The following is a 57,494-nucleotide window of genomic DNA, read 5'->3' as shown; positions in this document are numbered from 1 at the left end:
GACACCAACAAGACCGGCGAAGAGGTTCCGGAATACCGTATCAGCTTCAAGCTGCATGAGAACGGCATCACCCGCGATCTCGTCATGGACTATGGCGACTTCTCGATGACCGGCAAGCTGGTCAACCTGTCGCTGTTCGACCAGACAAAACCTTGTCCCGCCAAATAGTGCCCGTTTGCCACGGCACGGCGTGGTCGTAACGAACGACTTGAACGTGCCGCAATCGTCTCCCAACCTGCTTCCCAGCGTCCAGGCGCGAGGGGGATCAGCTTGAGCAGGATCGATACGTTCGTCGCGCCGCGGCCCAACCCGGCACTGATCAGGGCCATGACATCCGTCAACCGGATCGTCATGCTGCGCGGCATTCCCGGGTTTCGGGATCTGTTGCCGTTCAATCGCCTGGCCGGTCTGCGCGGCGTCTCAAATGTCCGCCATATCGACTTTCCCGACGCCGATCTTGAGCGGCTGAAGGCCAGTTGCGGGGCAGGGAAGGCGACCTTCATCACGCCCAATCATCCCGAGTTCTTCACCGACTGGATGATCGACAAGGAAATCGTGTCGCAGGTCAGCCCGCTCACGGCCTCATGGGCGACCAATGGTGTCGTCAACGGCCTTGGCCGGCTGATGCAGAAGTTCTGGCTTGCCAACAATCTGATCGCCCAGATACCCGGCAACAGCGGGGCAGCGAAGGAACACTCGATCGCCTGGGCCCTGAAAGGCCATGGCGTGCTGCTGCATCCCGAAGGCGGCGTCGGCTGGCATGCCAATGTCGTTGCGCCTTTGCTGCCGGGTGCCGTCGAGATGGGACTGGAAGCCCTCAAACGCGGTCGGGCCACGGATCCCAATTTCAAGGTCTGGATCGCGCCCGTCGTCTGGAAGCTTGCCTTCACCGGCAACGTCGAAGCGGCACTGGCGAGGGAATGCGCCTATGTCGAGAAAAACCTCAAAATAGAACGCCAGGCGACCGACACGCTGCCGCAGCGCATTCACCATGTCTATTCGACACTGCTGGCCCGCGATGAAGCTGCCAGCGGCATGCCGTTCGACCAAAGCGCTTCCTATGCCCAGCGTCAGAGGGTTTTGGTCACCGAGCTCAGCCGCCAGCTCGGCAAAAGCATCTCAGCCGACATTGATGTCGCCGACATCACCGAGCTTCTGCGGCGGGCGCGTCGCTGGCAGCGCGAAAACACTGGCGATGCCGAACGGCAAAGGCAGGTCCGCGCGCTCGTCGATAGGGTTCAGAGGCTGCAACGCGTCGGACCCTGGGCCTGCGCCAATCCGCGCATTAGCCAGGAGGAGATCGCCGAACATCTGAAGCGGATCCGCAACGACTATTGTCGGGGCGGGCTGCGCGACACGATGAACCGGTTCGTTCCGCAGCCGGCCGGGCCGCGTTGCGCCCACATCCGGGTGCCGGAGGCACTGGGCTTGCATGAGCATACGGGCTCGATCGACGATGCGGTTGCCGATCTGCACCGTCGCATGCAGGATACAGTCACCAACATCGTCGCCGAGCTTGCAGTCAATGGCGGCTTCATTTTCTATCCGAATCCATTCTATCGTCACTGACATCAGCCGGGCCATGTGGCCGACTGTCGTGACGGATGGAAGGCAGACAGCAAGCTTTATGGCAGCCTATGTCGACGCAGCGATCTGGAACTGGGCCGGCCATCGCTGGTGCCATCTGTTGGCCGACGACACCGACGAGTTGCATCGCTTTGCCGCGCATCTTGGCGTCAAGCGCTCATCCTACCAGGGGCCGCCCAAGACATCGGCGCCGCATTATGACATAACCGGCTTCGAGCGTGACCGTGCGGTGCGGCTCGGCGCCATCGAATGCAGCCGCGAGGAGATCGTCGCGGTCTTCCGGCGGGTGCGGGTGCCGAACGGCAAGATAAAGCGCTGACGGCAGCGCGCGGATCGTCGCACGCTGCACACAGGTCCCGCGGCACTTGCGTTTATCGCGCATCCCCTCTATATGCGCGCTCATTCCACACACGGACTTTGGTGTCTGCCCGGGAGAAATCCGGCTGAAACCTCCGGTGGCGTTCGAGGACAAAGTCCAAAAATGCCTGTGTCCGTGGAGGCTAACCGGAAAGGAACTTTGAATGGCACTGCCTGATTTCAGCATGCGCCAGCTTTTGGAAGCTGGCATTCACTTCGGCCACCAGACCCATCGCTGGAACCCGAAAATGGCGCCCTACATCTATGGCGCCCGCAACAACATCCACATCATCGACCTCTCGCAGACGGTGCCTTTGCTGCACCAGGCGCTGAAGCAGGTTTCCGACACTGTCGCCAAGGGCGGCCGCGTGCTGTTCGTCGGCACCAAGCGCCAGGCGTCCGACATCGTCGCCGATGCGGCACAGCGTTCGGCCCAGTACTATGTCAACTCGCGTTGGCTCGGTGGCATGCTGACCAACTGGAAGACGATCTCGAATTCGATCCAGCGCCTGCGCAAGCTCGACGAGATGCTGGCCGGCGAGGCGCAAGGGTTGACCAAGAAGGAACGCCTGAACCTCGACCGCGAGCGCGAGAAGCTCGACAAGGCGCTGGGCGGCATCAAGGACATGGGCTCGACGCCCGACCTGATGTTCGTGATCGACACCAACAAGGAAGCGATCGCCATCCTCGAGGCCAAGCGCCTCGGCATTCCGGTCGTCGCCATCATCGATTCGAACTGCGATCCGGACAAGATCGACTTCCCGATCCCCGGCAATGACGACGCGGCCCGCGCCATCCAGCTCTATTGCGATCTGATCGCCAAGGCTGCGATCGACGGCATTGCCCGTCAGCAGGGCGCGCTCGGCGTCGACATCGGCGCTTCGATCGAAGCTCCCGTCGAACCGGCGCTCGACCCGGCTCCGGCCCCGGCTGCAGACGCTCCGGAAGCTTGATAATCGAAGGCCGGTTGCGGCCTTCATCTTTCTCATATTCTGGCACGCTAAACAGACGCACCATCGAATACCGATGGTGCGTCGGTGCATTTAAAACAAAGAGGCGACAATGAGCATTTCGGCTGCACAGGTCAAAGAACTCCGCGACTTGACCGGCGCGGGCATGATGGATTGCAAGGCGGCGTTGACCGAGACCAACGGCAACATGGAAGAGGCCGTCGACTGGCTGCGCAAGAAGGGTATCTCCAAGGCTGACAAGAAGGCTGGCCGCACCGCGGCTGAGGGCCTGATCGGCGTCGACAACGGCGTGCGCGAGGCTGCCGTCGTCGAGGTCAATTCCGAGACCGACTTCGTTGCCCGCAACGCCGCGTTTCAGGAAATCGTCGCCAATGTTGCCAAGGTTGCGCTGGCCTACGGCACGACGGAAGCTGTGGCCGCCGCAAAGTATCCAGGTTCCGACAAGTCGGTTGCCGACACCATCAAGGACGCTGTCGGCACCATCGGCGAAAACATGGGCTTCCGCCGCTCGGCCAAGCTCACCGTCCCGCACGGTGCTGTCGCCACCTACGTCCACAACGCAGTTGCCGATGGTCTTGGCAAGCTCGGCGTTCTGGTCGCGATCGAGACCACGGGCAATGAGCATGCCGCCAATGCCTTTGGCCGCCAGGTTGCCATGCATGTCGCCGCCACCAACCCGCTGGCGCTGACGGCCGAGCAGATCGATCCGGCTGCGGTCGAGCGCGAGAAGGCGATCTTCGCCGATCAGGCGCGCCAGTCCGGCAAGCCGGAAGCGATCATCGAAAAGATGGTCGAAGGCCGCCTACGCAAGTTCTATGAGGAAGTCGTGCTCCTGAAGCAGGCCTTCGTGCTCAATCCCGACATCACTGTCGAGCAGGCACTGAAGGATGCCGAGAAGGAAATCGGCGCTCCGGCCAAGATTTCCGCCTATCTGCGCTTTGCGCTCGGCGAAGGCATTGAAAAGGAAGAGACCGATTTCGCGGCGGAAGTCGCGGCTGCGGTGAAGAAATAATCCTTACAAATAGCCCCTGAAGGGGCTTCTCAGCTCAGGCAACTCGGCCGGGTGTCCGCAAGGATGCCCGGCCGATTTCTTGTGCGGTGTCGATAAAGGCCCTGAGCTTCGGCGCCATTGACGCCCGGCGCGGGAAATAGAGGAATAGCCCCGGTTCCTCGATCGCCGTCTGCGGCAGCACCTGGACCAGGCGGCCCGCGGCAAGATCGGCGCGCGCCAGCGGCTCGAAGACATAGGCAAGCCCGACGCCTGCAAGCGCAAGATCGATTGCTGCGAGCGAATCCGTCACGACAACGCTGCCCCGCGTCTCCATGGCGATGTCCTTGCCATCCTCGATCAGATCCCAGCGATAGAGCGCACCGGAGCGGACGAGCCGGTAGCCAATACAATTGTGGTTCGCCAAATCGGCAACGCTGCTGGGACGGCCGTGCCGTCCGACATAAGCGGGCGAGGCCACGATGACGACGGAGAACGGCGGCGTCAGCCGGACCGCGACCATGTCCTGGGCGATCATCTCGCCAAGCCGGATGCCGGCATCGAAGCCTTCGCCGACGATATCAACCAGACCCTGGTCAGCGAAGACCTCGACGGTAACCTCCGGATAGCGCTCGGCCATCGCGGCGACCACCGGCGTCACCGCCAATGGTATGGCGATGTTGGAGGCGTTGATCCTGAGCAGGCCAGACGGCCTGCCTTTGACGCTGCGGATACGGTCCATCCGCTCGGCAATATCCTGGAGGGCCGGAGCCGCCGTTTCCACCAGCGCCTTGCCGGCCTCGGTGAGCGAAACGCTGCGCGTCGTCCGTGCGAACAAAGGCTGGCCGATCCGCTCTTCGACAATGCGCACCGCATGGCTGACTGCCGAAGGGCTCATGCCGAGTTCGGCGGCGGCAAGCGCAAAGCCGCCGCGTCGGGCCACGGCGACGATCACAGGCAAGTGGGTGAGCAGGTCCCGGTCCATTCATGCATGATATCGCATGGTCCATGCGAACAATGCAATCTTATCGATGTCGGCCGAGCGGTCCACATTGCCGGCCGCACGTCGGCGATGGGCTGATGGCATCGAGGAGAAAGAACATGAATGCGTTGAAGCGCGTAACTTTCGCGGCAGGCATGGCGTTGGCGCCGATGGACGCCGGCGGGGCGGAGCCATCAGACTGGCGGGCGCTCGCAGACGAACGCGCGGTCATTCGCATTGCCGATGCAATCGACCGGGCCGTCGACGCCCAGGACTGGAAGCTTGCACGCAGCTATTTCGCGGATCGGGCCACTGCCGATTTCAGCAGCCTTTCCGGACAGCCGGCGGCCAACATCGCTTCCGACGACCTGATTGGCGCCTGGGCGGCCAACCTCAAGGGCAGCAAGACAAGCCTGCATCTGCGCACCAATCACCAGGTCGTTCTCGAAGGGGACACGGCGACTGTCCTGTCGAACGGCTATGCCTGGAACCGGATGGAAGGCAATGGCGACCCGCTTTGGGAGGTCTGGGGCACCTATGAGCATCACCTGACGCGTTATGCGGATGGCTGGAAGGTCGATGGCTTTGCGTTCCGCATGACACACGAGCGCGGCAATCCCTGGGTCAAGACCACTCCGGGCCAGTGACGCTCGGGCATCTATCACCAAGCATTGGAAGACGATTATGACCATGACCTACTACACTCTTGGCAACAGCGGCCTCAGGGTCAGCGGCTGGCGCTGGGCACGATGACTTTCGGCACGGAATGGGGCTGGGGAGCCGACAGGGAAACGGCGCGGGCGATGTTCGACGCCTATGTCGAGGCGGGCGGCAATTTCTTCGACACGGCGGATCTCTACACAGACGGCACGGCCGAAGCCTGGCTTGGCGAATTCATCGCCGAGCGCGGCTTGCGCGACATGGCGGTGATCGCCAGCAAGTTCACCATGAACATGCAGCCCGGCAATCCGAATGCCGGCGGCAATGGCCGCAAGAACATCATGCGGGCCGTCGATGCTTCGCTGAAACGGTTGGGGACCGACTATATCGATCTCTATCTCATGCATGTCTGGGACAGGCTGACCCCGGCCGAGGAGGTCATGCGCACGCTGGACGACCTGGTTCGGATGGGCAAGGTGCGCCATGTCGGTCTTTCGGATGTGCCCGCCTGGTATGCGGGCCGCGCACAGGCGATCGCCGAATTGCGCGGATATGAGCCGGTTTCGGCGCTACAGCTCGAATATTCATTGGCCGAACGCGCGATCGAGAATGAGTTCGTGCCATTCGGCACGCGCCATGGCGCCGGCATCATGGTGTGGAGCCCGCTGGCCAGCGGACTGCTGAGCGGTAAGTATCGGCCGGCTCAGGCCGGAACCGCGGGCCGGCTCGACGGATTTCGCAACTCGACGCATCCGGGGTTCCAAAAGTTCACGCAACGCAACTGGGCTATCGTGGCCGAACTCGAGAAGGTCGCATCCGAGATCGGCCGCAGCATGCCTCAGGTCGCGCTCAACTGGGTAGCGACGCAGCCGGGGATCGCGACCGTCATTCTCGGTGCGACGACGCTCAGCCAAATGCAGGACAATCTTGGCGCGCTGGATTTCGAGATTCCGAAAGCGCATCGCGACCGGCTGGAGAGGGTCAGCAGAACTCCAGCGCCGTTTCCCTATTCCTATTTCGGCGCGCAGATACAGGCGCGCGTCACCGGCGGCGCGACAACCGGCGACAAGCCCTCCAACTACGTGTCACCGGTGCTTATCGAAGGAGAGTCGGCCAGCGTGTCCACCAATTGATTGATGGGACAGGAAACCGGCGAATTTGCCGTTTGGGCGCCGCGTGACATCGCGGCGCCCTTCGTGTATCGGAACGCCATTGTTTCGAGGCGGCGCCTGCGCGAGGGTAGCCACCGGAGCGCGCCACATGCAAATGAAGAGGCCCAGATGACGGTGAAGCCCCTCTACCGACGTGTCTTGTTGAAAGCGTCGGGCGAAGCATTGATGGGCGAGCAGCATTTCGGCATCGACGTTTCAGTGGTGGATCGCATCGCCGGCGACATCGCCGAGGCGCGTGCATTGGGCATCGAGGTCGGCGTCGTCATCGGCGGCGGCAACATCTTTCGCGGCGTGGCGGTTGCCTCCAAGGGCGGCGACCGTGTCACCGGCGACCACATGGGCATGCTTGCCACGGTGATCAACTCGCTGGCGCTGCGCACGTCGTTGAACAAGATCGGCGTCGACGCCGTGGTGCTTTCGGCGATCGCCATGCCCGAACTTTGCGAGAGCTTTTCGCAGCGCCAGGCGACTGCCTACATGAACCAGGGCAAGGTGGTGATCTTCGCCGGCGGCACCGGCAATCCGTTCTTCACCACTGATTCGGCCGCCGCCCTCCGCGCGGCTGAAATTGGCGCCGACGCACTGTTCAAGGGTACTCAGGTCGACGGCGTCTACTCGGCGGACCCGAAGAAGGACCCGAATGCGACGCGTTTCGAGCGCATCAGCCATGGCGAAGTCATAAATCGCGGCCTTTCCATCATGGATACTGCAGCGATTGCACTTGCGCGCGAAAACAACATTCCGATAATCGTCTATTCGATCCACGAAAAAGGTGGTTTCGGCGATATTCTGAGGGGCGGCGGCCGCTGCACGGTCGTCGCGGACGATTGATCGGCGGCCTGGCCCGAAGGGAAACCGGTTTTCGAAGGTCCGATTCGAAGACGGCCCCGAAGCAGTGAGCCCGCATTAGACGGGTCGAGGAGATAAAGATGAGTGGTGAGTACGACGATCTCAAGCGGCGCATGGATGGGGCCATCGCCGCGTTCAAGCATGATCTGGCTTCGCTGCGGACCGGTCGCGCCTCCAGCAATCTGCTCGATGCGATCCAGGTGCAGGCCTATGGCACCACCATGCCGATCAACCAGGTCGCCAACGTCTCGGTGCCGGAGCCGCGCATGATCTCGGTATCGGTATGGGACAAGTCGATGGTCGGCGCGGTCGACCGCGCGATCCGCGAATCCAATCTGGGTTTCAACCCGATCGTGGACGGCACCAACCTCAGGATTCCGCTTCCCGAACTCAACGAACAGCGACGCAAGGAACTGGTCAAGATCTCGCACACCTACGCCGAGAACGCCCGGGTCGCCGCGCGCCATGTGCGCCGCGACGGCATGGACTTCCTGAAGAAGGCGGAGAAGGACGGCGACATCAGCGAGGACGATCAGCGCAAGCGCTCGGACCAGGTTCAGAAACTTACCGACGAGACGATCAGCACCATCGACCACCTGCTTTCCGATAAGGAAGCTGAAATCATGCAGGTTTAGGGTCTTGGCCTCCGGCTGACCCGAAAGCGAGAACATGGCAACGCCCGCGCATGTCGCGATCATCATGGACGGAAACGGACGCTGGGCCAAGGCGCGCGGCTTGCCTCGTCTTGCGGGCCATCGTGCCGGCGTCGAGGCGCTGCGCAAGACGGTGCGCGCAGCACCCGGGCTCGGCATCTCCTACCTGACCGTCTACGCTTTCTCGTCGGAGAACTGGTCGCGGCCGAAATCCGAGGTCAGCGACCTGATGGGCCTTCTGAAAATGTTCATCCGCCGTGACCTTGCCGAACTGCACCAGAGCGGTGTGCGGGTTAGAATCATCGGCGACCGGGCAGGGCTGCAGCCCGATATCAGGGGACTGCTCGACGAGGCCGAAACGCTGACGGCCGCAAACGAATCGCTGACGCTGGTGATCGCCTTCAACTATGGCGGACGCGACGAGATCGTTCGCACGGCGCAAAAGCTCGCTTTGGCCGTGGCGCGTGGCGAACTCGACGCCGAGGCGATATCTGCCGAAAGCTTTGCCGTTGCGCTTGATACGCAAGGCATTCCCGACCCGGAACTGGTCATTCGCACCAGCGGCGAGCTTCGGCTGTCGAATTTCCTCCTGTGGCAGGCCGCCTATAGCGAGCTCGTCTTCCTGCCTTGCTACTGGCCCGACTTCAGCCGCGAGCACCTTGCCGAGGCCTTGCGTGAGTTTGCTGGCCGCGAACGCCGTTTCGGCGGACTTGGAGGCCAGGACGTCGCTTCGCGACCGGCCGCGGGATGAGCAATCTCCAGCTGCGTGTCGTTTCGGCGATCGTGCTCGCCATCATCACTCTCGGTTTGACCTGGATCGGCGGTCTGCCGTTCCGGCTGCTGTGCGCCGTGATATCGGCGGCGATCTTCTATGAATGGACCCGCATGTCGCGCCCGACCGGGGTCACGGGCCTGGGCTTCCTGCCGGAAGCATTGCTGGTCGTCTTCGTTGGCGCCTTGATCGGCGGCCTGGCCGCCTCCTGGCTGCTACCGCTTGTGGCGGCCATTGTTGCCGCAACGGCGATAGCCGCCTCGCTTCGCAAGACCGGACAATGGGATGCGAGCGGCCTCGCCTATGCCGCGGTTTCAGGCCTGTCGCTCGCCTTGCTGCGCGATGGCGATCGTTCGGGCCTCATTGCCATCCTGTTCCTGTTTGCGGTCGTCTGGGCCACCGATATCCTTGCCTATTTCGTTGGCCGTGCCGTTGGGGGGCCGAAACTGGCGCCCTCTATCTCGCCCGGCAAGACGCGCAGCGGCGCGCTCGGCGGTGCGCTCGGCGGCGTCGTCGCCGGGCTGGTCCTCGCCGTAGCTGCCGGTGTCGGCAATCTGGCATTGCTCGGCCTGGTGGCGCTCGTGCTGTCGATTGTCTCGCAGGCAGGCGACCTGTTTGAATCCTGGGTCAAGCGCCGCCATGGCCGCAAGGACTCAGGCGCGCTCATCCCGGGCCATGGCGGCGTCATGGATCGTGTCGATGGGCTTGTCGCAGCCGCATTCGCCCTATACGTCATCGGCTGGATTTCGGCGAACGCCGATCATCCGGCGCAGGGTCTGTTTCCCGTTTGAGTGGTGTCATTTCAGGTCCTTTGCGCGATGCGCCTTGGATTCGCCCGGATTGGTGTCACAGTCACGGCGCAGTCTGCGCCGTGGAAGAATTTGAGGGTTTGTCTTGAACGAGATTCTTCACGCGCTTTTCAGCACACAAGGCTTTGTCCTCGGCACGCTGGTGCCATTCCTCTTCGTGCTGACCGTGGTCGTGTTCGTCCACGAAATGGGCCATTACCTTGTCGGGCGCTGGTGCGGCATCGGCGTCAGGGCCTTCTCGATCGGCTTCGGCCCGGAACTCTTCGGCTTCAACGACAGCCACGGCACGCGCTGGAAACTGTGTGCGATACCGCTTGGCGGCTATGTCAAATTCGTCGGCGACATGAACGCCACATCGAGCCAGCCGACGTCGGAAGAAATTGAAACGCTGACCGCGGAAGAGCGCAAGGTCGCCTTCCACACGCAGCCGATCTGGAAGCGCGCGGCAACGGTGGTGGCCGGACCGCTGTTCAATTTCCTGCTGACGATCGTTGTCTTTTCCGTGCTGTTCACCGCCTATGGCCGCTATGTCGCCGAGCCCATGGTGGCCGAGGTGACCGCCGACAGCCCGGCGGCGAAGGCCGGCATCCTTCCCGGCGACCGATTCGTCAGCGTCGACGGCAACAAGGTCGAAACCTTTGGCGACGTCCAACGCCTGGTCTCGGGCCGTGCGGACGACGCAATCACTTTCGTCATGCTGCGCGACGGCCGGGAGGTCACTGTGACCGCGGCACCGCGGCTGATGGAACAGGAAGACGCGCTCGGCAACAAGGTCAAGGTCGCTGTAATCGGTGTCGTCAACAACAAGGAACTCGGCCAGCCACGGCTCATCACCTACACGCCTGTTGGAGCTGTCGCGGCAGCGGTCGAGGAAACCGGTCACGTCATCCAGCGCACCGGCCAGTTCCTGCAGCGCTTTGTTGTCGGGCGCGAAGACAAATGTCAGCTGGGCGGTCCGGTGAAGATCGCCGACATGGCGGGCAGGGCTGCGAAACTGGGATTCGAATGGCTCGTGCAGCTGGTTGCACTGCTATCCGTTGGCATCGGAATTCTGAACCTTTTGCCGATTCCCCCCCTCGACGGCGGTCACCTCTTGTTCTACGGGGTGGAGGCTGTCATTCGCCGTCCGGTGTCGGAACGGATGATGGAAATGGCCTATCGGGCCGGGTTGCTTCTGGTGCTGTGCTTCATGGGGTTCGTTTTTTGGAACGATCTGTTTGGGTGCTGAAATCATGAAGAAATTTGGCTTCTGCATGGACGATGTTGAGACGCCGTTTACCATGCAAGGGGATATGAGTGACGCGAAAGCCACGCCGCAGGGTTAAGTAAATACAAATTAACCAGAAGCCTTGCGTGTAGGGAAAATCCGGTTAATACGGTAGGGGAAATTACCGCACGTCCGGTTTTCTCGCCGTGGGGACTACGAGAAAAGGTTATTAAGCCCGATGAAGGCAGCATCCAAGTTTCTAAGCGCCGCGTCCGCGGTGACCCTGTCCGCGGCCATGGTCGTGCCAGGCGCGCTCGCAGTGCAGTTCGTTGCCACATCGGCGGCTGAAGCCGCTGTCGTCAGCAGAGTCGAAGTAAGCGGCAACCAGCGTATCGACGCTGAGACCATCCGTAATTACATCACCATCAAGCCGGGCAAGGCTTTCTCCAGTTCCGATATCGACGGTGCGGTCAAGGCACTGTTTGGCACCGGGCTGTTTTCGGATGTGCAGATCAACCAGGTCGGCTCGACGCTGGTTGTCAAGGTTGCCGAGTACCAGGTTGTCAACCAGGTGCTGTTCCAGAACAACAAGAAGCTCAAGGACAATGCGCTCGCGGCGGCGGTGCAGCTGAAGCCGCGCGGAACGTTCTCGCAGGCGACGCTCGATGCCGACGTGGAATCGGTCAAGGCTGCCTACAAGCGCATTGGTCGCGACGACGTGACCGTGACCACGCAGGTCATGCAGCTTGGCGACAATCGCGTGAATGTGGTCTTCAACATTGCCGAAGGCGATCGCACGCAGATCGCGGCGATCAATTTCGTCGGCAACAGCGCCTATTCCAGCCGCCGCCTGTCGGATATCATCAACACCAAGCGTTCGTCCTGGGTTTCCTTCATCCTGCGCGACGACGTCTACGACGACGACAAGCTGCGCGCGGACCAGGAGCTGCTGCGCCGCTTCTACTACAATCACGGCTATGCCGATTTCCAGGTCGTGTCCGCTGTCGGTGAGCTCGACAGCGCGACGAACAAGTACACGGTCACCATCACCGTCCAGGAAGGCGACCGCTACACGTTCGGCGATGTCAGCGTCGAGAGCACGATCCCGGAAGTCGACGGCAAGTCGCTGGAATCGGTGATCGAGACCCATAAGGGTGACGTCTACAACGCCAAGAACGTCGAGGATTCCATCATCGCGCTGACCGAGAAGGTGGCCGGTTCCGGCTATGCCTTCGCGCAGGTCACGCCGCGCGGCGACCGCAATTTCGAGAACCACACCATTTCGGTGGTCTATACGATCGACCAGGGCACCAAGGCCTATATCGAGCGCATCGAGATCCGCGGCAACGATCGCACGCGTGACTATGTCATTCGCCGTGAGTTCGACGTCAGCGAAGGCGACGCCTTCAACCAGGTGCTCATCCAGCGCGCGAAAAAGCGCCTGGAAAACCTGAATTATTTTGAGAAAGTCGACATCTCGACCGTGCCGGGCTCTCAGCCCGACCAGGTCGTTCTGGTGGTCGATGTGGTCGAGAAATCGACCGGTGAGTTCTCGGTGGGCGCTGGTTATTCGACCGGTGGCGACACGGCCGGTCCGTCGGTCGAAGGCTCGGTGACCGAGCGCAACTTCCTCGGCCGCGGTCAGTTCATCAAGCTGTCTGCGGGCGGCGGCAAGAATTCACGCGACTACAGCCTGTCCTTCACCGAGCCTTATTTCCTCGGACGGCGCATCGCCGCCGGTTTCGACATCTTCAAGTCGACGCGGGAATACAACAACAACTATGACAGCGATACCACGGGCGCGACGATCCGTTTCGGCCTGCCGATCACCGACAGCATCTCGACCCAGTTGGCGTACAACATCTCGCAGGAAAAATATAAAGTTGACGACGGCTGCAATCCCACCGATTCAGATCCCAGCGGAACCTGCGATATCTCAACCGCAATCCTTGATGGCATCGAACAAAGCCCCTGGATCAAATCGTCGGTCAGCCTGGGACTGGTCTATAATACCATCGATGACATGAAGAACCCGCACGAGGGCATCTACGCCACCACGACGGTAGAGGTCGCGGGCCTCGGTGGTGATGCCAAGTTCGTGAAGGTCACGGGGCGCGGCAGCGTCTATCAGACGTTGTCCGAGTCGCTTGATCTTGTCGGCCTTGTTTCGGGCGGCGCCGGTCATGTCGAGGGTTATGGCAGTGACGGCCTGCGTATCTTCGATCAGTTCCAGAGCACGGACCGCATGATCCGTGGTTTCGCCTATGGCGGTATCGGGCCTGTGGATCCTCTCACGGGTGACCATCTCGGCGGCACGACCTACTTCAATGCCTCTGCTGAAGCCCAGTTCCCGCTGCCAGTCGTTCCGGAAAGCTTCGGCCTTCGCGGTGCTGTGTTTGCTGACGCGGCGACTCTCTATGGCAGCAAGGTTACGAGCGTTGCTCAAGAGTCAACGGACATGCAGCTGCGTGCCTCTGTCGGCGTTGGTCTGATGTGGGCGTCGCCGTTCGGTCCGATCCGTATCGACTATGCGATCCCGGTCAAGAAGGAAGCGCGCGACGACGTGCAGGAATTCAACTTCGGCATATCGACCCGCTTCTGATCGGCGGCCAACGATGCTCCCGGGTCTTCAGGGTCCGGGAGAAATGTTCCGACCTAGCTGGATATAGCTTCTGGAATGACCGATCCGGTGTTCTTCGCGCCATCACGCCGGTATACGGCGGGCGAAGTCGCGAATCTGACCGGCTCGGTGCTTGTCGATTCCGGCCACTCCAATATTTCGATCGAAGCACTCGCGCCGGCCAGCGAGGGCGGCGAGAATGCGCTCGTCTTTGTCGACGGCAAGCGTAATTCCGCGCTGATGCCGTCGCTGCGGGCTGCCGCGGTCCTGTGCCCGGCGGAATTTGCCGGCAAGGCGCCGGCAAGCGTTGCCGTTCTCATTCATCCGCGCCCGCAACAGGCCTTTGCGCTGATCGGGCGTCTGCTGTTTCCGAGGGCGGCGACACCAGGGCCGATGACCAGTGAAACCGGCGTCTCGCCGCACGCTCATGTCGATGCGACCGCGCATGTCGAAGCCGGTGCCGTCATCGAGGCCGGCGCGGTTATCGGGCCAGGCGCTTCGATCGGCAGCGGTACTGTCATCGCCCCAAATGCGGTCATCGGACAATCCTGCCAGATCGGCCGCGACGGCTATGTCGGTCCGGGCGCCAGCATCCAGTATGCCTTGATCGGCAATCGCGTCATCATTCATGGCGGCGCCAGGATAGGCCAGGATGGTTTTGGCTTCGTCGGCGGGGCCAAGGGTCCCGAACGCGTGCCGCAGATCGGCCGTGTCGTTATCCAGGACGACGTCGAGATCGGCTCCAACACCACCGTCGATCGCGGCGCCATGTCCGATACGATCATCGGCCAAGGCACCAAGATCGACAATCTCGTGCAGATCGCCCATAACGTCCGCATCGGCCGCAATTGCATAATAGCCGGGCTTTCGGGTATTTCGGGTTCTGTGGTCGTGGGTGACAATGTCACCATGGGCGGCGGCGTGGGGCTTGCGGATCACCTGACCATAGGGACAGGGGCCAAGCTTGCCGCCAGAAGTGGATTTATGAGCAATGTCCCTGCAGGCGAGATCTGGGGCGGCTATCCGGCACAGCCGATGGCGGAAGCCATGCGGGAGATAGCCATGCTGCGCAAGCTCGCCAGGACCCGCAAACAGGGCGAGGGAGGCAATGGCTGACATGATCGCGTCGACGACGCTGGAGGCGGTCGACATCATGGGGCTGATGAAGCTCCTGCCGCACCGCTATCCGTTCCTGATGATCGATCGTATCGTCGACATCGATGGCGACGAATCCGCTGTTGGCATCAAGAACGTGACCATAAACGAGCCGCATTTTCAGGGCCATTTCCCTGAGCAGCCGGTCATGCCGGGTGTGCTCATCGTCGAGGCGATGGCGCAGACGGCCGGCGCCATCTGTATCCGCAGCCTGGGTACCGAAAAGCCGTCGCTGGTCTATTTCCTGACCATCGACAACGCCAAATTCCGCAAACCGGTGGTTCCCGGCGACCAGTTGAAGATCTATGTCAAGAAAATCAAGAAACGCGGCAACCTGCTCAAATTCGCTTGTGAAGCCATGGTCGACGGCGCCAAGGCGGCCGAGGCCGAGATTTCAGCCATGATGGTCACCAGCGACTGACGATCGAGTGCTTATGAAAATCAAGACATCCATCCATGCTTCCTCCATTGTCGAGGAAGGCGCCAAAATCGGCCTAGGTGTGCGCATCGGGCCTTTCTGCCATGTCGGCGCCGATGTGGTGATCGGCGACGACGTCGAACTGGTCAGTCATGTCTCGGTGATGGGCGCGACGTCGATCGGCGCCTCGACCAAGGTCTACCCGATGGCGACATTGGGCGCACCGCCGCAGAACACCAAGCACAAGGGCGGTCGCACCACCTTGGTCATCGGCAGGAACTGCACGATCCGCGAAGGCGTGACCATGCATCTCGGCACCGATTCCAGCCGCGGCGAGACGACGGTCGGCGACAACGGCAATTTCCTTGCCTACGCCCATATCGCCCATGATTGCGTCGTCGGCAACAATGCGACGTTCGCCAATGGCGCAACGCTGGGCGGCCACTGCGAGGTCGGCAACAATGTCTATATCGGCGGACTGACCGCAGTGCATCAGTTTGTCCGCATCGGCGACAACGCCTTTCTCGGCGGCTGCTCCGCGATCGTCGGCGATATCATCCCCTTTGCCATAGCGGTCGGCAACCGCGCCAGCCTACGCGGCCTCAACATCATCGGCCTCAAGCGCTCCGGCCTGCCAAGGTCCGAAATCCTTGTGCTGCGCAAGGCTTACAGGATGATCTTCGATCGTTCCCGCACCGTTGGCGAGAACATCGAGTTCGCCAAGGCGGAGTTCGCGTCGTCGCCGACCGCCATGAAGATCATCGATTTCATCACCAGTCGCGGCAAGCGGCACTATGCTGTGCCGTCGCTCAAGGGCGGCGATGGCGACGATGTCGATGACGAAGACTGAGACAGCGGCAGCGCGTCTTGATCTTCCGCCGGGCTCCAGGGTCGGCATCATTGCCGGCGGCGGCAGTCTGCCGGTCGAAGTCGCGGCCGGTTCGGCTGAACAAGGCTATCCGCCCTTCGTCATCCTGATGGAAGGCGAGGTCGACCGCATCGCGGAGCTCTCCCGATACGATCATGAAAGCCTCGCTCTGGAAGGTATAGGCTCGCTGGTCCCATTGCTACGGCGGCACCGGATCACCCATCTGGTGCTTGCAGGCGAGATCAAGCGCCGACCGCGATTGCTTGCGCTGCGCCCCAGTCTCAGCCTGCTCGCGGTAATTCCGCTGGTCGTCATGGCGCTCGCGCGTGGCGACGATGGCCTGCTGAAGGTCTTGGCGAGGGGCCTCGAAGCTCGTGGAATAAAAGTTGTCGGCGCCCATGAAGTCGTGCCGAGCCTTGTCGCCGCCGAAGGCGTCCTGACCAACGCCGCGCCACAAAAGTCGGACTGGCGTGACATCGAGGCAGGCCTTGCCGCGGCAAAAGCCATCGGGGCGCTGGACATCGGCCAGGCCGCGATCGCCATCGGTGGCCGGACCATTGCGCTGGAAGGCATCGAAGGAACAGCCGGACTGCTTGAGCGGGCAAAGCTCTTACGCGGCCACGGCCGTATTGCGGGCAAGACTCGCGGCGTCCTGGTCAAGTGCGCCAAGCCTGGTCAGGAACTGCGAGCGGATCTTCCGTCCATCGGCCTGCAGACGGTCGAAGCAGCGCATGCAGCCGAGCTTGCCGGGATTGCCGTCGAGGCGGGACGTTCGCTGGTTCTCGAAGGTCCTGAAACCATCGCGCGCGCCAACGCACTCGGCCTGTTCGTCATTGGCCTGCCTGCCACGACGGAGCGGCACAATGGCTGACAGGGCATTGAAGATCGCGATTGTTGCCGGCGAGGAGTCCGGCGACCTGCTTGGCGCCGATATAGTGCGCTCGCTCAGGCAGGCTGCGGGACGCGAGGTGCAACTCGTCGGCCTCGGAGGCCGTCATCTGCAGACGCTGGGACTGGTCTCGCCATTCGATGCCGGCGAGATCGCCCTTATGGGATTCAGTGCCGTCCTGCGCGACTTGCCGCGCCTGATGCGGCGGATCAGCCAACTGGCCAAGACCGTTGCCGACGAAAAGCCGGATTGCCTCGTCACCATTGACAGTCCGGACTTTTCGTTGCGCGTCGCCAAAAAGGTGCGTGCGGCCAACCCGTCGATACCGATCATCCACTATGTCTGCCCGAGCGTGTGGGCGTGGCGGCCGGGCAGGGCAGTGGCGATGAAGCCCTATGTCGACCACATCCTCTGCATCCTGCCTTTCGAGGTCAAGGAGCTCGAGCGGCTCGGCGGGCCACCGGGCACCTATGTCGGGCATCGCCTGACCCACGATGCGGGCTTGCTCGCTGCAGCCAAGGCGCAGGAGCTGCCGCGCGACCTTTCTCCTGATCGGGTCAAAACCCTGCTCGTCCTGCCCGGTTCGCGGCGTAGCGAGGTACGGCGGCTGCTCGACCCGTTCGGCGAGACGGTGTCGATCCTGCGCGCGCGCGGCCACCGCTTGCGGCTGCTGCTGCCGACCGTCCCGCATGTCGCCGACCTCGTCAAATCTTCCGTCAACCGCTGGGATGAAAAGCCTGAGATCATCGTCGATCCCCAGCGCAAATGGCAGGCTTTCGGCAGGGCCGATGCGGCGCTGATCGCGTCCGGGACGGTATCGCTGGAACTGGCGCTGGCCGGCGTGCCGATGATTTCCTGCTACAGGCTCGACCCGGTCGCGCGCATCTTGGCGCCGTACCTCGTTTCCGTCTGGTCGGCGCTGCTGCCCAATCTGATATCGGATCGAGCGCTTATTCCCGAATTCTACGACGGCTATATCAAGCCGAACAACCTTGCCCGGCAATTGGAAGCACTGTTCGCCGACAGCGGCATGCGTGCCTGGCAGAAGGATGGATTTGCAGAGATCAGGCGGCGCATGGCTACCGGTAGACCGTCCGGCGAGATCGCCGCGCAGGTGGTGATGCGGTACGTCAAGAGAGTGAGTAGTCAGTAGTCAGTAGAAATGGTCGACTTCACTACTCACTACTCACTACTCACTACTCACTATTTCCTAATTCACCGCTTGGCGATCGGCACGTAATCCCGCTCCGGTGCACCGGTATAGAGCTGGCGCGGGCGGCCGATCTTCTGGCGCGGATCCTCGATCATCTCTTTCCACTGGGCGATCCAGCCGACGGTGCGAGCGACCGCGAACAGCACGGTGAACATGGTGGTGGGGAAGCCCAGCGCCTTCAGCGTGATGCCGGAATAGAAGTCGACATTCGGGTAGAGCTTCTTCTCGATGAAATAGGAATCGGTCAGCGCGATCTTTTCCAGCTCCATGGCGATGTCGAGCAGCGGATCGTCCTTGATGCCGAGCTCGCCCAGAACCTCATGTGCCGTCTTCTGCATGATCTTGGCGCGCGGATCGTAGTTCTTGTAGACGCGGTGGCCGAAGCCCATCAAGCGGAACGGGTCGTCCTTGTCCTTGGCGCGGGCGATGAATTCGGGGATGTGATCGACATGGCCGATCTCGCCAAGCATGTTGAGCGCCGCTTCATTGGCGCCGCCATGCGCGGGTCCCCACAGGCAGGCTATGCCGGCGGCGATGCACGCAAACGGGTTGGCGCCCGACGAGCCGGCGAGGCGAACGGTCGAGGTCGAGGCATTTTGCTCGTGGTCGGCGTGCAGGATGAAGATGCGTTCCATGGCGCGCGCCAGCACCGGATTGATCTTGTATTCCTCGCAAGGCACGGCAAAGCACATATGCAGGAAGTTGGCGGCAAAGTTCAGCTCGTTCTTCGGGTAAATGAAGGGCTGGCCGATGTGGTATTTGTAGGCCATCGCCGCGATCGTCGGCATCTTGGCGATCAGCCGCATGGAGGCAACCATGCGCTGGTAGGGGTCGGAAATGTCGGTGGAGTCGTGATAGAAGGCCGACAGCGCGCCGACCACGCCGCACATCACCGCCATCGGATGCGCGTCGCGGCGGAAGCCGGTGAAAAAGCGCGACATCTGCTCATGCACCATGGTGTGGCGCGTCACGCGGTAATCGAAATCGTCCTTCTGCGCCTTGGTCGGCAATTCACCGTAGAGCAGGAGATAGCAGACCTCGAGGAAGTCGCCATGTTCGGCCAACTGGTCGATCGGATAGCCGCGGTGCAACAGGATGCCGGCGTCGCCGTCGATGAAGGTGATTTCGGACTCGCAGCTTGCCGTCGAGGTGAAGCCGGGATCGTAGGTGAAAGCGCCGGTGGTTGAGTAGAGCGAGGCGATGTCGATCACATCAGGCCCGACCGAACCGCTTCGCACCTTGAATTCATGGGTCTTGCCGGCGAATTCAAGCGTTGCGGTGGCCTCTTGGGTCTTGCCCAAATCCAGTTTTTTCGCAGCTTCGGTCATTGCAAACTCCTTCTTGTTTCCTCATGCCGGCAAAGGCAAATTTCGCAGAGCGACACGTCGAAAATCACCGCAATGCGCGTATTCGCCACCGCATTTCAGGAGGTGCGTGCCAGATTGGGCCAAGGCCTAATGTTGCACTGCGAAACCCGCCTTTCAATGCCAATCTTCTTGGGCCAGTTTGCTCCTAATCGATTTGATCTGAGATGCGCGCCAGGCTTTCCTCGCGGCCGAGCACGGCGAGCACATCGAACACGCCCGGCGAGGTGCTTTTGCCGGTCAAAGCGGCGCGCAAAGGCTGGGCCACTGCGCCGAGCTTGTGGCTGCCGGCCGCCGCCACCTCGCGGATCGCCGCCTCCGCCGAGGCGGCTGTCCAGTCATCCGCAAGCCCGTTCAAAGCTTCGTGAGCACTGCGCAGGATCTTGCGGGCGTCATCGGTGAGCAGAAGGGCCGCCTTGTCGTCGATCGGCAGCGGTCGGGTGGCAAACAGGAAAGCCGCGCCGTCGACGAGCTCCACCAGCGTCTTGGCGCGCTCCTTCAGGCCCGGAAGCGCTGCCAGCAACTGCGCCTTGGTGCTGTCGTTCAGGCGTGCGGCGATCGCCGGGCCACCTTCGAGGTAGGGCAGGGTGGCGATGAAGATGTCGAACAGTTCGGCATCGCTCATGCGGCGCATATGCGCGCCGTTGATTGCCTCCAGCTTGGCGAAGTCGAAGCGCGCCGCGCCCTTGTTGACATCGCCTATGTCGAACCAGGAGATCATGTCCTTGATCGACATGATCTCGTCGTCGCCATGGCTCCAGCCGAGACGCGCCAGGTAGTTGAGCAGCGCCTCCGGCAGGTAGCCCATGGCGCGATAGGCCTCGACGCCAAGCGCGCCGTGCCGCTTCGATAGCTTGGCGCCATCGGCGCCGTGGATCAGCGGGATATGCGACATGGACGGCACGTCCCAGCCCATGGCGTTGTAGATGACGGTCTGGCGGGCGGCATTGGTCAGATGATCATCGCCGCGAATGATGTGGGTGACGGCCATGTCATGATCGTCGACGACGACGGCATGCATGTAAGTGGGATTGCCGTCGGAACGCAGGATGATGAAGTCATCGAGATCCTTGTTGGGAAAGCGCACGTCGCCCTGGACCCGGTCATGGACGACGGTCTCGCCTTCGGTCGGCGCCTTGATGCGGATGGCGCCCTTGGCGCCTGCGGGTGCCTCTGAGGGGTCGCGGTCGCGCCAGCGGCCATCGTAGCGGGGTGGCAGCCCCTTGGCTCTGGCGGCCTCGCGCATGGCCTCCAGTTCGGCTGGCGTGGCGTAGCAATAATAGGCCTTGCCCATGCGCACGAGCTCCTCGGCCACCTCGCGGTGGCGGGGCGCACGCTCGAACTGCGACACCGGCTCGCCGTCCCAGCTCAGGCCAAGCCAGGAAAGCCCGTCGAGGATGGCAGCCGTCGCGGCTTCATTGGAGCGTTCGCGATCGGTGTCCTCGATGCGCAGCAGCATCGTGCCGCCGGTATGCTTTGCATACAGCCAGTTGAACAGCGCCGTGCGCGCGCCGCCTATGTGCAAATAGCCGGTGGGCGAGGGGGCAAAACGGGTGACGACCTTGTCGGACATGGAACTCTCGGAAACCATCTGAAGCGGGGTGCGGTCGCGCGGACTTTCGCGCTTTGCGCGTTCATGTAGCATAGGGTGTCGAGGGCGCAAGGGGCAGACCCGATGGCTGGACGAGGCTGGGGCTCGGATCAGGGCGAGGACGCTGCCATTGGCGTCAGCGAACGGTCCCTGTTTGCGCCTCTGCCAGCCTCATTGCCGCCGCCGTCGCCCCTCGTGCCGGATTCCGGCAAGCTGCCCTTGCAAACGGGTATCGCCGCCTCTGTTCCTGTTGCCGGAACCGGCAGGATCGTGCGCGTGCGCCGGCAGATCGGCCTGATATCACTGCCACGCCTGCGCCACAGCGTGAACATGGCGGCGAGCCTGGAACTCGACCGGGGCGTGGCCTTCCTGCTGGTACCGGTCTGCCTTGCGATCGGAGCGATCGGCTATTTTTCGCTGACGGCTGAACCCGACTTTGCGAGACCTGTCGCGGTTGTCATCCTGACGGGGATCTGTGCGCTGGTCTCGCGCTCATGGCCAAAGACCCATCTGTGTTTCATGGCGGCACTTTTGTGCGCCCTAGGGCTGCTTGCTGCCAAGGTCGAGACGTGGCGTGCGGGCACACAAATGTTGGGCTCGGAAATCTCGACGCAGGTGACCGGCCGCGTCGTCTCGCTCGACCGTATGGAAACTGGCCGTATCCGGCTGACCATCGACGTAACATCGACCGCAAGACCGAAACTGCGCTATGCGCCGGAACGGGTACGGCTTTCGGCACGCAAGATCCCGGCTGACGTGACCGCAGGCTCTCTCATCACTGGATATGCCAAGCTTTTGCCGCCGACCGGGCCGGTGCGACCGGACAGCTATGATTTCTCCTTCGACAGCTATTTTGCCGGCATTGGCGGCAGCGGGTTCTTTCTCGGCAATCCCAAGCTTGTCGTCAGCGATGATGGCGACATGCCGCTGTCGGCCCGAATTTCCTCCAGCGTGGAAAATGCCCGTGAAGGCATCGCCGACCATATCAGGGCGAGCGTCGGCGGCGCCGAAGGCGAGATCGCCGCGGCGCTGATCGTCGGCGTGCGCGCCGGCATTCCCGACGACATCAATGAGGCGATGCGACGTACCGGCATCTACCACATCATCTCCATTTCGGGACTGCATATGGCTCTGGTCGCCGGCACCATCATGGGGTTGCTGCGCGGCGCCTTCGCCTTGTTTCCCGATTTTTCCGCGCGTCGCCCGGTCAAGAAGTATGCCGCTGCCGCCGCACTGTTCTCGATCGCAGCCTACCTCGTCATCTCAGGTATCGTCGTCGCCGCCGAACGCAGCTTCATCATGCTGGCAGTGATGCTGATTGCAGTTCTGTTCGATCGAGCAGCACTCACCATGCGCAATCTGGCGATCTCGGCGATCGCCGTCATCGTGGTGTCGCCGCATGAGGTGGTCGGCCCGAGTTTTCAGATGTCGTTCGCCGCGACCGCGGCTCTGGTCGGCGCCTATGCCGGCTGGGCGGATCACCGCGCGGGAAAAGCAAGAACGCCGCCGCCGAAGCGATCCTTGCCCGGGTTCCTGACACGAAAATTCCTGCTGGCGGCAATCGGTCTGGCCATGACCTCGATCATCGCCGGCAGCGCCACGACGCTGTTTGCCATCTGGCATTTTCAGCGTGTGTCGCCGCTCAGCCTGTTCGCCAATCTCGCGGTTATGCCGATCGTCACCGTCGTCATGTTCCTGGCCGTCGCCAGCGCGCTGCTGATGCCTTTCGGATTGGATTGGCCAGCTCTCTACCTGATGGGCAAGGGCCTGACGATGATGATCGCCATATCAGGCTGGATCTCCGAGCGTTCGCCTGTCGATGGGGTCGGGCTGATTTCGCAGCAGTCGGTCCTGCTGGTGGCCATTGCCCTGGTCATCGCGACGATGGCGACGACATGGCTGCGGCTCGCGGCTCTGCCATTCGCGTTGGCAGGCTTGCTGACCGTCTCGGATACGCGCACGCCCGATGTGCTGATCTCGGAAGACGCCCGGCTGGTGGCGTTGCCGATCGGTGGCGGTGAGCTTGCCGTTAGCCGGCAACGGCCGAACGGATTCACCGTCGACAACTGGAAACGCGCGCTGACATCGGAAACCATTGTCGTTCCGGAAGTGTTCGACAACAGCGATGGGCAATTCGACGTCGCGGATGCCGTTGAGCTACCGCCGGGATCGCCGTTCTATTGCTCCTCAGGCGTTTGCGTGGCCAGGCACATGTCCGGTGCGATCATTGCCTATGTCGAGGACCGCAAGGACACCTGGAAAGCCTGCGGCTTCGCCGAGCTGATCGTCGTCAACGACGCCACCGCCTATGACGCCTGTCATAACCCGCTGGTTCTCGTCATCACCAAGCGGCAACTGGCTCGCAAAGGCAGTGCCGCGGTCTTCTTCGATCGCCAATCGGCGACCACGCCGGCGACGATCAGCTTCGCGGTGGACAGCCCATATCGGCCCTGGCACACGCAACGCAAATACTCTCGCGAGGCGAGGGGGCTGGCACCCTTCAAGAAACCCGAGAAGCCAGTGGTCAACCCACAGCCGTCTCAGTAGCGACGGATCAGGCCGACGAGCTTGCCTTGCACCTTGACCCTATCGGGCCCGAAAATCCGTGTCTCGTAGGCTGGATTGGCGGCTTCGAGGGCAATCGAGGCGCCCTTGCGGCGGAACCGCTTCAGCGTCGCTTCCTCTTCATCGACCAGCGCCACGATGATCTCGCCGGGGCTGGCCGTGTCGGCGTTGCGGATGATGACGGTGTCGCCGTCGAAGATGCCGGCCTCGATCATCGAATCGCCCTTGACCTCCAGCGCATAGTGCGCGCCGCCCATGATCATGTCCGGCGGCACCGAAATCGAATGCGTCTGATGTTGGATGGCATCGATCGGCACGCCGGCGGCGATGCGACCCATGACCGGGATCGAAACGGCAGAGACCGCATCGTCGTCATTGCCGGGCGAAGGCATCCGCGAAGGCGCCGGCTTGATCTGCCGGCCAAGAGCACCACCCTGACCAAGACTGCCCTGGATGACGCTTGGCGAAAACTTCTTTGCCGCATTGAGGCCTGGCGCGATGGAGTCCGGCAGCCGCAGCACTTCCAGCGCGCGGGCCCGATTGGGCAGCCGGCGGATAAAGCCGCGCTCCTCAAGGGCCGTGATCAGCCGATGAATCCCGGATTTGGAGGCAAGGTCGAGCGCCTCCTTCATCTCGTCGAAGGATGGCGGAATGCCGCTCTCCTTCAGGCGTTCGTGGATGAACATCAGCAGTTCATGTTGCTTGCGTGTCAGCATGGCGGCCCCCAGGTTCCCTGAAACCAGAATCGAAAAACAAACCCAGAACAAACACTATCTGTTCCAGTTGTGTTCTGCAACCGTTTAAAGTTTAATGAATTTGTTAAGGCTACTGAAATTATTTGGCGCTTGCCAGCGGGTTACGATCGACGGGCGCCACCTTCGGCAATGCGCCTGCTCACATTGAAATTGTTATGGTTAATGACCTGTGGCTTATCCCCTACCAAAGCTTGGCATTATCTGTCGATCGACCTCGACAAGGGGCGATTGCAACCTTCGGGACGTTCGTTGGCCGTGAACGAAACGGAGCCAAAACGCCAACGTCAGTTGGGCATTTTGGCTGGAAATTCAGCTCTCCGTTATTTGCCAGGCAGTGAGGGCAGCGACGGCGGATCGCCGGGATCGGTGCGTCAGGTAACGGCTTCCTTGACGGCGAAACGCTGGTCCTTCCATGCACCCGTGCGCAGAATGTCTTCCAGAACCTCAACCGCCAGCCACACATCCTTGTAGCTGACATAGAGCGGCGTGAAGCCGAAACGGATGGTCGACGGTGCGCGGAAGTCACCGATCACCCCGCGCTCGATCAGCGCCCGCATGATTTGATAGCCATGGTCGTGAAGGAACGACACCTGGCTGCCGCGCCTGGTCGCGTCGCGGGTAGTCTCCAGCGCGAGACCGTAGGCGCCGCACTTGGCTTCGACGAGCTGGATGAACAGTTCTGTCTGCGCGACGCTCTTCTTTCGCAATGCCGCCATGTCGACGTCGCTCCAGATGGCAAGCGCGCCTTTGAGCGCCCGCATCGACAGGACCGGTTGCGTACCGCACAGAAAACGGCGGATGCCGGTGCCGGCAACATAACCCCGTTCGAAGGCAAAGGGCCGCGCATGGCCCCACCAGCCGCTGAGCGGCTGGCTGATATCGCCGTGGTGGCGCTGTGCGGCATAGATGAAGGCCGGCGCGCCCGGACCGCCGTTGAGGTACTTGTACGTGCAGCCGACAGCGAAATCGGCATTTGCCTGATCGAGCTCGACGGGCAGGGCGCCGGCGGTGTGGCAGAGATCCCAGACGATCAGCGCTCCGGCCGCATGAGCCCTGCGCGTCAGCGCCGTCATGTCGCGCAGTTCACCCGATTTGTAATTGACGTGGTTGACCAGCACCACCGCGACGTTTTCGTCGATCAGCTCTTCGATGGTCGGCGCGTCGACGCCCGCGAGGCGCAGCAGGACGCCATCCCGGGTCGAGGCCACGCCTTCGGCGATGTACAGGTCGGTGGGAAAACTGTCACCTTCGGCGACGATGGCTGACCGGCCGGGCCGCATCTCCATCGCTGCGTGCAGCACCTTGTAGATGTTGGTCGATGTCGTGTCGCAGACAACGGTCTGGCCGGCCGCGGCTCCTATCAGGCGTCCGAGTTGGTCGCCGAGTTCGATCGGCATCTCGAACCATCCGGCCGTGTTCCAGGCTCGGATAAGATCTCGGGCCCATTCCTGCGTCGCCGCCTGCTGCAGCTCGCCGAAAACGGCATGAGATGCTGCCCCCAGTGAATTGCCGTCGAGATAGATCACCCCCTCCGGCAGAATGAAACGGTCGCGCATGGCCCGCAGCGGATCCGTGGCATCCATCGCTTCGACTGCGGCGAGATCAGGAATTCCACTCATGGTCAGTCCCCGGTTGTTCGCGAAGGGTTTCCGCCACAGAGCGTCCCTTCGGTGAGCCTGTTCTCATTTCGATGATGTCAGAGCCGAGTGCGGACCGTCCACAGCTCCGGAAACAGCACGACCTCGAGCATTTTCTTCAGATACGAAGCACCCGACGTGCCGCCGGTGCCGCGCTTCAGACCGATGATGCGCTCCACCGTGGTGACGTGGTTGAAGCGCCAGCGGCGGAAATAATCCTCGAAGTCGACCAGCTTCTCGGCCAGTTCGTAGAACATCCAGTAGCGCTGCGGATCGCGGTAGATAGTCTGCCAGGCGACCAGGACCTCTTCATTCTCGGTTCGCGTCTCACGCCAGTCCGTGCGCCTGGCATCGGCACCGATGTCGCATCCGTTGCGCGCCAAAAGCAGCAGCGCTTCGTCGTAGAGCGATGGCTCGGCCAGAATGGCTTCCAGCTTTCCGCTGAGGTCAGGCCGATGCTTGTGAGGGCCGAGCATGGCCAGGTTGCGGTTGCCGGCCATGAACTCGATGGCGCGATACTGCCAGGACTGGAAACCCGAGGACTGGCCGAGCGCGTCGCGAAACTCGGTATATTCGCTGGGCGTCATCGTCCGCAGCACATCCCAGGCATTGTTCAGCTGCTCGAAGATGCGCGCGACTCGCGACAGCATCTTGAAGCTCGGCTCGAGCCGGTCGGCGCGGATCGAGCGGATCGCGGCGCCAATCTCGTGCAAAGCGAGCTTCATCCACAGTTCCGAGGTCTGGTGCTGGATGATGAACAGCATCTCGTCATGCGCCGACGACAGCGGCGTCTGCGCCTCCAGCACTTTCTCCAGGTGCAGATAGTCGCTGTACGACATGCGCTCGTTGAACGACATCTGTGCGCCTTCGGACGCCGGATCGTAGGGCTCGCTCAATTGACTTTCTCCGTGCGCAGCCGGAAGCGCTGGATCTTGCCGGTCTGGGTCTTGGGCAAAGCAGCAATGAATTTCACCGATCGCGGGTATTTGTAGGGCGCGATCGTCGCCTTGACATGGTCCTGCAGGCGCTTGGTGGTCAATGCGTCAGGCGCCACGCCCTGCACCAGCACGACATGCGCCTCGACGATCTGGCCGCGCTCGGCGTCCTCGGCGCCGATCACCGCGCATTCGGCGACGTCGGGATGTGACAGAAGTGCGGCCTCGACCTCGGGGCCGGCAATGTTGTAGCCGGCGCTGACGATCATATCGTCGGAGCGCGCGGCGAAATGGAAGAAGCCGTCCTCGTCCTGCGTGAAGGTGTCGCCGGTGATGTTCCAGCCGTCGCGCACGTAGTCCTTCTGCCTGATATCGGCCATGTAGCGGCAGCCGGTCGGGCCGCGCACCGCCAGCCTGCCGGTCGCGCCGCGCGGTACTTCGCGCATCTCGTCGTCGACGATGCGCGCCTCGTAGCCGCCGACCGGCTTGCCGGTCGACGCGGGCTTCATGTCGCCAAAGCGGTTGGAGATGAAGATGTGCAGCATTTCGGTGGCGCCGATGCCGTCGAGGATCGGCTTGCCGGTCTTTTGCGTCCACTCTTCGAAAACCGGAGCGGGCAAGGTTTCGCCGGCTGAAACGGCAACCCGCAGCGAAGACAAATCGGCACCTTCATCCATGGCCTTCAGCATGGCGCGGTAGGCAGTCGGTGCGGTGAAGGAGATCGTGGCTTTGTAGGTCTCGATGATGTGGATCATGTTGGGTGGCGTCGCCTGCTCCAGCAGCGTCGCCGCCGCACCGAAGCGCAGGGGAAAGATAGCGAGCCCGCCAAGGCCGAAGGTGAAGGCCAGCGGCGGCGAGCCGACGAAGATGTCGTCCGGCGTCACCTCCAGGATTTCGCGGGCATAGGCGTCGGCGATGATCAGGAGGTCGCGGTGGAAATGCATCGTCGCCTTCGGCACGCCTGTCGTGCCCGAGGTGAAGCCGAGCAGCGCGACATCGTCGCAGCCGGTGTTGACGGCGGTGAATGTCACCGGCTTGTCGAGAGCGGCACGATCGAGCTCGGCATCATGGTTGGCGGTGCCGTCGAAGCCTATGACCTGTTTGAGGAAGGTGCTGTCCTTGGCGCAGGCGGTCATCTCGTCCATCAGCCTGGTGTCGCAGAGCGCGACGGTGATTTCCGCCTTGTCGACGATCTTGGCCAGTTCGCCGGCGCGCAGCATAGGCATGGTGTTGACGACCACGGCGCCGACCTTGGTGGCAGCCAGCCAGCAGGCGACCATGGCGGGGTTGTTGGCCGAGCGGATCAGCACCCGGTTGCCGGGCTCGACGCCATAATTCTCGACCAGCGCGTGGGCGAGCCTGTTCGTCCAGTCGGACAGTTCCTTGTAGGTGCGGCGGCGGCCATTGCCGATCAGGGCTGTGCGGTCGCCGAGGCCCTTCTCGACCAGCCGGTCGGTCAGTTCGACACCGGCGTTGAGGCGTTCGGGATAGTCGAAGCCGTCGAGCAGTATATCGGGCCATTGCTCCGGCGGCGGCAGGTGATCGCGCGTGAACGTGTCGATATGCGCTGAAGGCCCAAGCATGTCGCCGCTCTCCCGTCTGCTGCCTGGCCAGTGCGCAATGCGCCTTGGCTGGATGTGGTGGATCCTAAGGTCCTGCTCTGAGGAGGCTTCGTGCTGCCCATCACGCCTGCTCGGAGATGCGCGCCGAAAGGGTGAACATCTGCAGGTGAGGGCAGCACAGCAGACCTCCCATTGTCGGCTGTTCGTACGGGCAGGATCGCACCAGTCGAAATTTGTTTCAAGCCTAAAATGTTTTTGCCCTGGAGCATTGACGCATGGCGTGGCGCTGGCCATTGCTAGCGCAACAGCGATGCCGTTTTGGGGGAGGGCGCAGATGTTCGAACGTCACATCGTCGATTGGGATGATGCCTATGCCAACGGCGCGAACATTGCCGGCAGCGACCGTTGGCCAGCCGCCTGGGCCGAGCCAGCGGCAGCATTCCGCGATGCGCTCTCGGCAGAGAGCCGGGCACGGCTCGACATCGCCTATGGCGACGGGCCGCGAAATCGGCTCGATCTTTTCCTTCCCAAGGCCGCGCCCAAAGGACTGGTGGTGATTATCCATGGCGGTTACTGGCTGGAGACCGACAAGAGCTTGTGGTCGCATCTCGCCAATGGCGCGGTCGGCAGCGGCTTCGCCGTTGCGATGCCCTCCTACACGCTGTGCCCGGACATACGCATCGCAGGCATCGTCCGGGAGGTCGGGGCGGCGATTGGCAAGGCAGCGGCAATGGTTGACGGACCGCTGATGCTGACCGGACATTCGGCCGGCGGCCATCTCGCCACCCGGATGGTGACGACAACCACGCCTCTGGCGCCGGATGTGGCGCGGCGCATACGCCATGTCGTTTCGATTTCAGGTCTACACGATTTGCGTCCGCTCATGCGCACCGGCATGAACAAGGACCTGGCAATCGACGAAGAGGAGGCGCTGGCTGAAAGCCCAGCCCTGCTGCGCCCGATGGATGGCGCCCGCATCACCTGCTGGGCCGGCGGCGGTGAGCGCGCCGAGTTCCTGCGCCAGAATGCGTTGCTTGCCAACATCTGGACCGGCCTTGGCGCCACCACCAGCACCGTGGTCGAGCCCGACCGGCATCACTACGACATTGTCGACGGCCTTACCGATCCGGCGCATCCGCTGACGCAGAGCTTGATCTCGAACTAGAGCCGAGATCACTTTCTCGTCTGTTATGAACGGCTTGCCTGGAATTCCTCAGCGCAGCATCAAAACGCTGCAAGCCTCGCCCGCGGCTGCTGCAGGGGCAAACGGCGCCCGCACGATCAGCCCGTTGGCGTCGGCCAGCATTCTCAGCATCGAGGAATCCTGAATGCCGAACGGCGTCGCCACCAGCGCGCCGTCATCTTCCCTGACCACGGCTCGGACATAGTCCTGGCGCAAATCATTGGCCGGCATTGCGGTACCCAGTCGCGCTGGGCGAATGTCCTGGCGATGGTTGCGGCCACCGAGCCGCGCCAGCAGCGGCTTCAGGAACAGTTGCGAGCAGACCAGGCTTGCCACCGGGTTGCCGGGCAGGCCGATGCACCTGATATCGCCGAGGCGGCCGAACATCAGCGGCTTGCCGGGGCGCATGGCGATCTTCCAGAAGCCGAGCGTCATGCCTTCGCCGGTCAGCACATCGTGGATCAGGTCGTGATCGCCGACCGAGGCGCCACCAAGCGTCACGATGACATCCGCACCGGCCGCGACCGCTTTTTGCACCAGTTCGGCGATGGCCTCCTTGCGATCGGCGGCAATGCCGAGATCGAGCGCGCGGGCGCCGACCGAGTGTGCGGTGGCAGCGACGCCATAGGCATTGGACGAGATGATCTGGTCCGGGCCGAGATCACTGCCCGGCGGCAGCAATTCGTCGCCGGTGGCAATGATGGCGACCAGCGGTCGTCTTACCACCTTGACCTGGGGATGGTTGGCCGATGCTGCCAGCGACAGTGCCGCCGGGTCGAGCAAACGGCCTCTTTCGAGCAGCATGTCGCCTGTTGAAAAATCGAGCCCGATGCGACGGATATTGCGCCATTGCGCCGTCGGCTCGGTCACTTCGATTTCGCCGCCGCCGAGGTCGCGGACATTCTCCTGGATGACGATGGTGTCGGCGCCTTCGGGCAGCGGAGCGCCGGTGAAGATACGCACCGCTTGTCGCTGGCCGACCGTGCCGTCAAAGCCGCGCCCGGCAGGCGCCATGCCGATTACTGATAGTTTCGATGGTACCGACGCCACGTCGGCGGCTCGAGCGGCATAGCCATCCATGGCGGAAGCATTGAAAGGTGGCTGGGTACGGAGTGCCACGACCGGTTCCGCCAGAACACGATCCACCGCCTCGAACAGAGGAACGCTTTCGCCGGCTAGAGGTGCCGCACCATCGAGCAGGCGCTCAAGCGCCTCCGCGATAGGAACCAGCGCCATCAGGAACTCGCCTTGTAGTCACCCGACTTGCCACCGGTCTTTTCGACCAGGCAGATGCCGGTGATGACCATGGCGCGGTCTACTGCTTTGGCCATGTCGTAGATGGTCAGGCAGGCTACCGAAGCGGCCGTCAGCGCTTCCATCTCGACGCCCGTCTTGCCGGTGACGCGGGCCAGTGCGGTGACCTTCAGGCCAGGTAAAGCGTGGTCCGGCTCGATGTCGACGGAAACCTTGGTCAGCAGCAGCGGATGGCAGAGCGGGATCAGCTCATGCGTCTTCTTCGCCGCCATGATGCCGGCAATGCGCGCGGTGCCGAGCACGTCACCCTTCTTCGCGTTGCCGGCGAGGATCATCTTCAGCGTCTCGGGCTGCATCGCGACAAAGCCTTCGGCGATCGCCGTGCGCGTTGTTTCTTCCTTGTCGCCGACATCGACCATGTTGGCCTCGCCCTGCGCGCCGAGATGGGTCAGGCCTGATACCATCGTCAGATAGCCTCGGCCAAAGCCTTGCCTGTCAGAAGCAGGCGCGTCGCGGTGGTGACGTCCTGTTGCCGCATCAGGCTCTCGCCGACAAGAAAAGTGCCGATGTCGCTCTTTTGCAGCCTGAGGCAGTCGTCATGGGTGAAAATACCGCTCTCGCTGACCAGCAGGCGGCCGCCCGGCACCATGGGTGCCAGCCGCTCCGACGTTTTAAGGCTGGTTTCAAATGTTCTCAGATTGCGGTTGTTGATGCCGATCAGCCGCGACGACAGTTTTAGCGCGCGCAGCGTCTCGGACTCATCATGCACCTCGATCAGCGCATCCATGCCGAGTTCGAATGCCGTTGCCTCAAGCTCGCTCGCCAGGGCGTCGTCGACGCTGGCCATGATGATCAGGATGGCATCCGCCCCCCAGGCGCGGGCTTCGTAGACCTGATAGGGATCGAACAGGAAATCCTTGCGCAGCGCCGGCAGCGCGACGGCGGCTCGCGCCCGGGTGAGAAATTCCGGCGCGCCCTGGAAGGACGGTGCGTCGGTCAGCACCGAAAGACAGGCAGCGCCACCCTTGGCATAGGCCTGCGCCAGCGCCGGCGGATCGAAATCGGCGCGGATCAGCCCCTTGGACGGGCTTGCCTTCTTGATCTCGGCGATCAGCGCAAAGGCGCCGGATTTGCGCTTTGCTTCGAGCGCGGCAAGAAAGCCGCGCGGTGCGTCGGCGTCCTTGGCTCGCGCCTTGATTTCGGCCAGCGGCACACGTGCCTTTGCCGCCGCGATCTCGTCGCGCTTGTAGGCCTCGATCTTGCGAAGAATGTCAGACACGTTTTACCCGTTCGAAATCTCGACCAGCCTGTCGAGCACTTGCAGGGCCCGGCCGCTGTCGATGGCTTGCGCGGCGAGCGCGATGCCGTCGGCAAGCGTCGTCGCCTTGCCCGCCACCACCAGGCCGGCGCCGGCATTCATCAGCACGGTGTCGCGATAGGCGCCGGCAGCGCCGCCCAACATATCGCGCAAGGCTTTGGCATTGTAGTCCGCATCGCCGCCACGCAGTTCGTCCCTGCTGTGGCGCGGCAACCCGACCGCTTCAGGCGTCAGGGTGAAGCTGCGGATCTCGCCGCCGATCAGTTCGGCGACCTGCGTCTCGCCGGTGGTGGTGATCTCGTCATAGCCGTCGCCATGAGCAACCCAGGCATGCTCCGCACCCAGTGCCTTCAGCGTCTCGGCAACCGGCAGGATCCATTCCGGCAGGAACACACCGACCAGCTGCCGCTTGACGCCAGCTGGATTGGAGAGCGGCCCGAGCAGGTTGAAGATGGTGCGGGTGCCGAGTTCGACGCGGGTCGGACCGACATGTTTCATCGCTGGATGGTGCGCGGGCGCGAACATGAAACCAATGCCAGCCTCGTGGATGCAGCGGCCGATGAATTCGGGCGAGATGTCGATCTTGACGCCGAGCGCAACCAGCACGTCGGCGGCTCCTGTCAGCGAGGACAGGCCACGATTGCCGTGCTTGGCAACCGGCACACCACTGCCGGCGATGACAAAGGCCGATCCCGTGGAAATATTGACGCTGTGGGAATTGTCCCCGCCGGTGCCGACGATATCGATGGCGCCGTCCGGCGCGTCGACTTGCAGCATCTTGGCCCGCATGGTGGCGACGGCGCCGGAAATCTCGCTCACCGTCTCGCCGCGCACGCGCAGCGCCATCAGGAAACCGCCGATCTGGCCGGGGGTCGCATCACCCGACATGATGATGTCGAAGGCCTCGCGCGCTTCCTCGAAGGAAAGCGCGCTACCGGTCGCGATCTTGGCGATATGGGTTTTCAGCGCGCTCATCTTGTCGAGGCTTGGGCGACGGCGGCCTGGTCGACGCGAACGTCGTACTGCGTCTGCAACTGCGCCACCAATTGGTCGAGCAGGTCGTCCGACATGCCGGAGGTGAAGGATTTCTGTGCGTCATCCGGCACCGAGCTGGCATCGGCCCCGGCGGGCTCGAACACTTCGGCGACCTTGTACAGGATCTGTCCGTCGCCGGTAGGCGAGGGGATCAGGCCGGTACCGCCTTCGCCGACTCCGAACATCGCTGCGGCACCTTCCTTGCCGAAATCGACGTCGTCAGCCTCGCGCTTGACACCGCGCTTGGTCTGCTTTTCCAGCTTCAGTTCGCTGGCAATGACATCGAGCGTTGCGCCGGCCTTGAGCCGCTTTTCCAGCTCGTCAGCCTTGGCGGCGAGCCGCTTGCTTGTTTCCGCCGCCGTCCAGTCGGCCACGACTTTCTGACGAACCTCATCCAGCGTGCGGTCGCGAGCCGGCGTGATGGACGCCACCTCATAGAAGACGAAGCCGTTGTCGGCTGTGGTCAAGGCATCGTTTTCCGTGTTGGGTTCGGCGTCGAAGACGGCTTTGATCAGCTCCGGCGATTGCGGCAGGTCCTTGACGATGCTTGCATCTGGCCGCAGTCCACTGCGATCGATGGCATCGATGGTGACGACCTTCAGCTTCAGCTTGGCCGCGGCGTCGGCCAGCGAACTGCCGGCGGCGCGGGTGTCATCGTAATTGTCGCGCACGTCCAGAAGGATGCGGCTTGCCTCGCCCAGCGCCAGATCCTTGCGGATCTGGTCGGACACCTCGGCCAGCGGCTTCACCACTTCGGGCTTGATCTCGGTGACACGCAGCAGCACCGGACCGAAGGCGCCCTGCACGACCTGGCTGACTTCATTGGCGTTAAGCGCGAAGGCGGCGTCGGCGACCGCCTTGTCGGCGATCTTGTCCTTGGCAAGCGTGCCGAGCAACGTGTCGGCCGGGGTCTTGCCTTCCGCCGTGACCAGCTTGTCGAAAGTGGCGCCTGCCTTGAGCGAATCGAGCGCGGCCTTGGCCGCATCCGGCGTCTTGAACACGAGCTGCTCGATGGTGCGCAATTCCGGCGTGGTGTAACGCGCCTTGTTCTTGTTGTAGTCGTCGCTGACCTGTTGGTCGGTGACGGCGGTCGGATCCATGATGTCGACCGGCTCGAGGCGGACATAGGAGAATTTGCGGTATTCGGGTGCCGCATATGTCTTCTTGTTGGCTTCGAAATAGGCCGAAAGCACGCTATCGGATGGCGCCGCGATCGGCTCCACCAGTGCCTTGGGCAGCGTCAAATAGTCGATGGTGCGGTCTTCGCCGCGATAGAGCGCAACTGCCTTGAAGAAAGTGTCCGGAGCCTTGAGGCCGTCCGAGACCGCCTCGACAATCTGCTGGCGCACCGCCACCTGAGCACGGTTCTTCAAATAGTCCTCGGGTCGCATGCCAATCTGCTGCAGCATATATTCGAACGTTCTGCGATCGAACTGGCCGCCCGGGCCTTTGAAGGCCGGGTCTTCGCGTGTCAGCTCGGCCAGCCGGTCCTTGGAAAGTCCGAGGCCCAGCTTGCGGGCCTGTTCATCGAGAACGGCACCCGAGACGAGCTGCGCCAGCACCTGGTTGTCGACACCGAGCGCCTTTGCCTGTTCGTGGCTGAGACGTTGGCCGAACTGCTGCGACATGACGGCGAGCTGGCGATCATAGGCGAGACGGTATTCGTTGATCGACACTTTGGTGCCGCCAGCGGTTATCACCGAATCATGGCCGGCCAAACCGCCCATCAGCCGTCCGGAAACGCCCCAGACCAAAAAGCTGAGCACCAGCAGCACCAACAGCCCCTTCGCGACCCAGGTGCCTGCCGCGCTTCTCAATATACCAAGCATTTTTACTTCCGATTTATGCGCATTTTCGCATGCGCCGAGTCTGAAACAAGCGCAATAGCGCCCTTCCGGCCCACTGTCGATTGCTTTGTGGCCTGATTTTGGTAGTGAGGGCCAGAGCCCCGATATCATCCGGAGAAGCAAACCCATGACGCCAGGAATTCGCCCGCTCGTCGCCGGCAACTGGAAAATGAACGGCACCAGCGCCTCCCTCAACGAGCTCAGGATAATCGGCAACGGCTTCATGAGTGGGCTTGACGCGGAGACCGAAGCGCTGGTTTGCGTTCCCGCAACCCTGCTTGCCCACGCCGCCGAGATCCTGTCGCGCACGCCGGTGCATGCCGGCGGCGAAGATTGCCACACCAAGGAGAGCGGCGCCTACACCGGCTGCATCTCGGCGGAAATGCTCAGGGATGCCGGTGCAAGCCATGTCATCGTCGGCCATTCCGAATGCCGCGAGCAACGCGGCGAGGATGACGCCACTGTCCAGGCCAAGGCATCCGCCGCATGGCGTGCCGGGCTTGTTGCCATCATTTGCGTCGGCGAAACGCATGAGCAGCGTGAAACGGGCGCCACGCTGGACGTGCTGTCGCGGCAGGTCGAGGGCTCGGTCCCGCCAAGCGCCACCCCGTCCAACACCATCATTGCCTATGAGCCGGTATGGGCGATCGGCACCGGCCTGACGCCGACGGCGGCCGACGTCGCTGCGGCACACGCACATATCCGCGAAAAGCTGTCGGAAAAGCTCGGCGGCGTCGCGGCGAAGGTGCGCATTCTCTATGGCGGCTCGGTCAAGCCCTCCAACGCGGTCGAACTGCTCGGCGTCAGGAATGTCGACGGCGCGCTGGTTGGCGGCGCCAGCCTGAAAGCGGCGGACTTTCTCGGCATCGCCGAGGCCTATCGCAATATTGCTTGAAGACATTTTCCCCGCCGGACAGGGCTTCCGGTGCACGAAATCGTTGCAAAGGACGGGTTGCTTCCCATATTCCGGCCACGGGCTTGGAAATGCCGTCAAAGCATTGTATTGAGCCGCCTCCAATTCACCGGTCGTGTCCGCGGCCGGGCAAGGCCTTGCCAGGATAAACTATGGAAACCGTACTGATCGTCATCCATCTCATGGTCGTGCTCGCCCTTGTCGGCGTGGTGCTGCTGCAGCGTTCCGAAGGCGGTGGCCTCGGCATCGGTGGCGGGTCCGGCTTCATGACCGCGCGTGGTGCGGCCAATGCGCTGACGCGTGCGACGGCGATCCTGGCGGCTGCCTTCTTCGCCACCTCCTTGACCCTGTCGATCGTCGCCCGCTACGGCGAAAAGCCGATCGATATCCTGGACCGCGTGCCGGCGACCTCGGACGGCGCCGGCAAAGGCGTGCTCAACCAGTTGCCTGGAACCACAACTTCGGCGCCCGCGGGCACCACCACGCCGACGCCGCCTTCCGGCAACGATGCTTCGGCTCCTGCGACTGCCCCGGCCACTGCGCCTGCCGCCGGCTCGACGCCGCCGGCGACCAACGGCACGGCTCCCGCCGCACCGGCGACCCCGCAGGTTCCAAACCAGTAGTCCTCGGTGCCTGAACCGCGATCTGTGGTCGTTTGAACACAGTCGCGGCAAATGCAGCGAGATCACGAAGATTCGACGGGGTGAGGCATAGCCCCACGCTTGAGGCGGCCGCGCTTATTCGACTATAGATTGCACGCGGCATTTCCGGCGCCCTTGGGGGGCGCTGGGCGACGCCGTGGCAACAAGCATAGAACGATCGGATCTTCGCCATGCAGCTTCGCAGCTTCATTTTCCTGGGACTTTGCGCCGCACTCGGCGTGAGTTCCCCCGCTTTCGCAGGCGTTCCGGCCAATATGGCCGCACAGCCTTCGGCTGAAACAACTTCTGCCATCAACATCGCCGTCAAGAGTGATGCGTCGCAACTGAAGCTTCTCAAGAAGAAGAAAAACCCGACGCCCGACGACCTCGCCCAGATCAAGAAGATCGAGGCCAAGATCGTTGCCGACAAGGAAGCCGCCAAAGCCAAGGCGCTCGAAGCCAGGAAGCTGGCAATGCGCGAGGCGGCAAAGGCCAAGGCCGACGCGGAACGGCAGGCGTTCCTTGCCAAGAAGGGCAAGAGCGCGCCGGCAACCGAGGTGGCCGATGCCAAGCCGGCCAAGAAGCAGGCTGCCAAGATCATCGAGCCTATCGAACCGATAGCGCCGATCCAGTCGGCCGAGCCGCTTCCGGCGGAGGCCATGAACGTCGCCCTGACCGGCAACAATGGCGAACTGCGCAGCGAAGTCATCGGCCAGAAGAAGCCGAGCGGCGGCGGCCTGTTCGCCGGCCTTTTCGGCGGGACGTCGTCCGGCTCCTCGATAAGCTATCTTCCCGAGACGCGGGCTCTCGATCAGGCTCTCGCCAAGAGGGAGGCCAAGAAGCAGTTCAAGGTGAAGCCGGAATTCGTGCCGCAGGACGTGGAATTCACTGGTTACGATGCCGGCACCATCGTCATCGACACCAGCGCGCGGCGCCTTTACCTCGTCGAATCATCTTCCACCGCGCGGCGCTACGCCATTGCGGTCGGTCGCGAAGGCCTGCAGTTCAAGGGCACGGTCGCGGTCGGTGACAAGCAGGAATGGCCGCGCTGGATCCCGACGCTGGACATGCAGAAGCGCGAGCCGAAGCATTACGGCCAGTATAAGGACGGCATGCCTGGCGGTGGCCAGAATCCGCTCGGCGCCCGCGCCATCTATCTCTATGACGGCAAGAAGGACACGCATCTGCGCATCCACGGCACCATCGCGCCGCAGTCGATCGGAACCAGCGCCTCTAATGGCTGCTTCCGCATGATCAACGAGCACGTCATGGACCTCTACAGCCGCGTCAGGGTTGGCACCAAGGTCGTCATCATCTGACGTTTTCGTCATCCTGCCGAAAGGGCCGGCTCAGCCGGCCCTTTTGTTTTGCCCTATTCACGATCCGAGCGCCTTCTTGGGAAAAAACCTTCGCGGTGGTTTTTTCTCTGGCGGAATCAATCCGGCCGCGTTAAGCGATGACTCCCATGGCGCGATATGTATTCATCACAGGCGGCGTGGTTTCCTCACTTGGAAAAGGCATTGCCGCAGCGGCCCTTGGGGCTCTCCTGCAGGCGCGAGGCTATCGCGCACGCATCAAAAAACTCGATCCCTATCTCAATGTCGATCCGGGGACGATGTCGCCGTACCAGCATGGCGAGGTTTTCGTCACCGACGATGGTGCGGAAACCGATCTTGATCTTGGCCATTACGAGCGCTTCACAGGCCGCTCCGCCAACCAGCAGGACAACATCACCACCGGCCGCATCTACAAGAACATCATCGAGCGCGAGCGGCGCGGCGACTATCTCGGCGCCACCGTGCAGGTCATCCCCCACGTCACCGACGAGATCAAGAATTTCGTCCTCAACGGCAATGACGACTATGATTTCGTGCTGTGCGAGATCGGCGGCACGGTCGGCGACATCGAGGCGATGCCGTTCCTGGAGGCTATACGCCAGCTCGGCAACGACTTGCCGCGCAACAATGCCGTCTACGTGCATCTGACGCTGATGCCCTATATCCCGACGGCCGGTGAGCTGAAGACCAAGCCGACTCAGCATTCGGTCAAGGAACTGCGCGGCATCGGCATCGCGCCCGACATCCTGCTGGTCCGCGCCGACCGCGCTATCCCCAAGGAAGAGCGCAGAAAACTGTCGCTGTTCTGCAATGTGCGCGAAAGTGCCGTGATCCAGGCGCTCGACGTGCCGCATATCTACGACGTGCCGATGGCCTATCACAAGGAAGGGCTCGATTCGGAAGTCCTGGCCGCCTTCGGCATCGATCCGGCGCCGAAGCCGCGTATGGAGCCGTGGCAGGCGGTGTCCAACCGCATCCACAATCCGGAAGGCGAGGTGACCATCGCCGTTGTCGGCAAATATACCGGCCTCAAGGACGCCTACAAATCGCTGATCGAGGCGCTGTCGCATGGCGGCCTGGCCAATCACGTCAAGGTCAAGCTCGACTGGATCGAATCGGAGATCTTCGAAAAGGAGGATCCGACGCCGTGGCTGGAAAAGGTGCATGGCATCCTGGTTCCCGGCGGCTTTGGGGAGCGCGGCTCGGAAGGCAAGATCCTGGCGGCGAAGTTCGCGCGTGAGCGAAAAGTGCCGTATTTCGGCATCTGCTTCGGCATGCAGATGGCCTGCATCGAGGCGGCGCGGTCGCTGGCCGGCGTCGAGCATGCGTCTTCGACCGAGTTTGGTCCGACCGAGGAGCCGGTCGTCGGCCTGATGACCGAATGGCTGAAAGGCAACATGCTGGAGAAGCGCCGCGAAACCGGCGACCTCGGCGGCACGATGCGGCTCGGCGCCTATCAGGCCGAGCTCGCCAAGGGTTCCAAGATCGCCGAAATCTATGGGGACACGCAGATTTCCGAGCGCCATCGCCACCGCTACGAGGTCAATGTCGACTACAAGGAGCGGCTTGAGGATTGCGGCCTGGTGTTTGCCGGCATGTCGCCCGACGGCGTGCTGCCGGAAACGGTCGAATACCCGGACCATCCCTGGTTCATCGGCGTGCAGTATCATCCGGAACTGAAAAGCCGGCCGCTCGACCCGCATCCGCTGTTCGCCAGTTTCATCGAGGCAGCGGTGGAGCAGAGCCGGCTGGTGTAGCCGGTCGGCCATGCAGACCTATGTCGCGCTGCTTTACAGCATCATCCTGGGCGAGGGCCGCCGGGTCGTCATGGCCGATCTCAAGGCCATGGCGGAAGATCTCGGGCTGAAGAACCCGCGCACCCTGGTGGCGACCGGAAATCTGGTCTTCGAGGCGACGGCAACTGATATTGCCGACCTTGAACAGCGGCTGGAGGCAGCCTTCGAAAAAACCTTCGGCCGCCATGTCGACATCATCGTGCGTGGTGCCGAGGACTGGCTGAAGCTTGCCGCCGGCAATCCGTTCCCGGCCGATTCGGCCAAAGCAGGCGATCAGGTGGCCGTACGGGTGATGCGCAAGCCTGCGCCCGTGGAGGCCGTGACGGGGCTCCAGGCCTATGCCGGCGAGGATGAAAAAGTGACTTCGGTCGGCGGCGACATCTGGGTCGTCTTTTCGCGCGAGAGGCCAAGCTCGCGGCTGCTTGCGGCGATGAATCACAAGCGCATGGGCACGGGCACGTCGCGCAACTGGAACACGGTGCGCAGATTGGCCGAGATGCTCGGGTAGGTTTTGGGGCGGCTCTCGCCGCCCCAAAATTCACCTTGTCAGGCCTTCGCGGTCCTTGCGCCGGCGCCCAAAGCGGCGGTGCGCAGCACGTAGTAGATGATGCCGGCGATCGCCACGCCGAAGAACCAGCCATAGACACCCCACCAGGACGGCAGCCAGTTGGTGAAGTTGGGCAGGATCGACGAGAAGATGGCGCCGATGCCGGCGGCGATGAAGGCGTTGACGTGCCAGCCGCCCTGGAAGCGGAATTCGCCATCTTCGCGATAAAGCGCCTCGACGTCGACCTCACCCTTCCGGATCAGGTAGTAGTCGACCATCATCACCCCGAAAATCGGCCCCATCGTCGCGCCGATGATGTTGACGAAGGAAGCCGCACTGCCTTCCCATGGCGCGAAGGGATAGAGCAGCAGGGCGATCACGGCCGCGATATAGCCGCCCTTCTTGAAGTCGATCTGCCTGGGAAAGACATTGGAGAAGTCGAAGGCCGGCGAGACGAAGTTCGCCACGACGTTGATGCCAAGCGTCGCAACTGCAAAGGTCAGGGCAGCAAGGGCTGCCAGGAACCAGCTGTCGAATTTCGCCGATATCTGGTCGGGATGCAGCAGCACCTCGCCATAGACGTCAAAGGCGGCAATGGTGGTGACGCCGGCCACCAGAGAAAACAGGATCAGGTTGATCGGCAGGCCCCAGATGTTGCCCTTGCGCAGCGATGCCTTGTCAGGCGCGTAACGGGCGAAATCGCAGAAATTGAGATAGAGCGCCGAGAAATAGGTGACCCAGATCGCGGCCACCGCAAACAGCGAGGTCCAGGAGCCAGGCGTGCCGGGCACGCCCGCATCCTTCGTCTTGTCCAGCAGCACGTCCATCGGGATGTCGCTGGTGAAGGCAAATCTCCCGGATTTGACACAGAGATAGATCGCCAGGATCAGCATCATCACCCACACCGCGGGGCCGGCCCAGTCCTGGAAGCGGCGGACCGTTTCCATGCCGTTCTGGATGATCAGCAATTGCAGCCCCCAGATGACCACGAAGCAGATCACCTCCAGGCCGGTATGACCGAGGAAGTGCGTGCTGGCGTTGAAATCGGCGAACCATTGCGTGCGGATCAGCAGCGCCACGATCGCGCCCGAGGCGGCGGCAGTCTGCGCGCCGTACCAGAAGCAGGCGACGACGGCGCGCACCAGCGCCGGTATGTTGGCGCCCCAGATGCCGAAAGAGGCGCGGGCAAGCACGGGGTAGGGCACGCCCGTCTTCACGCCGGCATAGCCGACCATGTTCATCAGCGCGTAGATGATCAGCGAGCCGATGCCTATGGCGATGATGAAATTGACGAAGCCGCCGCAGAACAGGAACAGACTGGCGGCAAGATAGTAGCCCCAAAGGCTGTGGACGTCCGACGTCCAGACGTTGAAGATCGAGAATGGTCCCCAGTTTCGAACTTTGGCCGGAGCCAAATCCTCGTTGTACAGATCAGGTGAAGCACCCTGTATCGTCATGGCAATGTTCCCCTTTTGCAGCACGCGCCCTCACGCGTTGGCCGCGTGCAGGTTAAGCCTGCCGCAGGGGAACCGACAAGCAACCTATTTGCCGGCTTTGGCCTTAAAGATATTCAATGAGAACTGCGATTATCGATGCACGGCGATGGTGGGTCATCGCTGAACCACGGATGAGTCGAGGTTCGACGCGGGGATTCCAATCTGAAGCGGTGGCTCCCGACATCTTCGGTTGGGGGCATCTAAGCGATTGCCATCACCTGCTTGTGGTCCGCGACTTCGGCGAGCAGCCAATCCTGAAACAGACCGGTGCCTGGTTTGTTGCCGATGCTGCGACGCTGATGCAGGTAAATGCCGGCCGGATAGGTGTGGCGGGCACGGAACGGCGCGACCAGCTTGCCTTGCTGCAGAAAATCTTGCGCCATCATCGTGTCCGCAAGCGCTATTCCGGCGCCATTGATCGCTTCGCGCATGATCAAGGTGCAATCATCCAGTGTTGTGCTGGATTTTGGCGTCGTTTCCAGAACGCCTTCCTGCTCCAGCCAACGCTTCCATCTCATGGTTTCGCATTCATGGATCAGATGATGATTGACCAGATCGGCCGGCGATCGCAGCGGCACAGGCCCCTCCAGAAGCGAAGGCGCACAGACCGGCGTCAAAAGCAGCGGGATCAGCAGCGTCAGAGCCGGGCCGGCCTTGTAGACGAACTCGTCGACAATGGCCAAATCGAAGTTGGCGCGCTTGCCTGAAGTGGAGATCTCCAGATCCACCGACGGATGCAACCGGCGAAAGTTCGGCAACCGGTCCGCCAGCCAAAGGTTCAGAACGGTGGGCACGCACAAGACCCGAACACGTTGGATCTTGCCGTGGCGCGACCCCTCGGAGAGGCTGACGTCATCGGTGGCGCGCCAGATCGCTTCGAACGCCTCCGAGAGGCTGCGCGCATAGTAGGAGCCCCTTATGGTTGGCGTTATCTGGCGAAAACCGCGTTCGAACAGGTCCTGGCCAAGATTTCGTTCAAGCGCGCGGATGTGCCGGCTGACAGCCGAGGGTGTCAGATGCAGTTCTTCCGCCGCGTCCTTGACGCTGCCAAGGCGAGCGGCGGCCTCGAAAGCGCGCATGCCATTGAGTGAGGGAAGGGCCATTGGCGGATCATGAATTGTCAGTTGAGTTTTTGTCAATCGACATGGGCGGAATTCGCGTTTGATCGCCTGCCCTGTTAGGGGATACCCAGACGACAAGAGCAATTAAGTCGTCTCAAGAAAGCGACTATTTGGGGACCGGCATTATACCACGAACGGCGGAGACCGGCTTGACCAGTCTCCACCGGAGTGAGCGAAGCGTTGCTCGCTACCCGGCTGGTATTGCCGCAATCGGAGAGAGCGCCAGCCTATGCCTCAATCGCCAGCGCCGGTTTTCGAGACCGCGGACGAGATTTCCGCCGCCTCCGTCGTCGTGATCTTGCAAACTGCCCAAACAGGCTTCGGCCCGCGGGCGTCCACCCTGGATGCCGAGATGGGCGGGATTCTCTCGCGCGCCTGCTCCGACCCGGCCGCCTTGGCCGAATCCGGCACCTGCATCGATCTTATTGCCCCGCAGTCCGTATCGACCAAGCGCGTGGTCGTCCTGGCCCTGGGCAAAGCTGAAGCCGTAACCACCCTGTCACTGGCGCGCGCCGGCGGTCTGCTTGCCGCGCATCTCGAGGGCAAGGGGGAATGCGCGGCCACCCTGGTCCTGGACCCGATCGCCGGCGTTGACCTGCCCGGCGCCGAAATCCTGGCGCGTGTCGCGCTTGGCATGCGGCTGCGCCGCTATCGTTTCGACATGCGCAACCGGCGGCAAGGGGCGGGAGCGGATAGAACCTTGCGGGTGAAACTGGTAGGGGCTCGCGGCCCGGATCTGACAGCGGCGCTGGCGCGGATCAATGCCATCGCCGACGGCGTCGAATATGCACGCACCTTGGTCAACCTGCCGCCGAACCACCTCCATCCCGACAATTTCCACGATCATCTTGAGCCCCTGCGTGAAGCCGGCATCGACATCGAAATGCTTGATGCCGCGCAACTGAAGGAGCTCGGCATGAACGCGCTTCTTGCTGTCGGATCGGGCTCGGCGCGCCCGCCGCGGGTCGCTGTCCTGCGCTACCGGGGCAAGGGTGCTCCCGCCCAACCACTCGCTTTCGTCGGCAAGGGCGTCTGCTTCGATTCGGGCGGCCTCTGCATCAAGGGCGGAGCGCAGATGTTCGACATGAAAGCCGACATGGGCGGAGCGGCCGCTGTGGTCGGCCTGCTGATCGCACTCGCCCGGCAAGGCAGCCCGGTACACATTGTCGGTGTTCTCGGCATCGCGGAGAACATGCCATCCGGCACGGCGCTCAAACCGCGCGACATCATCACGACGGCGTCCGGACAGACAGTGGAAGTGTTCGACACGGATGCGGAGGGACGCCTGCTTCTGGCCGACTGCCTCCACTATGCAGCCACGCGCTTCAACCCTTTAGTGATCGTCGATCTGGCAACGCTGACCTATTCGGTGACGCGTGGGTTGGGGTCGATATTCGCCGGCCTGTTCAGCACCGACGATGCCATCGCGTCACAGATGATCGCGGCCGGAGAAACGGTCGGCGAGCGGTTCTGGCGGCTGCCGCTCGATCGGGCCTACGACGAGGGCCTGCAATCGCCGTTCGCGGACCTGCGGCATCATGCCAAGGATATGGAAGATGGCGATGCTCCCTATGCCGCAGCCTTCCTGCGCCATTTCACGGAAGATCGCCCCTGGGTGCATCTCGACATCGCCAGCAAGGAACTGACCGACTCCGATCGGCCGCTCGGCAGGCAAGGTGCCACGGCATTTGGCGTGCAGATGCTGGAAGAGTGGGTGCAGATCACCCGTAACATGAGTTAGGCGCCTGCCGCCGCGGACGATAAAAGTACCTTCAATCGCACTGGGAATTGGGATGTCATCTGAGATCATCGGCATGGAAGGACGAGCCGCTTTCGGCGCCTACGAGACCTGGTATCGGGTCAGTGGCGAACTCAGCGGCGACAAGGCGCCTGTGGTGATCCTGCATGGCGGCCCGGGCGTCGCTCACAATTATGTCGATGCCTACAAGCTTCTTGCGCGAAGAGATCGCGCCGTCATCCACTACGACCAGTTGGGCTGCGGCAATTCCACCTTGCTGCCTGAGAAAGGCGCCGATTTCTGGACACCCCGGCTGTTCATCGACGAGCTTGAAAACCTCGTCGACCACCTCGGCATTCGGACAGGCTTCCACGTGCTCGGCCAGAGCTGGGGCGGCATGCTGGGCGCGGAATATGCCGTGACGCGGCCGCAAGGCCTGAAATCGCTGACCATAGCCAACTCACCGGCTTCCATGAAACTGTGGGTCGAAGAGGCCAACCGGCTGCGTGCGGATCTGACCGCGGATGTGCAGGAGACCCTGACCCGACACGAACAGGCCGGCACGACGGACGATGCGGCTTACCAGGCTGCGACGATGGTGTTCTACGAGCGGCATGTCTGCCGGGTCGTGCCTTTCCCGCCCGAAGTCACGGAAAGTTTCGCCCAGGTCGTGCGCAATCCGACCGTCTATAATCTGATGAATGGGCCAAACGAGTTCCATGTCATCGGAACGCTGAGGAACTGGAGCATCGTCGAGCGCCTGCCGGCCATCGATGTTCCCACACTGATCATCTCCGGACGTCACGACGAGGCCACGCCCGCGACCGTGCAGCCCTATAAGGACGGCATCAAGGGGTCTCGCTGGGAGATATTCGAGCATTCCAGCCACATGCCGCATGTCGAAGAGCAAGATGCGTGCATGCGGGTGGTGGGAGACTTCCTGGACCACAACGATAACTGAAAAAAGGGGAATCAAGACATGAAGAAACTGCTTCTGGCGGCAACAGCCGCGGCATTGCTGGCCGGTACATGGCTGGCCCCGGCACAGGCCGAATATCTCAAGGAGCACCGAGGCGGCACCATCCGCCTGCTGGCCCGCTCCGCGGCGGGAACGCTCGATCCGCACATCAATTACACGGACCAGGGCTGGCAGATGTACCAGCCGATCTATGACGGCCTGGTGGCCTTCCGCAAGGCCGAGGGCATGGACGGTTTCACCATCGTCCCCGATCTGGCCGAGGCCCTGCCGCAGGTCAGCAATGACGGCAAGACCTTCACCTTCAAGCTGCGCAAGGGCATCAAGTTCTCCAGCGGCCAGGATCTTGGCGTAAAGGACGTCGTCGCTTCTTTCCAGCGCATATTCAAGGTTTCCGGACCCACCTCCGGCACGTTCTATGCCGGCATCGTCGGGGCCGACAAATGCCTGGCCGACACCAAGGGCTGCACGCTGGAAGGCGGCGTTGTCGGCGACGAAGCGGCCGGCACCATCACCATCAACATCACCAAGCCGGATGCCGAGCTGCTCTACAAGCTTGCCTTGCCGCATGCCGTGGTCCTGCCGGCGGACACGCCCGCTGAAGACATGGGTTCCAAGCCCATTCCCAGCACCGGCGCGTACATGATCTCCGCCTTCGACCCGAACAAGGGCATGATGGTTTCCCGCAACCCCAATTTCAAGCAGTGGAGCGAAGAAGCCCAGCCGGACGGCTATCCGGATGTCGTCCAATATGATTTCGGCCTGTCCGAAGAGGCAGCCGTCACCGCGATCCAGAACGGCGAAGCGGACTGGATGTTCGACGCTCTGCCGAGCGACCGCCTGGGCGAACTGGGTAGCAAGTCCATGGACCAGCTGCACATCTCGCCGCTTTCGGCTTGGTGGTACGCGCCGCTGAACAACCGTCTCGCACCCTTCGACAACGAAAAAGCCCGCCAGGCCGTTGCCTATGCGATCGATCGCAACACGCTGGTCAAGCTGTTCGGCGGCAAGGTGCTGGCTTCGCCGGTCTGCCAGGTCCTGCCTCCGGACTTCCCCGGCCATGAAGACTATTGCCCCTTCACCAAGAATCCGGGCGCCAAATGGTCGGCCCCCGACCTCGACAAGGCAAAGCAGCTCGTCGAGGACTCCGGCACCAAGGGCCAGAAGGTGACGATCATCGTCGAGGACACCGCCATTTCGCGCTCCATCGGCGTCTATCTGCAGAGCGTGCTGACCAGCATCGGCTATGTCGCCGACGTCAAGCCGATCTCGTCGAACATCCAGTTCACCTACATCCAGAACACCAACAACAAGGTGCAGATGTCCGTCACCCAGTGGTACAAGGACTATCCGGCGGCTTCGGACTTCCTGAACATCCTGTTCAGCTGCGCCTCTTTCCGCGAAGGTTCGGACGCCTCGATCAACATCGCCGGCTTCTGCGACAAGGAAATCGACGCCAAGATGCAAAAGGCATTGGACCTCGGCGTCACCGATCAGAAAGCCGCCGATAAAATGTGGGCTGAAATCGACAGGCAAGTCACCGACAAGGCACCTGCGGTCGGCCTCTTCACGCCGAAGCGGCTTGACTTCGTCAGCAAACGTCTTGGCAATTTCAAGTTCAACCGGCAGTTCAACTGGATGATCACCCAATCCTGGGTACAGTAATGGCCTGGGTGCAGTAACGAACCGCGGAGGGGCACGTCCGTGTCGAACGTAGCTGTCGCCGCGCCGCGCAAGACGCGAGGGCCCTGGGCCGTCGCGTTTGCGAAGCTGGCAAGGGACAGGGCTGCCATGGCGTCGCTGGCCGTGTTCCTCCTCATCGTCCTTGCCTGCCTCAGTGCGCCTCTTTATGCGAAATGGGCCGGCGTGGACCCCTTCGCCTCGACGCTCGACGCCGTCATCCAGATCGACGGCGTCGACGTTCCGGTGATGGAACAGTCGACTGAGGGGCTCGGGCTTGGCTACACACCGCTCGGCCCGACCTGGCGGCTGGGCAATTACTTCCTCGGCGCCGACAGCCAGGGGCGCGATGTCATGGCCAGGATGCTCTATGGCGGGCTGAGCTCGTTGCTGATCTCCGGAGCAGCCACCATCTTCACCCTGATCCTGGGCACGGCGGCGGGATTGATCGCCGGCTATTTCGGCGGCGTCACCGACACGGTGCTGTCGCGCTTCCTCGACATACTGTGGGCGTTCCCCATTTATCTGCTGGCGATTTCGCTCTCCATCGTCACCATCGCGCATGGCATCACGATAGGACCGATCCAGATCGAGTCCGGCAGTCTGTGGCTGCCTGTCATCATCATCGGTATCGTCTACGTGCCCTATGTGGCTCGTCCGATACGCGGGCAGGTTCTGGCACTGCGCAAAAGCGAATTCGTGCTCGCCGCGATCAATCTGGGCGTACCGGGATGGCGCATCCTGTGGCGCGACATCCTGCCCAACGTCACCACCACGCTCATCGTCTTCGTGCCGCTGATGATGGCGCTGAACATGCTGACGGAATCGGCCCTTTCCTTCCTTTCGATCGGCGTGCAGCCGCCGGCCGCGAGCTGGGGCACCATTATCCAGGACGGACAGGCGCTGCTCTACACCAGGCCACTGGTGGCGCTGGTGCCGGGCCTGGCGATCGCGGTTTCCGTCATGGCGCTCAATGTCTTCGGCGACGGTCTGCGCGACGCGCTCGACCCGCGCTCCAAGGTTCGGCTGGGGCGCGACTGATGATCTACGCAATCCTGCGCCGGTTCGGCCAGATGCTGTTCGTGATGTTCGGCATCTCGGTCATCGTCTTCCTGATTTTCTTCGCAACGCCGGGCTCCGATCCGGCGGCGCGCATCGCCGGCCGCAATGCATCGCCCGAAGTGCTGGAGGCGGTACGCCACAGCTTCGGCTTCGACCGGCCGCTCTACGTGCAATATGTGACGATGATGGAGAAGATCTTCGTCACCGGCGATCTGACCTCCTTCGTCAATCGTGGCTGGAAGGTGGTGCCGGCGGTCATGGATTCGATCCCGGTCACGCTCTCGCTGGTGTTCGGAGCGGCGATCCTGTGGGTGGTCGTCTCCATCATCATCGGCATCGCCGCCGCCGCCACGCGCGGCAGCTGGCTGGATAAGCTGCTGATGGCGCTAGGGCTGCTCGGTATTTCGATGCCGGTGTACTGGCTGGGCGAGGTGATGAACCTGATCACCCAGAGCCGCTACCACGACAGCTGGGCGTTCTCCTGGGTGCCGCCGCTCGGCTACAAGAACTTCTCCGACGATCCAAAGGGCTGGTTCCTGACCCTGGTCATTCCGTGGATCACGCTGTCCATTCTCTACATCGGCATTTATGGGCGCGTGCTGCGCGCGGCGATCATCGAATCCCTGCAGGAGGACTATATCCGTACGGCCCGGGCCAAGGGCCTGTCGGAGACCCGCATCCTGCTGCGCCATGCCTTGCGCACGTCGCTCATCGCCTTCGTCACCTTGTTCGGCCTGGATTTCGGTGCGCTGGTCGGAGGCTCGGCCCTGCTGACGGAGGTGGTGTTCGGGCTGCACGGCATCGGCAAGCTCACTTATGACGCGCTGCAGAATCTCGATCTGCCGATGATCATGGCAACGGTGATGTACGCTTCGATGTTCGTGGTTGTTGCCAATGCGGTGGTCGATTTCGTCTACATCCTTCTCGATCCGCGCCTGAGGACATCATGATACTGTCGGTGCGCGACCTCAAAGTATCCTTCCGCACAAATGATGGCCTGGTGCGGGCCATCGATGGCGTTTCCTTCGACCTCGAGGAGAGCGAGATCCTCGGCGTCGTCGGTGAGTCCGGTTCCGGCAAGACCGTGTCGCTGCTGGCCGTCATGGGTTTGATCACCGATCCCAACGCCACCATCGAAGGCTCGATCCGTTACAAGGGCCGCGAACTGGTGGGACTGCCCGCGCGCGAACTGAGGCGGCTGCGCGGCAACGAGATCGCGATGATCTTCCAGGATCCGATGACCGCGTTGACACCTGTCTACACGATCGGCTGGCAGATCGCCGAACAGATCCGCGCGCATCGCAACATCAGCAAGTCCAAGGCGATGGAGCGCGTGGAGGAATTGCTGGCCGAGGTGAATTTTCCGAACCCGCACGAGGCGATGTCGCGCTACCCGCACCAACTGTCCGGCGGCATGCGTCAACGGGCGGTGATCGCAATGGCTTTGTCCTGCAATCCGGCGTTGCTGGTGGCTGACGAACCGACCACAGCGCTCGACGTCACCGTACAGGCCGGCATTCTCGATCTGGTGCGCAAGCTGCGCGCGACGCACAAGTCGGCGGTGGTCTTCATCACGCATGACATGGGCGTGGTCTCCGAACTCGCCGACCGGGTCATGGTCATGTATGCCGGCCGCGTGGTGGAGCGCGGCAGTCGCGCGGAGCTGTTTTCCGATCCGCGACACCCCTATACGCGCGCGCTGCTCGGTTCGATCCCGCCGCTGACCGGCGAAAAACCACGCCGCCTGCCGGCCATTCCCGGTTCGCCGCCGTCATTGCTGCGATTGCCGCAGGGCTGTGCGTTCGGTCCGCGGTGCCCGGTTCACTATGAGCCCTGCGAGGCCGGCAAACCCGACCTCGGGAGCGGCACTCATGCCGCGGCGTGCTTCAGGGTGGCACAGGCATGAGCGGATCGATGACCGACAAGAATCGCCCCATTATCGAGACGCGTTCGCTGGGCAAGCGCTTTTCGATCGGCAGCCGTTTTTCCGCCGAAGGCAAGCGAACCGTTCATGCGGTCGACAATGTTTCCCTGACCGTGTGGCGCGGCGAGACGGTCGGCCTGGTCGGCGAATCCGGATGCGGCAAGTCCACGCTGGCGCGCTGCCTGGTGAGGCTCTACGACATATCGGACGGCGAGCTTTTGTTCGAAGGCAACGATATCACCTCGAAGTCGCTGTCCGAACTCAGGCCGCTCCGGCGCCGCTTGCAAATGGTTTTCCAGGATCCGTCGGCATCGCTCAATCCGCGCCGGCGCGTCGGCGACCTGGTGGCCGAGCCGCTGCGCATCCATGGCAGGCTCTCGTCGAGCGAGATCACCAGACGCGTGGCGGAACTGTTCGACCTTGTCGGCCTGCTGCCGGATCACGTCATGCGGTTTCCGCACGAATTTTCCGGCGGGCAACGCCAGCGCGTCGGCATCGCGCGGGCTATTGCATTGAACCCGGACCTCGTGGTCCTGGACGAACCCGTCTCCGCGCTCGACGTGTCGGTGCAGGCGCAAATCGTCAACCTGCTTGCCGATCTGCAGGAGAAGCTCAATCTCACTTACATCTTCATCGCCCACGACCTGTCGGTGGTACGTCAGGTTTCAACCCGCATAGCGGTCATGTATCTCGGCTCGATCGTCGAAGAAGGGCCGGCGGAAGAAGTGTTTGCAGCACCGGCCCATCCCTATAGCCAGGCGCTGATCTCGGCGGTTCCTATCGTGGAGACGACGCCCAGCGGGACGCGCAAGCGCATCATCCTCACCGGCGACGTACCGAGCCCTCTGAACCCTCCAACCGGCTGCCGTTTCCATCCCCGATGCCCGATCGCGGCGGAGCGCTGCCGTTCGGAGCGGCCGCAGTTGCGGGAATACCGACCCGGTCGCAAAGTCGCCTGCCACTTTCCGACGATGTAGGCGACACTCACCACCGCACAGGTGATCGCCTTCGCCTGACAGATTTCTCAAAAAATTCCATTTTTTGGCTGGAACCAACCGGCTGTTGGTGCGTTTGGTGGGGTTCGATCGAGCGCATTGCGGTCGACCGGGAGGAAACGATGGATCAATTGCATTTCTTTTCGCCCGTGCGGATTTCGCGCGGGCAAGGACACCCTGCGGAAGAAATCGATAGTGTTGCCGAAGCCATGATGTTCTTGCGGAAATGGCCAACGGGACGGCGCGGTCCGGTTTATCAGTGCGCGCTGAACTGTTGCTCGGCCGCCTTGTCGGGCCAGATGTCGGCCGAGGAAGCAAGGAAAGCGTTCACCGGCTTTGCCCGCATCACGCGCCTTCTCGACGATGACATGGCTTTGCCGGTAGGCGGCGAAGGCAAGGCAAGCGTGCACGCATTGCGGCGATAGGCTGTTGTCCTGACGGTCCTACAAGGTCTCGCGCTGCAGCGGCGCGGGGATCTCGTTGTGCAATGCGCTCCGGGATGGGGCCTCGAAAGTTCGTCCTACATGGCGCACTTTCACAGCGGACGGTCGTCGTTCATGCTTACTTCAGTCACGAGCTTGCGGCGAAGCGCCATGGTGTAGTCGTCTGGCCCCTTCGGCGTCATGACGAAGGCCTGGGAACCGCCAATGACCGATTTGGCAAAATAGGATGCCAGAGGTTGGTCGGGATTCTCATCCTCCGTCGGGATGGCGATGGCATTGATCGTATATCCCTTGGCTATGGCGTTCGACCTGCTCGGCTGGACGGGAAGCCCGTCGTTGTTCTCGCCATTGGAGGAGATATCGATGACTTTCTTTGCGGCCTTTCCCGGGAACTGGTCGAGCAGGAGACTGCCGATGTCGATAGCCGAGGAGACGGATGTTCCGCCACGCCCTCTGCGGATGAAGCCGGTATCGCCTTTCCTGCTGATCACCGCAGCCGCCGCTTCGGCATCTTCCAGTCCGCAGATGCTTGTCCACGGCAGCACGACGCGCGCGTGTCCGGGGCTCGACCACTCAAAATAGGCAACGCCGATGCAACCAACATAATTCCGGCTGATGGCGGCGATGATCTCTGGCGAGGTGAGTGCCGCGGCATGTCCCTCGCGTTGCATATCGGCGATCTTCGGATCGATGGATGACGAAAAGTCGACCGCGAACACGATGGCGACGTCAACGTTCGCGGCATGGGCAGAGACCCCCCAAAACAGCGAAGCTGCAAGTATTCCTGTCATTCTCGAGATTGAACCGGCCGGCGTCAGGAGACTGCCCCAGCCTGTCATCCGCACCCGTTCGCGAAAGGGTGGGGGGCCGGCGTCCTGATGATACACACTGCCAAACATGTCATTCTCCATCTCGACATCCGGTCGTTTCAAAAAGCGGGTTCAACATGTGGAAATCTGGCGGGTGGCCTTGGTGCCCACGCCGAAGAGCAGCAGATCGGCCTTGGTCCACAAGAGATAACAGCCGAGCAAGGTCAGTGGCATGGCGAGGGCCGCGAAGGAGCCGCTCCACCAGACCTCAGGCAAACCGCGGGCGAGGGCCACTGTCGTCGCCAGCATTGCCGGCAACCGGCTGGCGAGCACCGCACTGCGGAACGGATCGGGCCAAGCGGCCGGCCAGATCGAAATTGGCGTGCCGGGCCTGTGAAAGGTGCTGCCGAATTTGCCCAGCGCATGCAGCAGGCCGGAGGTCGCCGCAAGCAATGGATCGCCGAGCAGCAACAGGGCAATGCCGAGCCCGATCGCACCCAGGCCCGACAGGAAGTCGCCCAGACGGTTGAGGGCGGGATCGGGAGCATCCGGCCTTGCCCAGGCCCGGTGATAGGCCTCGCCGCCCCAGAAGAAGACCAGGGTGGTCAAGGTCAGCGCAACAGTGCCATGGCTGCCAGCGAAATATTCGATCACCGCCATGGTGACGCTGCTTCCTTCATGCAGGCCGACCGGCGCGGTGGCAATCTGGATCGCCAGACCGACAATGAGGCCGAGCGCATTGCCGCTGTTGTAGTAGCCACCCGGTCCTTTCATGCGGGCGCGAAGCGCCGATACCAAATGTGCGACCGGAAGAAGGATTGTCCGCGCATCCATCACTGCGCCCCCGCGACAAGTCCGGCCGGGTCTGGAATACGTTTCGCATCACCGGCAAGGGCCATCACATTCCTCCACTGGACCTGAATTGTTGGGATGACGATCGCCCGCCCGATTTGCGGACGCAGTTGCAAAGGCAGGGGCCGCGTCGAAGGGTTGAACCGAAGCGGTTCGCAAGGACGTGCGTGCCTGCAGCGCTCGGTTCGACATTGCAACGGACAGGATCGCACCCAGGATGATGCCGGCACCCAAGACGCTCGCGGACGAGCTCCGCTCGCCGAGAAAGATTGCCGCGCCCAGCGCCCCGAAAACGCTTTCTGCGCTGACGATCACGGCGGCGTGGCTGGCCGGCGTAAAGCGGAGGGCAACCGTCTGTATGCCGAAGGCAATCGCAGTGGAGAACACGCCGAGGATGGCCAGTTCCGGGCCGGCTGCGAATGCGGCGGCCAGCGACAGATTGCCTTGCATTGCACCGAGCGGCAGGGCGAAGGCTGCGGCGCCGAAGAACTGTGTCGCGGCAGCGGTGAACGGCCGCGCATGCACCTGCATGTGCCGGCCCAGCTCGACTGCCCAGAGCGCATAGCAGGCAGCCGAGAGGACAGCGGTAAGATCGCCACTGCTGAACCCGGCTATCCCATCCGACAACAGCAGGGCTCCAACAAGGGTCAATCCGGCGGCGATTGTAAGACTCGCTGTCGGACGTTCGCCTACGAGAAACCAGGCGGCCAGCGGTGTCATTACCGTTGCCGTGCTTACCAGGAAGCTCGCATTGGTGACGGAGGCCCCGAGATAGCAAAGCTGCTGGAGCGTGATGGAGATGGCAAACAGCGCGCCCACCTTGGCCAAGCTGGAAAAATAGTCCGGCCCGAGCGGAAGCCGCTTCTCCATGAAGACAAAGGGCAGCACAAGCAGCCCGCCGATCAGGCATCGCAGACCCACAGCACTCAGCGCGTCGAGATGCACAAGCACCATCTTTTGCGAGACATTGCCGAAGCCCCACAAAGCGGCTGCAAACAGCAGCAGCAAATTGGCTCTTGTCCTGGACACGCGCCCCCCTCGAACCAAGCCTTTCGTTGACTTGGTCGCCTTAATTTAGCAAAGCCTAAACAGCCTGCCGTTACGGCAGCGCTTGAGCGCGAAGGCCGACTGTTGCGAAGCGTTAGTTTTGAGTTAGGATTTCGTCAGGCTGGGATAGCAAATGCAAAGTGAGGACAGCGGCGCTGCAAATAGAATCTCACTCTTCGGCGGTTTCCGGATTGAAAATGAAACGGCCGGCCCGCTTCGGCTGACCGGGAAACGAGGGCCGGCAATCATCGCCTATCTGGCCCGGTGTCCGGGCATGGCGGCGACGCGGGAGAGGCTGGCTGACCTCCTATGGGGCGACAGCGACGCTGAACATTCGCGCAACAGCCTTCGGCAGGCCCTCAGTGTCCTGCGCCAGGATCTGGCGCGAGAGGGGGTGGATCTCATCCATTCCAGCGGTGAGTTGATCGCCCTGAGGCCAGAGCTGGTTCAAGTCGACGTGGAGAAGTTCGAAACGGGTCTCTCGGCCCGTTCCGCCCAGGAGCTGGCGAAGGCCTTGGCGAACTACACCGGGCCCTTCCTCGACGGGCTTTATCTGGGAAGCAATGCGTTCGATGACTGGATCACATCGGAACGCGACAGGCTGCTCGGCCGCGCGCTTGAGTCCTTCGAAAAACTGGCCCGTCTCGTCGACCCCGATGCCGGGCTGATCCTGGCCGATCGTATTCTGACCATGGAACCGACACGGGAAGAATCCTATCGGCTCAAGATGGAATTGCTGCTCGCATGTGGCCAACGCGACAGGGCAATCAGGACATACGAAGCCTGCAGAAGCATGCTGAAGAAGGAGTTCGGCGTCGAAGCCGGCCCTGAAACGCGGGCGCTTTGGCAATCTCTGTTGCTTGCCGCCGACGACGCTTCAAATGTGCAGTCGACAAATGGTGTTCCGTCCAGCCAGCGCCTTGGGCGTCCGTCCATCAGCGTTGCCGACTTCGTTAATCTGACCGGAAAGCAAGGCGACGACTTTTTCGCCAAGGGCCTTGTCCAGGACATCACGACAGCCCTCTCCGGAGTGGCCGACTATGTCGTGCTCGCCGCGCTTCCGTCCGAGAAGAGCGGCCCAGGCGAAGAAGCCAAGACACCAGGGATACTCCGGGCGCGATATATGCTCAGCGGCAGCGTCCAGAGATCCGGCAATGGGTTGAGGGTGAATGTCCAGCTCGTCGATGCCGCCGGCGGCCACCATGTCTGGGCCCAGAAGTTCGACGGCCACTCCGAGAACGCGCTCGAATTCCAGGACAGGATCGCACAGTCTGTTGTTCTTGCCGTGATCCTCGAACTTCAACTGACCAACTGGAAGGTTCGAGACAAAAGCCCGCCAGGGATCCCTGAAGTGCGCAGGCTGGTGAACGAAGCCCTCATGAAATATTTTGAGATGACTCGGGACTCACTTTTGGTCGGGATAGAGCTCGCCGAGAAGGCCTTTTCGATAGGTCCCGACAACGCCCGTGCAAAGCGGACGCTCTCAATCGTAATATCCATGGGCGTGGCGTTTGGTGCGCTGCCTCGGGAGCGTGGGGTGATCGAGCGTGCGGTCGAGCTTGCGGAAGCCGCAGTGCGGGCGGTACCGGACGATGAAATTGCCCGATGTATTCTGTCGTTCGCTCTCGAAAGTTGCGGTCGCATCGACGAGGCGATCGCCGAATGCCGCCACGCGATCAGCCTCAACCCAAGCTACCCGACTGGCCACGGCGATATTTCGATGCTCTTTGCGTTGCGCGGACAGGTCGACGAAGCGGTGCGTGAGGCCAACGAAGCAATCCGGCTCGGAACGCACGATGTCATTGACTTCTGGCGCCACCACGGCCTGGTTGTGGCGCTCTTCGCTGGCGGAGACAACCAGCGGGCGCTCGAAGCCGCCCGCAAAGTGGTCAGGACAAAGCCTGGCTTCGTTCGCGGCGCCCTTTATTGGGCCGCGACCGCGTCGGCCACCGGAAACAACGAAGAAGCGTCCCGGGCCATCCACCATTGCCTGTCACAACTTCCGCATCTCAATCTGAGCAATGTCTGCCCTGGCTTTGTGCCGCGCTATGTAAAGGATCATCATCATTCCCGGTTCCTTGAGATGCTGTCGAGGGCTGGCCTTCCCAGTTCCTAGCCACATCGTTGGCGCAGACACCGTCATACGAAGCTGGAGGGTTCCGTCCTCCGCCCAGGCATCGAAAGCAGACGACGCGTTGGCAATTCCGGCCAGGTCGACCTATACGCTACCCTGCGATTGAGGTATTCGACGCCCCACGCCGTGGCGCCGGCCAGTCATCCGCCGATTTGCGGCTTGGGCCTATCATGGCGCGTGATAGAGCCCGTACGACGCGATCCAACCTGTTGAAGTTACGAAACATGCAAGATTATCAAAGGTTAAGGGTAGCCATAGCGCCCATGATGGATGGGGCAGATAGATAAGTAAGATCAGACAGTTGCGGGAGACCGTGTGCAAAAAGTTGGTGCCGGTGATGGTCACCGAAACCGTGCGATCCACGGTGCCGCCGTTGCCATCGTCGAGGGTGATGGTGAAGGTCTCGACCTTGGTCTGGTCCTTGGCGAGGTACTCCACGTCGCTATCGGCGACGCTGTAGTTCCAGGTGATCACGCCACCCAGGCCGGAGCCGGTGGTGTCGGAGGTGACGCTGGCGGTGAGGGCGCCGAGCGCGCCGGCCGAGGCCGTGATCGTTGGGCTGATGCTGTGGGCGTCGGTGAGGTCGACGTCGGTGAAGGCAATGGTGCCGGTGTCGGTGAGGTTGCCGAGCGGGGTGACCTGCTCGGTGACCGCGCCGGTGACGTCCGTCGCCGCCACGACCGGTGCATCGTTGGTGCCGGTGATGGTCACCGAAACCGTGCGATCCACGGTGCCGCCGTTGCCATCGTCGAGGGTGATGGTGAAGG

General features: G+C 62.4%; 51 protein-coding genes and 1 pseudogene (1 of these 52 running past the window's edge). 34 read left to right on the top strand and 18 right to left on the bottom strand.

Annotated elements, in window-relative coordinates; translation table 11 throughout:
- From LB559_RS00260 to tsf, 5 genes are all read left to right on the top strand, one after another.
- Positions 1 to 168, top strand: partial view of a cell envelope integrity EipB family protein gene (locus LB559_RS00260; RefSeq protein WP_013531768.1) — the 3' end only. 660 nt of this gene lie to the left of the window's left edge; only the last 168 of its 828 coding nucleotides appear in the window; its start codon lies beyond the left edge, outside the window; it ends in the stop codon at positions 166 to 168.
- A 102-nt stretch (positions 169 to 270) separates the two neighbouring features.
- The gene (locus tag LB559_RS00255) at positions 271 to 1,569 is read left to right on the top strand and encodes a hypothetical protein (protein ID WP_224672828.1); all 1,299 of its coding nucleotides are present in this window, start codon (positions 271 to 273) and stop codon (positions 1,567 to 1,569) included.
- Between the two features lie 58 nt (positions 1,570 to 1,627).
- On the top strand, positions 1,628 to 1,906 hold the full coding sequence (locus LB559_RS00250) for a DUF4031 domain-containing protein (protein WP_013531766.1): 279 nt from the start codon (positions 1,628 to 1,630) through the stop codon (positions 1,904 to 1,906).
- A gap of 202 nt (positions 1,907 to 2,108) precedes the next feature.
- The gene (gene rpsB, locus LB559_RS00245; protein ID WP_013531765.1) at positions 2,109 to 2,897 is read left to right on the top strand and encodes a 30S ribosomal protein S2; all 789 of its coding nucleotides are present in this window, start codon (positions 2,109 to 2,111) and stop codon (positions 2,895 to 2,897) included.
- Between the two features lie 109 nt (positions 2,898 to 3,006).
- Entirely contained in the window at positions 3,007 to 3,927 is a 921-nt protein-coding gene (tsf, locus tag LB559_RS00240; RefSeq protein ID WP_013531764.1) for a translation elongation factor Ts, read from the top strand.
- A 34-nt stretch (positions 3,928 to 3,961) separates the two neighbouring features.
- On the opposite strand, the gene LB559_RS00235 is transcribed toward tsf, so the two are convergent.
- The gene (locus tag LB559_RS00235) at positions 3,962 to 4,888 is read right to left on the bottom strand and encodes a LysR family transcriptional regulator (RefSeq protein WP_224619222.1); all 927 of its coding nucleotides are present in this window, start codon (positions 4,886 to 4,888) and stop codon (positions 3,962 to 3,964) included.
- A 116-nt stretch (positions 4,889 to 5,004) separates the two neighbouring features.
- Here LB559_RS00235 and LB559_RS00230 point away from each other — a divergent pair, with 116 nt between their 5' ends.
- The 13 genes and pseudogenes from LB559_RS00230 (at position 5,005) to lpxB (ending at position 18,110) form a co-directional block, all read left to right on the top strand.
- Positions 5,005 to 5,532 (top strand): nuclear transport factor 2 family protein, encoded by a 528-nt coding sequence (locus tag LB559_RS00230; protein WP_224672827.1) that lies wholly within the window; start codon positions 5,005 to 5,007, stop codon positions 5,530 to 5,532.
- A 37-nt stretch (positions 5,533 to 5,569) separates the two neighbouring features.
- Positions 5,570 to 6,678, top strand: a pseudogene (locus tag LB559_RS00225) (aldo/keto reductase).
- 147 nt (positions 6,679 to 6,825) lie between these two features.
- The gene (pyrH, locus tag LB559_RS00220) at positions 6,826 to 7,548 is read left to right on the top strand and encodes a UMP kinase (RefSeq protein WP_013531760.1); all 723 of its coding nucleotides are present in this window, start codon (positions 6,826 to 6,828) and stop codon (positions 7,546 to 7,548) included.
- A 98-nt stretch (positions 7,549 to 7,646) separates the two neighbouring features.
- Positions 7,647 to 8,201 carry a ribosome recycling factor gene (gene frr / locus LB559_RS00215; RefSeq protein WP_013531759.1) on the top strand — a complete coding sequence of 185 codons (555 nt, stop codon included), beginning with the start codon at positions 7,647 to 7,649 and terminating at the stop codon, positions 8,199 to 8,201.
- A 34-nt stretch (positions 8,202 to 8,235) separates the two neighbouring features.
- Positions 8,236 to 8,970 (top strand): isoprenyl transferase, encoded by a 735-nt coding sequence (locus tag LB559_RS00210; protein WP_013531758.1) that lies wholly within the window; start codon positions 8,236 to 8,238, stop codon positions 8,968 to 8,970.
- Positions 8,967 to 9,782, top strand: a complete 816-nt coding sequence (locus tag LB559_RS00205; RefSeq protein ID WP_013531757.1) for a phosphatidate cytidylyltransferase — start codon at positions 8,967 to 8,969, stop codon at positions 9,780 to 9,782. Before LB559_RS00210 ends, LB559_RS00205 begins: the two co-directional genes overlap by 4 nt.
- Positions 9,783 to 9,885: 103 nt before the next feature.
- Complete coding sequence (gene rseP, locus LB559_RS00200) at positions 9,886 to 11,028, top strand: RIP metalloprotease RseP (protein ID WP_024503348.1); 1,143 nt, start codon at positions 9,886 to 9,888, stop codon at positions 11,026 to 11,028.
- Positions 11,029 to 11,245: 217 nt separating this feature from the next.
- Positions 11,246 to 13,609, top strand: coding sequence for an outer membrane protein assembly factor BamA (gene bamA / locus LB559_RS00195; RefSeq protein ID WP_224672826.1), 2,364 nt, complete (start codon positions 11,246 to 11,248; stop codon positions 13,607 to 13,609).
- A 75-nt stretch (positions 13,610 to 13,684) separates the two neighbouring features.
- Positions 13,685 to 14,743: a UDP-3-O-(3-hydroxymyristoyl)glucosamine N-acyltransferase gene (gene lpxD / locus LB559_RS00190; protein WP_013531754.1), complete on the top strand. Its 1,059-nt coding sequence runs from the start codon at positions 13,685 to 13,687 to the stop codon at positions 14,741 to 14,743.
- The gene (gene fabZ / locus LB559_RS00185; RefSeq protein WP_027036657.1) at positions 14,736 to 15,203 is read left to right on the top strand and encodes a 3-hydroxyacyl-ACP dehydratase FabZ; all 468 of its coding nucleotides are present in this window, start codon (positions 14,736 to 14,738) and stop codon (positions 15,201 to 15,203) included. The genes lpxD and fabZ overlap by 8 nt, the downstream gene beginning before the upstream one ends.
- A gap of 13 nt (positions 15,204 to 15,216) precedes the next feature.
- Complete coding sequence (lpxA, locus tag LB559_RS00180) at positions 15,217 to 16,050, top strand: acyl-ACP--UDP-N-acetylglucosamine O-acyltransferase (RefSeq protein WP_224672825.1); 834 nt, start codon at positions 15,217 to 15,219, stop codon at positions 16,048 to 16,050.
- Positions 16,022 to 16,939, top strand: a complete 918-nt coding sequence (locus LB559_RS00175; protein WP_224672824.1) for an LpxI family protein — start codon at positions 16,022 to 16,024, stop codon at positions 16,937 to 16,939. The genes lpxA and LB559_RS00175 overlap by 29 nt, the downstream gene beginning before the upstream one ends.
- Positions 16,932 to 18,110 (top strand): lipid-A-disaccharide synthase, encoded by a 1,179-nt coding sequence (lpxB, locus tag LB559_RS00170; protein WP_127385140.1) that lies wholly within the window; start codon positions 16,932 to 16,934, stop codon positions 18,108 to 18,110. The genes LB559_RS00175 and lpxB overlap by 8 nt, the downstream gene beginning before the upstream one ends.
- 62 nt (positions 18,111 to 18,172) lie before the next feature.
- Here lpxB and gltA read toward each other — a convergent pair whose 3' ends face one another.
- Together gltA and gltX are read right to left on the bottom strand one after the other, a co-directional pair.
- Positions 18,173 to 19,498: a citrate synthase gene (gene gltA, locus LB559_RS00165; RefSeq protein ID WP_013531749.1), complete on the bottom strand. Its 1,326-nt coding sequence runs from the start codon at positions 19,496 to 19,498 to the stop codon at positions 18,173 to 18,175.
- A gap of 184 nt (positions 19,499 to 19,682) precedes the next feature.
- On the bottom strand, positions 19,683 to 21,107 hold the full coding sequence (gene gltX / locus LB559_RS00160; protein WP_224672823.1) for a glutamate--tRNA ligase: 1,425 nt from the start codon (positions 21,105 to 21,107) through the stop codon (positions 19,683 to 19,685).
- Between the two features lie 102 nt (positions 21,108 to 21,209).
- Between gltX and LB559_RS00155 the strand changes: the two genes are divergently transcribed.
- A complete protein-coding gene (locus tag LB559_RS00155; protein WP_224672822.1) occupies positions 21,210 to 23,672 on the top strand; it encodes a ComEC/Rec2 family competence protein in 2,463 nt (820 codons plus the stop codon).
- On the opposite strand, the gene lexA is transcribed toward LB559_RS00155, so the two are convergent.
- From lexA to LB559_RS00135, 4 genes are all read right to left on the bottom strand, one after another.
- Positions 23,666 to 24,406, bottom strand: a complete 741-nt coding sequence (lexA, locus tag LB559_RS00150) for a transcriptional repressor LexA (protein ID WP_013531746.1) — start codon at positions 24,404 to 24,406, stop codon at positions 23,666 to 23,668. The genes LB559_RS00155 and lexA overlap by 7 nt on opposite strands.
- Before the next feature lie 410 nt (positions 24,407 to 24,816).
- The gene (kynU, locus tag LB559_RS00145; protein WP_224672821.1) at positions 24,817 to 26,064 is read right to left on the bottom strand and encodes a kynureninase; all 1,248 of its coding nucleotides are present in this window, start codon (positions 26,062 to 26,064) and stop codon (positions 24,817 to 24,819) included.
- Positions 26,065 to 26,141: 77 nt separating this feature from the next.
- Entirely contained in the window at positions 26,142 to 26,978 is an 837-nt protein-coding gene (kynA, locus tag LB559_RS00140; RefSeq protein ID WP_263498923.1) for a tryptophan 2,3-dioxygenase, read from the bottom strand.
- Positions 26,975 to 28,600, bottom strand: a complete 1,626-nt coding sequence (locus LB559_RS00135; RefSeq protein WP_224672820.1) for an AMP-binding protein — start codon at positions 28,598 to 28,600, stop codon at positions 26,975 to 26,977. The genes kynA and LB559_RS00135 overlap by 4 nt, the downstream gene beginning before the upstream one ends.
- A 313-nt stretch (positions 28,601 to 28,913) precedes the next feature.
- On the opposite strand from LB559_RS00135, the gene LB559_RS00130 reads away from it, so the two are divergent.
- Positions 28,914 to 29,744 carry an alpha/beta hydrolase gene (locus tag LB559_RS00130; RefSeq protein ID WP_064995868.1) on the top strand — a complete coding sequence of 277 codons (831 nt, stop codon included), beginning with the start codon at positions 28,914 to 28,916 and terminating at the stop codon, positions 29,742 to 29,744.
- A gap of 48 nt (positions 29,745 to 29,792) precedes the next feature.
- On the opposite strand, the gene glp is transcribed toward LB559_RS00130, so the two are convergent.
- From glp to LB559_RS00105, 5 genes are read right to left on the bottom strand one after another with little or no spacing between them, the layout of a single operon-like run.
- Positions 29,793 to 30,998: a gephyrin-like molybdotransferase Glp gene (gene glp, locus LB559_RS00125; RefSeq protein WP_064995869.1), complete on the bottom strand. Its 1,206-nt coding sequence runs from the start codon at positions 30,996 to 30,998 to the stop codon at positions 29,793 to 29,795.
- A complete protein-coding gene (moaC, locus tag LB559_RS00120) occupies positions 30,998 to 31,480 on the bottom strand; it encodes a cyclic pyranopterin monophosphate synthase MoaC (protein ID WP_064995870.1) in 483 nt (160 codons plus the stop codon). The genes glp and moaC overlap by 1 nt, the downstream gene beginning before the upstream one ends.
- A 2-nt stretch (positions 31,481 to 31,482) precedes the next feature.
- On the bottom strand, positions 31,483 to 32,295 hold the full coding sequence (gene trpC, locus LB559_RS00115; protein WP_064995871.1) for an indole-3-glycerol phosphate synthase TrpC: 813 nt from the start codon (positions 32,293 to 32,295) through the stop codon (positions 31,483 to 31,485).
- 3 nt (positions 32,296 to 32,298) lie between these two features.
- Positions 32,299 to 33,309, bottom strand: coding sequence for an anthranilate phosphoribosyltransferase (trpD, locus tag LB559_RS00110; RefSeq protein WP_024503335.1), 1,011 nt, complete (start codon positions 33,307 to 33,309; stop codon positions 32,299 to 32,301).
- The gene (locus LB559_RS00105; RefSeq protein WP_013531737.1) at positions 33,306 to 35,198 is read right to left on the bottom strand and encodes a SurA N-terminal domain-containing protein; all 1,893 of its coding nucleotides are present in this window, start codon (positions 35,196 to 35,198) and stop codon (positions 33,306 to 33,308) included. Before LB559_RS00105 ends, trpD begins: the two co-directional genes overlap by 4 nt.
- 145 nt (positions 35,199 to 35,343) lie before the next feature.
- On the opposite strand from LB559_RS00105, the gene tpiA reads away from it, so the two are divergent.
- The 5 genes from tpiA (at position 35,344) to LB559_RS00080 (ending at position 40,411) form a co-directional block, all read left to right on the top strand.
- Positions 35,344 to 36,111 (top strand): triose-phosphate isomerase, encoded by a 768-nt coding sequence (gene tpiA / locus LB559_RS00100; protein WP_224672819.1) that lies wholly within the window; start codon positions 35,344 to 35,346, stop codon positions 36,109 to 36,111.
- A gap of 170 nt (positions 36,112 to 36,281) precedes the next feature.
- A complete protein-coding gene (gene secG / locus LB559_RS00095; protein WP_064995874.1) occupies positions 36,282 to 36,752 on the top strand; it encodes a preprotein translocase subunit SecG in 471 nt (156 codons plus the stop codon).
- Between the two features lie 209 nt (positions 36,753 to 36,961).
- On the top strand, positions 36,962 to 38,089 hold the full coding sequence (locus LB559_RS00090) for a L,D-transpeptidase (protein ID WP_064995875.1): 1,128 nt from the start codon (positions 36,962 to 36,964) through the stop codon (positions 38,087 to 38,089).
- 137 nt (positions 38,090 to 38,226) lie between these two features.
- Positions 38,227 to 39,864 carry a CTP synthase gene (locus LB559_RS00085; protein WP_013531733.1) on the top strand — a complete coding sequence of 546 codons (1,638 nt, stop codon included), beginning with the start codon at positions 38,227 to 38,229 and terminating at the stop codon, positions 39,862 to 39,864.
- A 10-nt stretch (positions 39,865 to 39,874) separates the two neighbouring features.
- Positions 39,875 to 40,411: a DUF1697 domain-containing protein gene (locus LB559_RS00080; protein ID WP_027161570.1), complete on the top strand. Its 537-nt coding sequence runs from the start codon at positions 39,875 to 39,877 to the stop codon at positions 40,409 to 40,411.
- A 38-nt stretch (positions 40,412 to 40,449) separates the two neighbouring features.
- Here the strand turns inward: LB559_RS00080 and LB559_RS00075 are convergent, their stop codons facing one another.
- Complete coding sequence (locus LB559_RS00075) at positions 40,450 to 41,907, bottom strand: NCS1 family nucleobase:cation symporter-1 (protein ID WP_024503329.1); 1,458 nt, start codon at positions 41,905 to 41,907, stop codon at positions 40,450 to 40,452.
- 239 nt (positions 41,908 to 42,146) lie between these two features.
- Complete coding sequence (locus LB559_RS00070; protein ID WP_024503328.1) at positions 42,147 to 43,049, bottom strand: LysR substrate-binding domain-containing protein; 903 nt, start codon at positions 43,047 to 43,049, stop codon at positions 42,147 to 42,149.
- A 247-nt stretch (positions 43,050 to 43,296) separates the two neighbouring features.
- Here LB559_RS00070 and LB559_RS00065 point away from each other — a divergent pair, with 247 nt between their 5' ends.
- Genes LB559_RS00065 through LB559_RS00030 form a run of 8 tightly spaced genes read left to right on the top strand, consistent with a single transcriptional unit; the run spans position 43,297 to position 51,867 of the window.
- Entirely contained in the window at positions 43,297 to 44,808 is a 1,512-nt protein-coding gene (locus LB559_RS00065; protein WP_224672818.1) for a leucyl aminopeptidase, read from the top strand.
- Positions 44,809 to 44,860: 52 nt separating this feature from the next.
- Positions 44,861 to 45,766: a proline iminopeptidase-family hydrolase gene (locus LB559_RS00060; RefSeq protein ID WP_224672817.1), complete on the top strand. Its 906-nt coding sequence runs from the start codon at positions 44,861 to 44,863 to the stop codon at positions 45,764 to 45,766.
- Positions 45,767 to 45,784: 18 nt separating this feature from the next.
- A complete protein-coding gene (locus tag LB559_RS00055; protein WP_224672816.1) occupies positions 45,785 to 47,446 on the top strand; it encodes an ABC transporter substrate-binding protein in 1,662 nt (553 codons plus the stop codon).
- Between the two features lie 39 nt (positions 47,447 to 47,485).
- Positions 47,486 to 48,502: an ABC transporter permease gene (locus LB559_RS00050; RefSeq protein ID WP_013531726.1), complete on the top strand. Its 1,017-nt coding sequence runs from the start codon at positions 47,486 to 47,488 to the stop codon at positions 48,500 to 48,502.
- The gene (locus LB559_RS00045; RefSeq protein WP_013531725.1) at positions 48,502 to 49,473 is read left to right on the top strand and encodes an ABC transporter permease; all 972 of its coding nucleotides are present in this window, start codon (positions 48,502 to 48,504) and stop codon (positions 49,471 to 49,473) included. The genes LB559_RS00050 and LB559_RS00045 overlap by 1 nt, the downstream gene beginning before the upstream one ends.
- Entirely contained in the window at positions 49,470 to 50,429 is a 960-nt protein-coding gene (locus LB559_RS00040; protein ID WP_024503324.1) for an ABC transporter ATP-binding protein, read from the top strand. Before LB559_RS00045 ends, LB559_RS00040 begins: the two co-directional genes overlap by 4 nt.
- Positions 50,430 to 50,437: 8 nt before the next feature.
- Positions 50,438 to 51,424, top strand: coding sequence for an ABC transporter ATP-binding protein (locus tag LB559_RS00035; RefSeq protein ID WP_013531723.1), 987 nt, complete (start codon positions 50,438 to 50,440; stop codon positions 51,422 to 51,424).
- The gene (locus LB559_RS00030) at positions 51,328 to 51,867 is read left to right on the top strand and encodes a DUF982 domain-containing protein (protein ID WP_224619186.1); all 540 of its coding nucleotides are present in this window, start codon (positions 51,328 to 51,330) and stop codon (positions 51,865 to 51,867) included. The genes LB559_RS00035 and LB559_RS00030 overlap by 97 nt, the downstream gene beginning before the upstream one ends.
- A gap of 110 nt (positions 51,868 to 51,977) precedes the next feature.
- Here the strand turns inward: LB559_RS00030 and LB559_RS00025 are convergent, their stop codons facing one another.
- From LB559_RS00025 to LB559_RS00015, 3 genes are all read right to left on the bottom strand, one after another.
- Complete coding sequence (locus tag LB559_RS00025; RefSeq protein WP_224672815.1) at positions 51,978 to 52,676, bottom strand: DUF1194 domain-containing protein; 699 nt, start codon at positions 52,674 to 52,676, stop codon at positions 51,978 to 51,980.
- Between the two features lie 150 nt (positions 52,677 to 52,826).
- A complete protein-coding gene (locus tag LB559_RS00020; protein WP_224672814.1) occupies positions 52,827 to 53,468 on the bottom strand; it encodes a hypothetical protein in 642 nt (213 codons plus the stop codon).
- A gap of 108 nt (positions 53,469 to 53,576) precedes the next feature.
- On the bottom strand, positions 53,577 to 54,575 hold the full coding sequence (locus LB559_RS00015; RefSeq protein ID WP_024503320.1) for a DMT family transporter: 999 nt from the start codon (positions 54,573 to 54,575) through the stop codon (positions 53,577 to 53,579).
- A 151-nt stretch (positions 54,576 to 54,726) separates the two neighbouring features.
- Between LB559_RS00015 and LB559_RS00010 the strand changes: the two genes are divergently transcribed.
- Positions 54,727 to 56,709, top strand: a complete 1,983-nt coding sequence (locus LB559_RS00010; RefSeq protein WP_224672813.1) for a BTAD domain-containing putative transcriptional regulator — start codon at positions 54,727 to 54,729, stop codon at positions 56,707 to 56,709.
- Between the two features lie 186 nt (positions 56,710 to 56,895).
- Here LB559_RS00010 and LB559_RS00005 read toward each other — a convergent pair.
- The coding region (locus LB559_RS00005; RefSeq protein ID WP_224672812.1) for a VCBS domain-containing protein at positions 56,896 to 57,494 on the bottom strand (599 nt) is incomplete at its 5' end.

It is taken from the genome of Mesorhizobium sp. BR1-1-3, from assembly GCF_020165455.1.
Lineage (GTDB): Bacteria > Pseudomonadota > Alphaproteobacteria > Rhizobiales > Rhizobiaceae > Mesorhizobium > Mesorhizobium ciceri.
Note: the sequence above shows the minus strand (reverse complement) of the source record. Positions and strands in the feature narration are given on the sequence as shown.

Excerpts from the sequence above, each read along its gene's own strand:
- tpiA (WP_224672819.1), top strand. The coding sequence starts at position 35,344 with ATGACGCCAGGAATTCGCCCGCTCGTCGCCGGCAACTGGAAAATGAAC.
- LB559_RS00045 (WP_013531725.1), top strand. The coding sequence starts at position 48,502 with ATGATCTACGCAATCCTGCGCCGGTTCGGCCAGATGCTGTTCGTGATG.
- LB559_RS00025 (WP_224672815.1), bottom strand. The coding sequence starts at position 52,676 with ATGACAGGAATACTTGCAGCTTCGCTGTTTTGGGGGGTCTCTGCCCAT.
- LB559_RS00040 (WP_024503324.1), top strand. The coding sequence starts at position 49,470 with ATGATACTGTCGGTGCGCGACCTCAAAGTATCCTTCCGCACAAATGAT.
- LB559_RS00055 (WP_224672816.1), top strand. The coding sequence starts at position 45,785 with ATGAAGAAACTGCTTCTGGCGGCAACAGCCGCGGCATTGCTGGCCGGT.
- LB559_RS00035 (WP_013531723.1), top strand. The coding sequence starts at position 50,438 with ATGACCGACAAGAATCGCCCCATTATCGAGACGCGTTCGCTGGGCAAG.
- kynU (WP_224672821.1), bottom strand. The coding sequence starts at position 26,064 with ATGAGTGGAATTCCTGATCTCGCCGCAGTCGAAGCGATGGATGCCACG.
- LB559_RS00020 (WP_224672814.1), bottom strand. The coding sequence starts at position 53,468 with ATGAAAGGACCGGGTGGCTACTACAACAGCGGCAATGCGCTCGGCCTC.
- LB559_RS00205 (WP_013531757.1), top strand. The coding sequence starts at position 8,967 with ATGAGCAATCTCCAGCTGCGTGTCGTTTCGGCGATCGTGCTCGCCATC.
- bamA (WP_224672826.1), top strand. The coding sequence starts at position 11,246 with ATGAAGGCAGCATCCAAGTTTCTAAGCGCCGCGTCCGCGGTGACCCTG.
- LB559_RS00030 (WP_224619186.1), top strand. The coding sequence starts at position 51,328 with ATGCCCGATCGCGGCGGAGCGCTGCCGTTCGGAGCGGCCGCAGTTGCG.
- LB559_RS00210 (WP_013531758.1), top strand. The coding sequence starts at position 8,236 with ATGGCAACGCCCGCGCATGTCGCGATCATCATGGACGGAAACGGACGC.
- LB559_RS00090 (WP_064995875.1), top strand. The coding sequence starts at position 36,962 with ATGCAGCTTCGCAGCTTCATTTTCCTGGGACTTTGCGCCGCACTCGGC.
- fabZ (WP_027036657.1), top strand. The coding sequence starts at position 14,736 with ATGGCTGACATGATCGCGTCGACGACGCTGGAGGCGGTCGACATCATG.
- lexA (WP_013531746.1), bottom strand. The coding sequence starts at position 24,406 with ATGCTGACACGCAAGCAACATGAACTGCTGATGTTCATCCACGAACGC.
- LB559_RS00075 (WP_024503329.1), bottom strand. The coding sequence starts at position 41,907 with ATGACGATACAGGGTGCTTCACCTGATCTGTACAACGAGGATTTGGCT.
- tsf (WP_013531764.1), top strand. The coding sequence starts at position 3,007 with ATGAGCATTTCGGCTGCACAGGTCAAAGAACTCCGCGACTTGACCGGC.
- secG (WP_064995874.1), top strand. The coding sequence starts at position 36,282 with ATGGAAACCGTACTGATCGTCATCCATCTCATGGTCGTGCTCGCCCTT.
- LB559_RS00060 (WP_224672817.1), top strand. The coding sequence starts at position 44,861 with ATGTCATCTGAGATCATCGGCATGGAAGGACGAGCCGCTTTCGGCGCC.
- LB559_RS00085 (WP_013531733.1), top strand. The coding sequence starts at position 38,227 with ATGACTCCCATGGCGCGATATGTATTCATCACAGGCGGCGTGGTTTCC.
- LB559_RS00130 (WP_064995868.1), top strand. The coding sequence starts at position 28,914 with ATGTTCGAACGTCACATCGTCGATTGGGATGATGCCTATGCCAACGGC.
- LB559_RS00155 (WP_224672822.1), top strand. The coding sequence starts at position 21,210 with ATGGCTGGACGAGGCTGGGGCTCGGATCAGGGCGAGGACGCTGCCATT.
- LB559_RS00010 (WP_224672813.1), top strand. The coding sequence starts at position 54,727 with ATGCAAAGTGAGGACAGCGGCGCTGCAAATAGAATCTCACTCTTCGGC.
- rpsB (WP_013531765.1), top strand. The coding sequence starts at position 2,109 with ATGGCACTGCCTGATTTCAGCATGCGCCAGCTTTTGGAAGCTGGCATT.
- moaC (WP_064995870.1), bottom strand. The coding sequence starts at position 31,480 with ATGGTATCAGGCCTGACCCATCTCGGCGCGCAGGGCGAGGCCAACATG.
- pyrH (WP_013531760.1), top strand. The coding sequence starts at position 6,826 with ATGACGGTGAAGCCCCTCTACCGACGTGTCTTGTTGAAAGCGTCGGGC.
- LB559_RS00235 (WP_224619222.1), bottom strand. The coding sequence starts at position 4,888 with ATGGACCGGGACCTGCTCACCCACTTGCCTGTGATCGTCGCCGTGGCC.
- LB559_RS00065 (WP_224672818.1), top strand. The coding sequence starts at position 43,297 with ATGCCTCAATCGCCAGCGCCGGTTTTCGAGACCGCGGACGAGATTTCC.
- LB559_RS00135 (WP_224672820.1), bottom strand. The coding sequence starts at position 28,600 with ATGCTTGGGCCTTCAGCGCATATCGACACGTTCACGCGCGATCACCTG.
- LB559_RS00070 (WP_024503328.1), bottom strand. The coding sequence starts at position 43,049 with ATGGCCCTTCCCTCACTCAATGGCATGCGCGCTTTCGAGGCCGCCGCT.
- LB559_RS00080 (WP_027161570.1), top strand. The coding sequence starts at position 39,875 with ATGCAGACCTATGTCGCGCTGCTTTACAGCATCATCCTGGGCGAGGGC.
- lpxB (WP_127385140.1), top strand. The coding sequence starts at position 16,932 with ATGGCTGACAGGGCATTGAAGATCGCGATTGTTGCCGGCGAGGAGTCC.
- trpD (WP_024503335.1), bottom strand. The coding sequence starts at position 33,309 with ATGAGCGCGCTGAAAACCCATATCGCCAAGATCGCGACCGGTAGCGCG.
- LB559_RS00105 (WP_013531737.1), bottom strand. The coding sequence starts at position 35,198 with ATGCTTGGTATATTGAGAAGCGCGGCAGGCACCTGGGTCGCGAAGGGG.
- gltA (WP_013531749.1), bottom strand. The coding sequence starts at position 19,498 with ATGACCGAAGCTGCGAAAAAACTGGATTTGGGCAAGACCCAAGAGGCC.
- lpxD (WP_013531754.1), top strand. The coding sequence starts at position 13,685 with ATGACCGATCCGGTGTTCTTCGCGCCATCACGCCGGTATACGGCGGGC.
- LB559_RS00250 (WP_013531766.1), top strand. The coding sequence starts at position 1,628 with ATGGCAGCCTATGTCGACGCAGCGATCTGGAACTGGGCCGGCCATCGC.
- lpxA (WP_224672825.1), top strand. The coding sequence starts at position 15,217 with ATGAAAATCAAGACATCCATCCATGCTTCCTCCATTGTCGAGGAAGGC.
- gltX (WP_224672823.1), bottom strand. The coding sequence starts at position 21,107 with ATGTCCGACAAGGTCGTCACCCGTTTTGCCCCCTCGCCCACCGGCTAT.
- glp (WP_064995869.1), bottom strand. The coding sequence starts at position 30,998 with ATGGCGCTGGTTCCTATCGCGGAGGCGCTTGAGCGCCTGCTCGATGGT.
- LB559_RS00175 (WP_224672824.1), top strand. The coding sequence starts at position 16,022 with ATGGCGACGATGTCGATGACGAAGACTGAGACAGCGGCAGCGCGTCTT.
- frr (WP_013531759.1), top strand. The coding sequence starts at position 7,647 with ATGAGTGGTGAGTACGACGATCTCAAGCGGCGCATGGATGGGGCCATC.
- LB559_RS00230 (WP_224672827.1), top strand. The coding sequence starts at position 5,005 with ATGAATGCGTTGAAGCGCGTAACTTTCGCGGCAGGCATGGCGTTGGCG.